Raw genomic sequence first — 57328 nt, 5'->3', positions numbered from 1 at the left:
GGCCCGGCCCGGCACCGCGAGGGCGTGTGCCGGACCGCCCAGGGTGGCGACCGCCTCGGCCAGCCCCTCGGGGCGGCGTGCGGTCAGGCCCACCCGCGCGCCTTCGGCGACGAGGCGTTGGGCGATGGCCAGACCGATTCCGCGACTGGCGCCGGTGACGATGGCGACCCGGCCCGCGAGTCGGCCCGAATATGCATTCACGGTGCAGATAGTAGGAGGGTCGATCGGTATCGGTCAACGCCTCCGACGATCGGCCGGCAGGCCGCGCCGGCAGCACGCGCGCAGCCGTCCGACCGGGCGTGGTCGGGGGAAACCACGCCCGGTCGGACGTCGAGGGCTGCGAAGCCTCAGGAGACGGTCGGCACCCCGTTCGCCGGTGGCGCGGCCGGTGTGGCGGTGTACTCGTTGACCGCCCCGTCCGCCTCGTCGGTCTCGTACGCCGGCCCGAAGTAGGTCTGCACTCCCCCGCTCACCCGGCTCAACCGCTGGCCTCCGTACCCGGAGTGATCCTTGGCGGAGAAGCGCAGCGGCACCAGCCCGGGGCCCTGGAAGCCGCCCTTCTGCACGGCCTCCAGCACCTTCTCCCGGGTGAGGTCCTTGCCGGCGGCGAGCAGCACCTGCACGAAGAGATAGCCGACCGACATGCCGTAGACGGTGTTGCCGTCGAACGGCGCGTCCCCGTTGTGCTCCTTGTTGACCTTCGTGAAGAGCTGGACCCACGGGTTCGCTGTGTCGTTCTGCATCGGCAGATAGTTGGTGCCGACCATGCCCTCCAGCAGCGGCGCGGCGGCACCGAGCTGCTTGGCCAGGGTCGGGTGGTCGGCGCCGACGTTGGAGACCAGCCACTGCGGCTTGAAGCCCAGCCGTGCCGCCGTGCCGACGGAGAGCGCGGTGAAGCCGGGCACCGTGGCGAGCACGACGACCTGGCAACCGGCCGCCTTGAACGCGCCGATCTGCGGCGCCACGTTGGTGTTGCTGGTGACGTACGTCTGCTTGACCGCCACGGCACCGGCGCCGAGCACCTTCTCGACGCCGGCCAGGCTGTCCCGGCCGAAGTCGTCGTCCTGACCGAGGAAGCAGACCTTCTGGCCGGCCAGGTTCGCCTTCGCGTAGTTGGCGAGGATCTTGCCCTCGACCGTGTAGTCCGGGTTGAACCCGAACGTGCCCGGATACTTGTCCGGCTGGTCCCAGCTACGGCTGCCGGAGGCGACGAAGAGGTCTGGCACCCGGTTGCTCTTGAGGAAGTCGAGCACACCGGTGTGCGTCGGCGTGCCCAGACCATTGAGGACGGCGAAGACCTTGTCCTGGAGGACGAGCTGACGGACCACCTGCTGGGTGTTCGCCGGGTTGTAGCCGTCGTCCATGATCTTGTAGGTGATCTTGCGGCCGTGCACTCCGCCGTTGGCGTTGACGTAGTCGAAGTACGCCTTCGTCGCCGGGGCGATCTTCGAGTAGCCGGCCGAGGCCGGACCGGTCAGCGGCATGTGGGTGCCGACGACGATCTCGGTGTCGGTGACGCCCGGCACCGACGCCCCGCCGGAGCCGGGGCCGTCGTCGCCGCTACAGCCGGCTGCGGTGATGAGCAGGGCAAGGGTGCTGGCGATCGCGAGGCCGCGATGCGCTTTACGGTGCATGGGAAACACCGACCTTTCTCGGTCCGGTTGTCTGTGGGAACGGTGTGGTGGTGGGGCGCCCGGCCGAGGCCGGACCGAGGACAGCTCAGGAACGCCGGGTCGGCCGCCTGGCCAGCAACGCCCGGCCGAGACGCGACAGCAGACCCTGCACACCGCCGGGGGCGGCGATCATGACGACGATCAGGGTGAGTCCGAAGATCGCCAGGGGGAGGTTGCCCTCCAGCCGCTGCGCCACAGCGGGCGAGAGCGTGAGCATCTCGGTCACCGAGTGGGTCAGATCGGGCAGGGCGACCAGCAGGACGGCCCCCCACAGCGCGCCGGTCAGTCGACCCAGGCCACCGATCACCACGGCCATCAGCAGGAACAGCGACAGGGTCAGCGAGAACGCGCCGGGTGAGACGCTCTGCGCGAGCACCGCCAGCAGCGCGCCGCCGAGCCCGGCGGTCGCCGCGCTGACCACGAACGCGAGGACCTGGGTGCGGGCCACGTGGATGCCGGCAAGGCGGGCCGCCACCTCGTCGTCGCGGACCGCCCGGAAGGTACGCCCGTACCGGCTGCGGATCAGATTCGCCAACAGCAGCAACGCGAGCAGGGTGGCCGCGCCGGTGACCCAGAGCTGCCACTGCTCGTACGGGAAGTACGGGCCGAGCGACAGCGGCGGCGGCTCCACCGGCACCGACAGCCCCTGCTCGCCGTTGAACACGCCGTCGAAGGTGACCGCCAGCGCCGGCACCACCACTGCCACCGCGAGGGTGACCCCGGCCAGGTAGGGGCCGCGCAGCCGGGCCGCTGCCACACCGACCACGGCGCCGACCGCGACGGTGCTGAGGATCGCCGCACCCAACGACAGCGGCAACAGCCAGCCGCCGGTCATCCCCCGGTCGGCGAACGCGGTCTGGCACAGCGCCACCGTGTACGCCCCGGTGGCCATCAGGGCGCCGTGCCCGAGCGACAGTTGACCGTTGAGCCCGGTGAGGACGGTCAACCCGGCGGTCGCGCAGAGGTAGGCGGCCACCGTGGCGAGCTGGAAGTTGCGGAACGGCTCGACGGAGTAGCTGACCGCCACCAGCAGCAACCCGGCGGCCAGCACCACGGCGAGGTGGCGCAGCAGTGTGGAGCCGCGTCGCCGGTCGACCGGTCGGCTGCCCGGGTCGTCGAGCTGCTCTCTCGGCGGCACTGCCGCCCTCGTGGCGCTCACACCCGCCTCGCCGCGACCGGGGCGAACAGCCCACCGGGCCGGACCAGCAGCACCGCCAGCAGCAGGACCAGCACCGCGAGCGGGGTGAGGTCACTGCCGGCGTAACCGCTGACGTAGGACAGCAGCAAACCCACCACCAGCCCACCGACCACCGCCCCCGGTGGACTGTCCAGCCCGCCGACCACCGCCGCTGTGAACGCCGAGACGAACACCAGGTCCATCGCGTGCGGGTGCAGGCCCAGCTCGGTCGGCAGGACCAGCATCGCGGCCAGCGCGCCCACCCCGGAGGCGAGCGCCCAGCCGAGGGTCAGCATCCCGCCGACGTTGACCCCGAGCAGCCGGGAGACCTCCGGAGCGAAGGCCGCCGCGCGCATCCGCAACCCCACCGGGGTACGCGCGAACATCCAGGCCAGGCCGGTGACCACCACGCCGATCGTGGCGAAGACGAACAGGTCGTACGGGGACAGCACGGCGACCCCGCCCACGGTGAGGGCGGACCGGCTGAACGGGGCCTCGGCGGGGCGGAACTCGCTGCCGTACACCATGCCGAGCACGGCCTGGATCAGCAGCACCAGCCCGAGCGCGACGATCACCGGGTTGAGCGGTGAGGCGTGATCGACGTGCCGCATCACCACCCGGTCCACCAGCGCACCGAGCAGCAGGCCGGCGACGATCGCGACCACGAAGCCCAGCCAGTAGGAACCGGTAGCGGTGCTGACGGTGTAGGCGACGTACGCGGCGGCGACGGCCATCGCTCCCTGGGCGAAGTTGACGACTCGCGCCGCCCGCCAGATGAGCACCAGGGCCAGCGCGAACGCGGCGTACACAGCGCCCCGGGACAGGCCGTCGACGGTGAGGAAGACGAAGCGGTCCAACAGTCCTCCCTCCGGGAGACGAGATGGTGGTCAGAAACCGAGGTACGCGTGGCGCAGGTCGACGTCGTCGCGTAGCTGCACCGCCGGGGCGGCGATCACCACCCGACCGAGGGACATCACGACGCCCTGGTCGGCGACGGCGAGCGCGCTGCGCACGTTCTGCTCGACCAGCAGGACGGTCAGCCCGGTGCGGTCGCGCAGTTGGCGGAGCAGGGCCATGGTCCGGGCCACCACCCGTGGCGCCAGGCCGAGCGACGGCTCGTCCAGCAGCAGCAGACGGGGTCGACCGACCAGGGCCCGACCGAGCGCGAGCATCTGCCGCTCGCCGCCGGAGAGCTGGTGACCGAGGTGCCGACGGCGTCGGGCCAGCGGCTCGAAGAGCTGGTAGACCTCGTCGAGAGCCCGCCCGGCGTCGGCCCGGTCGCGTCGCCACAGCCCGCCGAGGCGCAGGTTCTCGTCGACGGTCAGCTCGCTGATCACGCCCCGGCCCTCCGGGACGTGTGCCATGCCGCGTCGGACGAGCTGCTCCACCGGCGTACCGCGAAGGTCCTCCCCGGCCAGCAGGACCTGGCCGGCGGCCGGGCGGATCATGCCGGAGAGCGCGCGCAGGAGGGTGGTCTTGCCGGCGCCGTTGGCGCCGACGACAGCGGCGATGGTGCCGGCCGGGACGGTGAGGTCGATGGCCCGCAGCACGGGCGCGGCACCGTAACCCGCGACCAGCCCCCGTACGACGAGCAGGTCGGTGCCGCTCATGGGGAGACCTCTTCCTCGACTGTGGCACCGAGGTACGCGTCGGTGACCGCGGGGTCGTCGCGGATCTCGTCCGGGGTGCCGGCGGCGATGACCCGGCCGAAGTCGAGGACCACGAGTTCGTCGCAGACGGCCATCACCAGGTCCATGTGGTGCTCGACCAGGAGCACGGCGCAGGGGTCGGTGTCCCGCCGGGGCAGTTGCCGGACCAACTCCGCCAGCTCGGCGATGTCGTCCGCCCCGAGGCCACCGGCCGGCTCGTCGAGCAGGAGCAGCCGGGGCCGGGCGGCGAGCGCGCGGGCCAGGGCGACCCGCTGGCGTACGGCGAAGGGCAGGGTGGTCGGCGCGGCCTCGGCGTGCTCGGCGATGCCCAACTCGTCGAGGATGGCCAGGGCGTCCCCGCGCAGCCGGCGCTCGTCGCGGTCGCTGGCCGGCAGCCCGAGCAGCGCCGGGACGAAGCCGGCACGGGCGGTGTGGGACGCGCCGGTCATCACGTTCTCCAGCACGCTCAGCCCGGCGAAGAGCCCGGTGCCCTGGAGGGTCCGGGCGATGCCGAGCCGGGTCAGCCGGTGCGGCCGCGGCCTTAGCGGCCGACCGTCGAGGGTGAGTGAACCCGTCTCCGGTGCGACGAAGCCGCAGATCACGTTGAACAGCGTGGTCTTGCCGGCGCCGTTGGGCCCGATGACGCCCACCACCCGGTTGGGTGGCACCCGCAGGGACACGTCGTCGAGGGCGGTGAGGCCGCCGAAACGGACGCCGATGTGGTGCAGTTCGAGGCCGCGCTCCATCACCCATCCCTCTGTCGTGGCGGGTGTTTATTTACACTCGCAGTGTACGTTTCTCGGGTTTGGCGTCAAGACCTTCAATGGCCCCCTTACGCACGTGGACGGGGCGGTCGCCAGCGGCGACCGCCCCGTGACCGCCGTCAGGCGCTCGGACAGGTGTTGCGGTACTCCTCGATCTGCGAGCCGCTCGGGCCGGGGCAGAGGAACTGCTCGTAGCGGGTGTCGTCGTCGACGAACCGCTTCAACCAGGCCACCATCTGCCGCGCGGTCGGCGTGTTGGTGGTCTGCGGGAAGAAGTGGCTCGCCCCGTTCAGCTCCAGGTACGCCTTCTCGGCGGAGGCCGGGATGCTGTTGTAGAAGGGCACCGAGTGCGACCCGACGGGCGCGACGGTGTCGCTCTCGCCGCCGATGATCAGCGTGGGCACCCGCAGCTCGGACCAGCTCTTGTCCGTGTTCCAGGGCGCCAGCGGCACCGCGGCCTGCAACGAGGGTCGCGACGAGGCCGCCTCCAGGCTGCCCCCGCCACCCATGGAGTGACCGGCCACCGCGAGTCGGCTGCTGTCGATCCGGGTACGGACCGAGCTGCGCTGGGTGAGGTAGTCCAGCGCGGCGAGCAGCTGCCGGCCCCGGCTGTCCGGCTGGTCCAGCCGACTGTTGGTCTCGATGCCGATCACCACGAAGCCGTGCGAGGCGATGCGCGGTCCGAGCCAACTGATGCTGGACCAGGCGGCGGTGTAACCGGGCGAGATGGCGATGGCGCCGAAGGTGCCCTCGCTGGTGCTGGTCGGGTAGTAGATGACGCCGCCGCCGAAGCCGGTGACGCTCAGCGAGGACACGCTCTGCGAGGACGTCGCGAACGGGCCGCGGCTGGCTTCCAGGATCGCGGTGGTCGGGGCGGGGCCCCGCTCGTACGGGCCGGCGGCCTGGGCGGCGCCGGGCGATCCGGCCACGACGCCACCGGCGGCCAGGACGGCGGCCAACGCGAGGCGGGTGGCACGGGCTGCGACGGAACGGGGACGGGTGGTGGTTGGTGAGGACACGTCGGGCACTCCCTAAAGTCGAGGGATATCGACGTATGTCAGTTTTGGCTGCTCCGCCGATCCCGGCATCGGCGAAATCACCAGTCCCGGCGCAGGATGCCGAGATGAGTCGTGTTTCGACCCTCTGACCTGGGGTAGCAGGGCAGGCGCCGGCCCGCACACGCGCCATGGAGAGGTTCATTCAGTGGATTCCAGCAAGCCCGCCGAGGCGGTCAAGAACGTCGTGAAGACCGCCTCAGGAAAGATCGCCGACGCCCTCACCCCGGATGTCCCCGGTGCGCCGGGGAGCGCGCCGCCGCCGCTCGAGGAGCAGACGACGCCGCACGACCCGCTGCCGCCGAAGCCGGAACAGGGGGCACCGCAGACGCGTACGCCGACCGGCGCGGAGACCGGCGCGCCGACGATCGCGAACGGTCAGCAGGGGGCCTACCTCACGACCGCGAACGGGGCGCGGCTGCGCGACACCGACCACTCGCTCAAGGCCGGCCCGCGCGGCCCGGTGCTCCTCCAGGACCACCACCTCCGCGAGAAGATCACGCACTTCGACCACGAACGCATCCCGGAGCGCGTGGTGCACGCCCGGGGCGCCGGCGCCCACGGTGTGTTCACCGCGTACGGCACCGCCGAGGCGGTCACCAGGGCCGGCTTCCTCAAGAAGGGCCGCGAGACCGACGTCTTCGTCAGGTTCTCCACGGTGCTCGGTTCGCGGGGTTCGGCCGACACGGTCCGCGACACCCGTGGCTTCGCCACGAAGTTCTACACCGACGAGGGCACCTTCGACCTGGTCGGCAACAACATCCCGGTGTTCTTCATCCAGGACGCGATCAAGTTCCCGGACATCATCCACGCCGGCAAGCCGCACCCCGACCGGGAGATCCCGCAGGCGCAGAGCGCCCACGACACCTTCTGGGACTTCGTGTCGCTGCACACCGAGGCGCAGCACCACACCATCTGGAACATGTCCGACCGGGGCATCCCGCGTTCGTACCGGACGATGGAGGGCTTCGGCGTGCACACCTTCCGCCTCGTCAACGAGGCCGGGGAAACGGTGCTGGCCAAGTTCCACTGGAAGCCGAAGCTGGGCGTGCACTCGCTGACCTGGGAGGAGGCCCAGCTGATCGGCGGCATCGACCCGGACTTCCACCGACGCGACCTCTACGACGCCATCGAGGCCGGCGCGTACCCCGAGTGGGAGCTGGGCATCCAGGTCTTCCCGGACACTCCCGAGGAGACCTTCGCCGGCATCGACCTGCTCGACCCGACGAAGATCGTGCCGGAGGAACTGGCCGAGGTGCAGCCGGTCGGGCGGCTGGTGCTCAACCGGACGCCGACGAACTTCTTCGCCGAGACCGAGCAGGTCGCCTTCCACCTCGGTCACCTGCCCCCGGGCATCGACGTCACCAACGACCCGCTGTTGCAGGGCCGGCTCTTCTCGTACGTCGACACGCAGCTCACCCGGTTGGGCGGGCCGAACTTCACGCAGATCCCGATCAACCGCCCGCACGCGGCCGTGAACGACATGCTGCGCGACGGCTTCCACCAGCACGCCGTGCACGCGGGTGTCGCGCCGTACCGACCGAACTCGCTCGACGGCGGCAACCCGTTCCCCGCCGGGGACGCCGAGCACGCCTTCGTCGACGTGCCGGTCACCGTCGCGCAGGCGCCGAAGGTACGCGCGAACCCGGCCTCGTTCGACGACCACTACAGCCAGGTCCGCCTGTTCTGGCTGAGCATGTCGCCGGTCGAGAAGGAACACATCATCCGGGCGTACACCTTCGAGCTGGGCAAGTGCTACCACCAGGCGATCAAGGAGCGTCAGCTGCAGAGCCTCGCCAACATCGACCCGGTGCTGTGCGAGCAGGTCGCCACCGGCCTGGGTCTGCCCGCACCCCAGCCGACCGTCCCGCTCCCCGACGTCACGCCCAGCCCGGCGCTGTCGCAGGTCGGTCGGGAGTGGCCGAGCGACGGCCGGATGGTCGGGATCGTCGTCGACCCCGCTGGCGACCTGGACGGCGTCGACGAGGTCCGCCGGGCCGTGTTCAGCGCCGGCATGGTGCCGCTGCTGATCGCCCCGCACGGTGGCATGGTGGGCGACCTGCCGGTGCAGCGCACCTTCGCCACCGGCCGGTCGGTCGAGTTCGACGCGGTCCTGCTGGCCGGAGCGCCGGCACCCGCACCGGATGCCCTGCCGGCCCGCGACGCCAAGGCGGGCACGCCGGCCCCGGCCACCGTGGACCCCCGCGTGCTGCTGCTCGTCGAGGAGTGCTGGCGGCACGCCAAGGCGATCGGTGCCTGGGGCGCCGGTGTCACAGTGCTGGAGCAGGCCGGCGTCGCCGGCACCCCGGGCGTCGTGGCGGCCGGCTCGGGCGCCGAGGCGCTGACCGCGGTGCAGCAGTTGATGGCCGCACACCGGGTGTGGGAACGGTTCCCGGCCTCGGTCGCCTGACCCGTCAGCGAGTCGCCTGATCGATCACCGGCGAGGGCTGTCCTCCGCAGTACGCGAGGACAGCCCTCGCCCGTGCTCAGGCTGTCATCTCCGGATCCACCGCAGGTGGTCCTGCCGGCGCCACAGCTCCGCTGCTCGATCAGCGCCCCGCTCGCGGTGCTCTGGCCGACCGCACCCAGGCACATCCCGCTGTGGGCGTTGACCAGGTGCTGGTCCCCGTCGAGGGTGAACCGCTGGGCCGGTGTCGTGTTGCAGGTGGTGAGCTGATTTGCCGCTCCGGCGTCGCTGGACGCTCCGAGCACGTCCAGGCAGCGCCCGCCCAGCTGCACACTCCCGTCCGGCTTCATCGTCCAGAGCTGGTTGCGGGCCCGGCCGTCCCGGCAGTCCGCGAGCTGGAGCCGGACCGGATCCGGTGCCCTGAAACTACCTCAATCGTCATCAGACACAGGTGGACGCCAGCTTCCGATTGACCCCGTCGGACTACGTCGTCTCAGGTGCTTGACGTGTCAATTTTCCGCCGGTAGTTTAAATTTGCATCTACATGCATCTATCTGAAGCAGGTGAACCGTGCTGTTGAAATCCATCGCCATCGCCATCGCCGCGTCCGTCGCAGGCGCGCTGGCCGCCGCCCCCACCGCCTCGGCGGCAGCACCCGGAGTGTCGATACAAAGCTGGGGGTCCGGGAACTGCCCGCAGGGCATGCTCTGCATCTGGCCCAACTGGAATCACCCGCCGCAGGGTCCCGTGGAGACGCCGTCTCTGACGACCAACAGCGAGTGGACCGGCAGCATCCAGGGATTCAACTTCTACAACGGCACAGGCCGCGACGCCGTAATATCCGGGTTCACTTTCGGCTCGTCGATTCCCTTCAAAAACTGCGCTCCTGCCGGCGGGACCGGGGGCGACCTGTATATACCGGCCAACGTGACGAAGGTGACCTGGTCGCTGACCCCCTGCTGATCCTCCACTGGCCTTTCCGAGTAAGGACTTGGAGTAGCTGGCTCGATCGGCGGTCCGGACGCGCCCGGATCCGTTGCGGTACAACGAGAAGACGCAGAACCCCGGCATGAAGGTGGTCCTTCCCGGAATCACCGTCATCGAGGTTCTGCGTCGCTACGAGTGACACATATGCCGCCATCCTGCCCGTACGCGAGGCGACCGTGTCGTGACGCTGTTGGTGGTCCGGGCGGTCGGCACTGTCACGAGGATGTGTTCGGTGACCGGGTGGCGGGCCGTCGGGTGCGCCCCGCCACGCGTCGTCTCACCGACTGTCTCGCAGAGCGCCGGCCCTTCCAGATTGTCGTACTCGCCTGCCGCGAGACGGCGCCGGATTGCGGCGTCGATGTCCGCGACCTTCTCAGGGAAGACGTACCCCGCCTCGATCCGACCCAGGGCCTGCCCGATTATCTGTTCGTTTGAGAGCACGGCGGGCCACGCTAGACCGCGGACAGCCCCACGACCACCGAATTTCGCGCAGCGGGATCAGCCGATGTCGGCCAACCGGGGCAGCACCTCGTCACCGAGCCGCCGGGCGAACTCGATCGGGTCCCGGTCCGGCGTCACCTGCACCTCGCTCACCCCGAGCGCTGCGTACTCGGACACCTCGGCGAAGAACGCGTCGGTGTCGTCCAGCGGCGCCTGGGACGCGACCACCGTCTTCTCGATGGTGTCGTAGTCGCGGCCCTCGGCGGCGCAGTGCCCGCGCAGCACATCCAGCTTGCGCGCGACGTCGTCGCTACCGCCGCGGCCGAACAGATTGCAGGCATCGGCGTACCGGGCCACCAACAGCAGGGTCTTCTTCTCGCCGCCACCACCGATCATGATGGGCGGTCGCGGGCGGCTCAACGGCTGCGGCGAGTTGATGGTCTCGGCGAGCTGGTAGTGCTGCCCGTTGAACGGGCCGTCGTCGGCACTCCACATCTGAAGGCAGATGCGCAGCGTCTCCTCCAACCGCTCGAACCGCTCGGCCACCGGGACGACCGGCACACCCAGCCCGAGCTGCTCCCGCTCGTACCAGGAGGCGCCGATGCCGAGGCGGGCCCGGCCGCCGGAGAGCACGTCGAGAGTCGTCACGGTCTTGGCGAGCAACCCCGGGTAGCGGTACATCACGCCGGTGACCAGCACGCCCAGCGTCATCCGCTGGGTCATGGCCGCGACGTAGCCGAGCGTGGTGTACGCCTCCAGCATCGGCTCCTCGGCCGCGAACACCGCGTCCATCTGGAAGAAGTGGTCCATCACCGTGAACGACGCGACGCCGGCCTGCTCGGCGATTGTCGCCGTTTGCGCCAGGGTCGGTGCGATCGCGGCCGGGTCGGCCGGGTTCGAGTAGTTCCAGTAGTGCAGCCCGAGCTTCATGTTCGGCACCTCCGCAACGAGCCTAGGCGAAGTCTGGCGGCCCCAACGTCGGTCTGCGGGGCAGACACTCGCACCCGCTACTTCGGGGAGCCTGCTCGAAGGCGCTTCCGGTACCAGAGAAGGAACGCCGGTCCGACGGGCAAGGCTGGCGGGAGGATCACAGCCATCACGATTCTCGGGTCGATGTCCAGCGCGCCGCCAAGAAGCCCCGCCGAGAGGCCGAACAGCATCGCGAGCGAGAGCCCGATAGTTGTGAACAGGACAATGCCGAGGCCGTCCAGGAGGGATTCCAACCTCCGCTCGGCGGCATGGCCGACGACGGCGAACGTTCTCGGCGCTGCCCGCCGCGCTGCGCCAAGGCTGAACTGAACGGCCGTCAGGAGTTTGAACAGTTTCCCGGGGCGTTCGTCGACGATCGCGGTCCACTCCTCGGCGTAGCCGGCGGCGACCTCGGGATCAGTCGCCCAGCGATAGGCCGCCCAGCGGGCGAGACGTCGTGCCGCCCACGGTGACAGATCGGTCATCTCGTTGACCAGGAGACCGAGGATGACGCCGACGATGATCTCCCAACGGTTCACGCCTTGCACCAACCGAAGGCCAGGCGAGTGGACGGTGCGGGCCGGGGTCGGCGTGCGGCGATCAGCTCTCGGGCGCTGGTCGCTCCGTGTGGGGTGAGCCGGTAGTAGCGGCGGCGGGGCTTTCCCGGCTCGGTGTCGTCCTCCCAGCGAGAGGTGACCCACTTCGACTCGGCGAGCCGTTCAAGGATCTTGTAGATGGTGGGGCCCGACTTCCCGGTCGCCTTCATGATTGCCCAACCGTGCAGCTCGTTGCCGTCTGCGTCGAGGAGGGCGTCAAGGACAGCCAGGAATGGCCCGGTGATGCGCACGGGTCCATCCGACATGCCCTTAACGATACTAGGTGAAATAAGAGCCTCCCAGCTGCCGTCGTGGAGGTATAGGCCCGGTCGGTTCCATTACCGGATCATGACAATCCGTGGATCACGTGCGGATATCCGGCTGGCAGCTTTCGGTGGGTGATCCAACAGCTCTCTCCCACCGACTCCCGGCCCGCCGAGCCGGAGCCCGACGTGCCGCGCGTCCGGTTCCGCCACCGCCAACGGACCGGACCCGCACCTGCCTCCGCGCCCGCGCCTGCCGCCGGAGCACACCGGGCGCAGTGGGCGGATGCCGCGAAGGGCGTCTGCATCATCCTCGTCGTCCTGTGGCACGTCGTCGTGAAGGACTACCTCCAGATCGACTGGCACATCGGCGTACCGGTGCCGGGCTTCTGGGGAACGCTGGGTGAGCAGTTCCTTCCGCTGCGGATGCCGCTGTTCTTCACCATCTCGGGCGTCTTCGCGGCGAACGCCGCCCAGCGGCCGTGGCGGGTCGTCGCCCGCAGCCGGATCGCCGGCTTCCTCTACCTGTACGCCGTCTGGCTCCTGATCCACACGGTGGTCCTCGCCGCAGCGCCGGAACTGCCGACCGACCGGGCCACCTCGGCGCTCGGCCTGCTGGAGCAGCTCACCATCACGCCGTCCAACCTCTGGTACCTGTACGCCCTGGCGCTGTACTTCACGATCGCCAAGGTGACCCGTCGGGCGCCCCGGGTGCTGGTCCTGGTCCCCGCCGCCGCGCTGTCCGCCGTCGCCGCCGCCGGCCTGCTCGACACCCCGGGCAACCGCGCCGGCCTCTACCAGAACCTGGTCTTCTTCCTCGCCGGCCTGTACCTGCGGCCGCAGATCCAGCGGTGGGCCGCCACTGCCAGCCGCCGCCGGCTGTTGCTGACCTCGGGTGGCTACGTCCTGGCGCTCACCGCGATGGCCGTGACCGGCGCCCAGCAGTGGTTCGGGGTGTGGCCGGCGGTCTCCGTGGTGGCAGTGATCTTCGGCATAACCGCCGCTGCCCGGCTGTCCCGGTGGTCGGCGCTCAGTGAACCGCTGGCTAGGCTCGGCCGCATCACCCTGCCGATCTACGTCATTCACATGCCGGTCCTGGCTCTACTGCACCGGCTGTTGCTCGTACCGGTTTCCGGGCTGGGTGGGTCCGCTCAGGGCCTGATCGTCCTCGGTTATCCGATTCTGCTGAGCGGGCTGGTGATCGGTCTGAGCCTGGCCGTTCATCGCGGGCTGCTGGCGGTTCGCGCGGGCTGGCTGTTCGCGCTGCCCGGCACGCGACGGGTGGAGGCGGCCGGATGAGCGCCCTCGCCGAAGCCCTGATCGACCTGGACGCGATCGCCAGCAACGTGCGGACGATCGCGGCGGTCACCGGCACCGGACTGATGGCAGTGGTGAAGGCCGACGGGTTCGGCCACGGCGCGGTGCAGGTGGCCCGGGCCGCGCTGCGCGCCGGCGCCACCTGGCTGGGAGTGACCTCGTCGGCCGAGGCGTTGACCCTGCGCGAGCAGGGTGTGACAGCGCCCACGTTGAGCTGGCTGCACAGCCCGGATGACGACTTCGGTATGTTGATCAAGAATGGCGTCGACGTCGGCGTGTCCACGACGACGCACCTGCACGCCGTCGCCGACGCGGCCCGTCTGCTCGGCGTGCCGGCGATGGTGCAGCTCAAGGCGGACACCGGGTTGTCCCGCAACGGGGCCGCCGGGGACGACTGGCCCGAGTTGGTCGGTTGGGCCCGCAAGTACGAACGAGAGGGTGGGATCCGGGTGCGCGGGGTGTGGTCCCACCTCGCCGACGCCGACCTGCCGGGCGCCCCCGCGCTCACCAATCAGGTGGCGATCTTCGAGGAGGCGCTGCGGACCGCACGATCGGCCGGCCTGGACCCCGATCTCGTCCACCTGGCCAACTCGGCGGCCGCGCTCTCCGCACCGCGGACCCGCTTCGACCTCTGCCGGATCGGCATCGCCCTCTACGGCGTGGATCCGTTCGGCGTCAGCGGTCCGGGCGATTTCGGGCTGCATCCCGCGATGACCCTGCGGACGAGCGTGGTCAACGTCAAGCGGGTGCCGGCCGGCACTGGCGTCTCCTACGGGCCCGAGCACGTGACCGGCGCGGCGACCACCCTCGCGTTGCTGCCGCTCGGCTACGCCGACGGGCTGCCCCGGGCCGCGGGTGGCCGCGCCTCGGTGTGGCTCGCCGGCCGGCGGTGCCCGATCGTCGGGCGCATCGCCATGGACCAGTGCGTGGTCGACGCCGGGGATCTTCCCGTGACGATCGGCGACCCGGTCGTGGTGTTCGGCCCGGCCGAGGGCGACCAGCACCCTCCGACTGTCGTCGAGTGGGCCCGCTGGGCCGACACCAACCCACACGAGATCTTGACCGGCATCGGGGCCCGGGTGGCCCGCGAGCACCTCCACGGAAGGGCACGGAACTCATGACAACCCGACTGGCAGTGCTGTACGGCGGGCAGAGCGGCGAGCACGAGGTGTCCTGCCGCTCGGCGGCGAGCATCCTCGCCCACCTGGACCGTGAGCGGTACCAGGTCACCGAGGTGCTCATCGACCGCGACGGCGGGTGGCACGTCGGCGGCCGACCCACGCCCCTGCCTGCGGCGTTGCGCGTCCTGCGGGCCCAGGACGTGGTGTTCCCGGCCCTGCACGGCCCGTACGGCGAGGACGGCACCGTGTCGTCGCTGCTGGAGTGGCTCGGCGTGCCGTACGTCGGCAACGGCGTCTTCGCCAGCGCCGCCGGCATGGACAAGGGGGTCACCAAGCGACTCCTCGCGGCGGAGGGCCTGCGGGTCAGCCCGGGGGTGACACTGCGTCCCGGTGAGGCCCTGTCGCCCGAGGACCAGCGTCGGCTGGAGCTGCCGGTCTTTGTCAAGCCGGCCCGGGCCGGGTCGAGCCTGGGCGTCGTCAGGGTGGACGACTGGGCGGGGGTTCCCGCCGCGTTGGAGCAGGCCCGCCAGGTCGACCCGAAGGTGCTCGTCGAGCAGGGAGCGCGGGGACGCGAGATCGACGTGGCCGTCCTCCAGCACCCGGACGGCCGGGTGCAGGCCGGCCCGCCGCTGGAAATCCGGGTGACCGGCGCCGGCTTCTTCGACTACGACGCGAAGTACGACGGCGGGGCGATCTTCCAGATTCCCGCCCCGCTCGACGCGGCGACCACCGAGGTGCTTCAGGACCGTGCGATCCGCGCCTTCCAGGCCCTCGACTGCCGTGGGCTGCTGCGGGTCGACTTCTTCCTGCCCACAGAGGGCTCGCCCGAGCCCATCGTGAACGAGGTCAACACGTTCCCCGGCTTCACCGCCGCGTCCCAGTTCCCGCAGATCTGGCAGCAGGCAGGCATCGAGTTCGCCGCCCTGATCGACATCCTGATCGCCGGCGCGCTGGCCGGTGAGGACCACGGCCACCACAGCGGGTTGCCCCGGCCGGCCCGAGCGGTCGACCACCTGGTGTGAGTCGGCGCTCGGCACCCGGTCACCTGATCGGGCACGCCCGTGGCGGTCGGGCGCCGTCGGACCCGACGATGGTGACGGTGGTGGCGGTGTTCGCCGCGCTGACCTGCGCCGCGGCGGCGACCGTCGTGCAGATGATCTGGTCGACCGCGTGCGCCGACAACGCCTGTGCGGCGATGTTCGCCCGCACCGTGAGGTCACCGGACCGATCGGCGCCCGCCGTCACAGTGACCGGGTCGAGGCCGGCCGGAACGTCGCTGGTGAAGCCCTGGGCGCGTTCGTTCTCCTGCGGACCGGCCGCGAGCAGCGAGAGCGCGGCGGCGGGCGACGGGTCCGTGTTGACCGGGCGGAGGATCAGCACCAGTTCGCCCTGCGCGAGCAGGTAGAGCCAGCTGCCCCGGGCGGGGCCGCTGATCGGCGGGCGACCGGTGATGACCGCGCTGGGTCGTACCCCACATCCCGCCGCGACCAGCGTCAGAAGCAGTCCGCCGGCGAGCAGCGCGCGGCCCTTCCGTCGGCCGGTCACCGGGTACCTCCGGTGTCGGCCGTTTCGCGGGGCAGGTGGAGGGTGAACACCGCGCCGCCGTGGGTGCCGTTGCCCGCGACGAGACTCCCCCGTTGCTCGCCGTGGCGGTGCAGCCGCGCGTTCTCCCAGGAGATGGCGAGGCCGAGGCCGCTGCCCTCGGAGCGGGTTCGCGCGGTGTCGGCCTTGTAGAGGCGGTCGAAGACGTGCGGCAACACCTCCGGGTCCAGCCCCGGACCCTGGTCGGCCACTTCGATGGTGACCCAGTCCGGGTCGGCGCTCAGTCGCACGGACACCGGTTCGGCACCGTGCCGGAAGGCGTTGCCGACCAGGTTGGCGACGATGACGTCCAGTCGGCGGGGGTCGAGTCGGGCCACGATGCCGGGTGGCAACTCCGTTCGTACCCGATCCAGCCAGCCGCGGATCCGCAGGGTCGCGGTCACCGCCGCGGCCACGTCCACGTCGTCCAGGGCGAGCCGCGCGGTGCCGGAGTCGAACCTGCTGATCTCGATGAGGTCGTTGACCAACTGCGTGAGGTTCTGCGTCTCCTGGCTGACCAGCCGGGCGGCCCGGCCCGCGTCCCCGGGCAGGTGTTCCGCCTCCTCGTCGAGCACGTCGGTGACCGCCGTCATCGCGGCCAGCGGCGTCCGGAGTTCGTGCGAGACGTCGGCCACGAAGCGGCGGGCGTCGGATTCCAACCGCCGCAGCTCGCCGACCTGCCGCTCCAGCGTGCCGGCGGTGTCGTTGAAGGTCCGCGCCACATCCGCCAGCTCGTCGGCGCCCCGGACCGTCAACCGGGTGCTCAGGTCGCCCTCACCGAGGCGGCGCGCCGCCCGGCTGAGGTCGCGGACGGGTCGCAGGACGCCGCGGGCGGACAGCAGGGCCAGCAGGACGGCGAGAACCAGGGACAGGCCACCGGTCCACCACGCCCTGGTGGCGAGCTGGTCGACGCTCTGCTGCTCGGGCACGAGATTGCGCACCGAGTAGACCTCCACCCCGGACGGGCGGGACGTGCCGTCCGGGCGGTCGAGCGCCAACTGGGTACCGATGAGCAACGCGGGTTCTCCGCCGAGCGAGACCCGTTGCCAGGCGATGCGACCGTCACGAACCTTCTGCCGCAGCTCGGGGGTGAGCGGGTCGGCGAATTCGGAGCCGCCCTGTGCCCGCATGTCCCGGTAGACGACCACCGCGAAGCTTTCCCGGTCGCTGAGGCGCTGGGCCAACAGTTCGAGGTCGTCCTGAGTCGGCGGAAGCTGGACGATCGGGTAGATCTTAGTGAGCTGGTCGGTCAGCGACATCACCGCGGCGTCCTGCGCCTGTTGCAGGATGACGGTCCGAGCCTGGAAGTAGCTGCCACCGGCCACCGCCACCGTCGTGGTCACGCCCAGCAGCGCGAACGCCAGGACGAGCCGGACCCGTAGACCCGAGACCCACGCGCCGACCCGGCGCCACTGTGTCACAGCGGCCCGAACCGGTATCCGAAACCACGCACGGTCTGGATGTAAAGCGGTGCCGACGAGTCGGCCTCGATCTTGGCGCGTACCCGCTGGACGCACGCGTCCACGAGTCGCGAGTCGCCGAGATACCCGTGCTCCCACACGGCCTCCAGCAGCTGCTGACGGCTGAGCACCTGACCCGGCGTGTGCGAGAGTTCGAGCAGCAGCCGCAGCTCCGTCGGGGCGAGGCTGACCGGCGTCCCGTCCTTGCTGACCACCAGCGCTGCCCGGTCGATGGTCAACGCGCCGTGCTGTTCCAGGCCGGTCCGGTCGCCGCCACGCCGCGAGTCGCCAGCGGTCCGTCGCAGCACCGCGCGGATGCGCGCCTCCAGCACCCGGGCCTGCACGGGCTTGACCACGTAGTCGTCGGCGCCGGCCTCCAGGCCCGCGACCACGTCCATGTCGTCGTTGCGGGCGGTGAGCATGATGATCGGCAGATCGCCGAGCTGCCGAATCCGGCGGCAGACCTCGAACCCGTCCATCCCGGGCAGCATGAGATCGAGGACCACGACATCGGACGGGGTCGCGCGCAGCCGCTCCAACCCCTGCTCACCGGTGCCCACGGCATGCACTGTGTGGCCCTGTCGGGTGAGCGCCAACTGCAGTCCGTCACGCACCGTCTGGTGGTCTTCGATCAACAGCACCTGGGACATGTCGTCAAGTATCCCATCATGAGATCTTTCGGGTTTCGGTCGTTGGCGGTGGCTGCGCGGGGCTCCGCGGGGAGGTCGGCACCGCGAAACCCGTCGAACGCACCAGGAACACCACGGCGCCCACCAGGAACATCGTCGACGCGGACGCGGCCACGATGGCGATCAACAAGCCGCGCTGCACCGACGCGGCCAGACCGGGCACGACCACCAGCAGCGCCCAGACCAGCACGACCAGCCCGACTCCCGCCTCGGCCAGCCTGCGCCAGAGGCTGCCACCGTCCGGACCGCCGGTCGAGTCACGGTCGCTGGACCAGGCCGCCAACGCAGCCGCCGCCAGGCAGAACACCGTCACCCCCAGCAGTACGCCACCGAGCACGTCGCTGAACCGGTGCCAGCCCGCGATCATCGTGGCGGAGGCGATCACCGAGACACCGGCCGCGCCCGGCGCCGCCAGCCAGCGCCGGGCCCACCCGGGCAGGACCAGCATGAACGCCAGCAGCAGGGCGGTCGCCGCCGCGACATGGCCGCTGGGGAAGCTGTTGTGGGTGGTGGAGCTGAGGATCTGTAGATCCGGGCGGGGCAGCTCCGATTTCACCGCGCCGGCCAGCAGCACCGCGCAGACGACGATGCCCACACCGACGACCCCCGCCACCAGCCGTCGGCGGAGCACACCCACCAGCAGCACCACGCCGAGCAGAGCCGCGATGAGGCTCGGGCTGCCGAAGGTGGCCAGCACGGTCTTGGCCGGGCCCACCAGCACGGTCTGCTGCTCGTACCCCCCGCCCCGTTCGGCGCGCGGCAGGAGCACCCCGTCCAGCCACTGCCCGGGGTACGTCCGCACGAAGACGGCGGCGGTGAGGGTCAGGGCAACCAGACCGGACAGCGCCGCCACGAACAGCCGAAGCGCCAGCGGCACCGCCGCGCGGGCGTGCGGCAGCGGTCGCGCCGGACCGGGCGTCGACCGCCCGACGGAGTACAACGATCCGATGGACATGGCGACCATGCTCGCCCCGGCAGGTCCGTACCCCGTCCTCGAATTGTCTTGGTTCTGTCACAACAACCCCCACCGCTTCCGGAAAAGCGGATCGTCGGCGCTGGGCCGGGTGGACCTGGACGGCGCTGCGGGATTCACATGCTTACATGCAACTATGTTTTACCCAGCCGAGATCAGCCACCACTAGGGTCAGGACGCCGATCGATGTTTCGGTCGGCGGCGCGAAAAATCCATCCGGAGTGAGTTGGGGAACCGGAAGGTGTTGGCACATGCAGGGAATTCCAGGGGCCAGCCTGGTCATCGGCATCGCATCCTCGCCGGCCGAGCGGCGACACCTGGCCCGGCTGCTCGGCGGCAGTGACGCCTTCCTGATCGTCTCGACAGTCGACCAGGCACGAGAGTTCCTCGGGGTGGTCGAGGCGCCCGCCGCCCCGGCTCCCCCGCCCACAGTGGTGCTCGCCGAGGCGGCGCCGAGCCCACAGCCACCGCCACCGGATCTGGCCGTCGACTCCGACCGCCGGGTGCTGCGGTGGCGCGACCAGGAGATCGACCTGACCCGGTTGGAGCACGACGTCCTGCTCTGCCTCGTGCACGCGCCCGGTCAGGTCTGGACCTACGAGCGCCTGCACCTCGAGGTCTGGGGCAACCGGCACCTCGGCCGGGGCTCCGACATGCACTCGGTGATCCGCCGGGTACGCGGCAAGCTGGCCAGTCTCAACGCCACGGCGACGATCCACTCGGTACGCGGCGTCGGCTTCCGGCTCGCTCCCGTCTGACCACCCCGGGCGCGGTCCGGCCCGCCTGGTCGGGGACCAGGCGGGCCGGACTTCTTCGGCTATAGCTCAGCCGTCAGCACCTGATGGGCGCCAACCCGAAGTTCTCCACCGTCGGAGTGGCGGTGTCGATCCTGGTCTGACGGGTCTGCGGCTTCCAGCCGTCCTTGGCCACGATCATCGTGAGCGGGTTGTTGCGGCGGTCCACCCAGTAGGCGTACTTGCCCTCGGCGTCGGTGGCGAAGGTGTACGACGCCGCCCACGAGTCGACCTGCACGACCGCGCCGGCGAGCGGCGAGGTAGCACCCTGGCAACTGGTGCCGGTGACCGTACCCATGAGCTTGCCCCAGGTCTTCGGGGGGTTCGCGGTCATGGTCACCGCGACCGGCGCCACCGAGTACGGGGTGTTCTCGGAGATGGCGACCGCCCCGGAGTAGGTGCCCGGCTGGTCCACGTTCGCCGTCAGACCGACGGTGACAGTGACCTTCGCACCCGGTGCGAGGGTGACCGCCGACTTGTCGATGGTCATCCAGCTGACGTCGGCCGCCGACTCGGAGCATCCCTCGAAGCCCGGGAGCACCTCGCTCTCCGGAGCCGCGTTGAAGCTGCCGGACGAGCCGCCGATCTTGTAGAAGCCGCACGCGGCGCCGCCGCGGTACCGCGCGGTGTTGGAGTTGGGCAGGTTGGACCACGAACCGGCGGCCGGGTCGAAGGCGAAGCCGGCGTTGCTGATGGCCCCACCCTGCGAGCCACCGACGACGAGGAGCTTGCCGCTGGCGACGGCGTACGAGCTGGCCCAGTTGTCGGCCGGCGCGTCGGCGATGGCGGTCCAGGTGTTCGCACCCGGGTCGAAGGCGTAGCTGGACTTCTGCGCGACGGAACCGTCGTTGCCGCCGGTGCAGTAGAGGACGCCGTCGATCCCGCCGCAGGAGGCGAAGGCCACCGACTTCGGGTAGTTGGCCACCGTCTCCCACTTGTCACCGGTCGGGTCGTACCGGACGACGCTGTTCGACATCGGCAGACAGGCCGCCGTCGTGCAGCCACCGACCGCGTACAGCTTGCCGTCGACGACGGCCTGACCGGCAGCGGCCCGCGGTGCCGGGTTGTCGGCCAGTTCCGTCCAGGTGTTGGCCCCCGGGTCGTACGACCAGGTGGCGGAGTCCGGGCCGGCGTCGCCCCAGCCACCGCTGACAATGATCTTGCCGTTCACCACGCCCGCGGTCACTGCGTTACGCGCGCCGGGAAGGTCGGCGATCGCCGTCCAGGTCTGCGCGGCCGGGTCGTAGGCGTAGTTCTTGGTGGTGGAGGCCTCACCGTCGCCGCCACCGAGCGAATACACCTTGCCGTCCAGGTTCACCACCCGGTTGTCCATGATCGTGGCCGGGTAGTTGGCGATGTCGGTCCACGGCGCCGCCTGCGGGCCGGCCGCCGCGGCAGCCGCCTTGGCCTCCTTGCCGGACGCCTTGGCGGCGAACGACGTCGGTACGGTGAGCCGCTGCTCCGGCGCGCCGCTGGACCCGAGCACCTGCTGCCGGGTGACAGTGGAGCCGTCCGCCCGCAGGAGTTCGAACCCGTTGTCCCGCTCACCGAACTTGACCTCGACCGGCGCGCCGCCGGTGTTGGTCACAGTGAACGACTTGCTGGTCTTGCCGTTGGGCATCTGGAGCGTCGCGCTCAGCTGCGTCGGCGTCACCGCCAGTCGACCGGCCGCGAGCTGGAAGTTCGCTGTGGTCGCCCAGTCGGCCTCGACGTCGACAGGCTTGGTCTGGCTGACGTAGTTGCCGGCGGTCGCCGTGAACGGGTGCTCGCCGGTCAGCGACGAGTAGATCCAGTAGAAGCCGTCGGCCAGCCCCGGGTCGTCCGGGGTCGCCACTGTGACGGCCTTCTCGGCGGGCCGGTCCTTGCTGGTGACTGTCGCGCCGTTGACGTAACTGTCGTCGTTCTTGTCGCGGACGTTGCCGACGACCAGACCGCCGTCGACCGGCACGCAGGTGACCTGGCTGCCGATCAGGACGTTGTCGACCTCCCACCACCACTCGTACGAGGCGTCGTAGTAGTGGAACCGGACCTGCACCTGCGCCTTGCCGGCCGCCTGCGGGATCGGGATCTCGGTCAGCTTCGGTCCCCGGACGTCGGTCTCCTGCCGGAGCACGTTGGTCCAGGTGGCGCCGCCGTCGATGCTCAGGTCCACGTCGGCGGTGTCGTCGTTGAGCTGGTTGAAGTCCTGGTTGAACCGGATGACCGGGGCCGTGACGCTGGTCAGGTCGACCACCGGGCTGACCAGGGAGGTGTCCTGGCTGGTGCCGGCACCGTAGTTGTCGCTGTCGATCATCGCGAAGTTGCCGCTGCCGCCGGTCAGGTTGCCCCGGTCGCCGTCGTCGGTGAACGTCCAGACCTGACCGCTGCCCGCGTTGTCCACGACGGTCCAACCGGCCGGCGTGGTAGTGGCGTCGAAGGTCTCGTACTCACCGTCGGAGCCGGTCGTGTAGCCGGGCGCGGTGGTGCAGACGCTGCTGTCCACCGGCACGGCGACATTGGCGGTGGCGTTGCCCGAGCCGACCACGACCTCCTTGGTGACGGTCTGGTAACCCGGGTACTGCGGCTCGTACTTCAGGGTGTACGTCTGCCCGGCCGGCAGCTTGATGCTGTAGCGGCCGTTGGACGGGGTGGTGTAGTCGTAGACACCGGACACTCCCGTCACTGTCACCTTTGCGTACAACGGCCAGCCGTGGCCGGAGCCGTCGGTGACCGCTCCGGTGACGTTGACACTCGGCACCGCCGTGAGGGCGACGTTGAGCGTCGTGGTGGCGCCCTTGGCGACAGTTGCCGTCTTGGTGGTGCTGGCGTACCCGAACGCCGCGACGGCGACCTGGTAGTCGCCGGTGGGGAGCTGGGTGGAGAACGTGCCGTCGGCACCGGTGGTCAACTCACGCTCGGACGCGCCGGTGAGCGTCAGTGTCGCGCCGGCGATCGGAGCGCCGGAGGTCGCGTCGGTGACAGTGCCGGCCAGCGTGCCGATGTCGCCGGTCGGGGCGGCGTTGAGCAACGCGAGGGCGTCCAGTCGGCCTTCGCCGTAGACGTTGTTGTCGGCAGCGGTGCCACCACACTGGTCATCGGCCTTGTCGATGGCGGCGCCGTTGAGCAGCGCACGGGTCGCGTTGACGTCGCCGACCAGCGACGGTGCCGCCGAGTACAGCAGCGCGACAGCGCCCGCGAGGTGCGGTGAGGCCATCGAGGTGCCGCTGATGCTGCCGTAGGCGCTGCCCGGGATGCTCGACCGGACGTTCACGCCCGGCGCCGAGATGTTGGGCTTGATCTCGCCGTTCTGACCGGCGCCGCGGGAGGAGAAGCCGGCGACGTTGTTGTTGCTGTCGTACGCGCCGGTCGAGTAGTTGCTGACGAGGCTGCCCGGCGAGCCACTGGTCTGGCAGGCCGGCCCGCTGTTGCCGTTGGACCAGGCGCCGAAGATCCCGGACGCGGTCCAGGCGTTCGTCACGTCCTCCATGAACGGCTCGTTGGACGGGTCCCGGGTGCCCCACGAGTTGTTGATGATGTTCGGTCGCTTGCTCGCGTCCGCGTTCTGACCGTTGAGGTCCAGCGGTTCGAGCATCCACTGACCGGATTCGACCAGAGCGGCGTCACTGGGGCAGCAACCGTTCGCCGCGATCCACTTGACCCCGGGGGCGACACCGATCTGGTTCGCGCCGTCGGAGCCGGCCATGGTGCCCATCGTGTGCGTACCGTGGCCATCGCCGTCGCAGGGGGCGGTGGCGCAGGCCCCTGTCGCGTTGGCGGCGTTGAACCAGTTGTAGTTGTGGTCGAACGTCCCGTCGCCGTTGTTGCCCCGGTAGGAGTTCACCAGCGCCGGGTGGTTGAACTGCACCCCGGTGTCGATGTTCGCGACGGTGATGCCCTCGCCCTTGACGCCGTACTGGGACCAGACGTCGTCGGCGTTGATGTTGGCGATGCCCCACTCCAGGGCGTTCACTGTCTTCTCGTCGGTGCCCTTTGTCGTCTCCGGCACCTTGTACGCGACCGGCGCGTAGAGGCCCTCGACCTCCGAGTGCCCGGCGAACTTCTGGGCCATCGCCAGCGAACCGCTGTTCACCTTGATGGCGTTGGTGGCCCAGAAGGTCTGGTACCTGGTGCCCGAGCTGTCGAGGTCGGCCCGGATCTTGCCCTGGCTCGCGGCGGCGGTCTTGCGCAGCGCGTCCGCCACCGCCGTGCCACGCTTCGACCAGTCCTTGATGGCGCTGGCCTTGCTCAGGTCCGCCCGGTCCTTGAACCGGATCCAGAAGTCCCCTTCACTCTTGGCCTGGAGCTGCTTGGCGAGCTCCGGTCGGATCTTGTCCCCGGTCTGGGCGCCCGCCCCCATCGCACCGCCCGGCGCGGCCTGCGCGCCAGAGCTGATCGTCGCCAAGCATGTCGCGGCGAGGATCGTCGCCGCGCCGGCGCTCACCAGTGATCTGGCCGCGCGCCGCCATTGTGGACGTCTGAACATCGGTGCTGCCTCCCTCAGAACGACCCAGGGTGTAATGGGCCATGGTGGACCTCCCCCATGCACCGCGCGGGTCACGCCGGTTGCCCGAGTGGACACTATGATCGAGAAGAACGGACGATCAAGAACTTGCCGTGAGCAACTTGTCGCTAAGAGTTGCCCTGGCTGGCGGCACGCTTGCCAATCATTGTCAGAACCGTGACGAGAGCTGGGCAGGGATGCCCATCGATCCCGGGTGGTGCGGTGGCCGAGGACGAGGCAACGGTGAACAGGGGTGATCCGGCCGACGAGCCGTTCCCACTGCTGATCGCGGTGACCCCGTCGCCGGCCGAACGCATCCGGCTCGCGGAGCTTCTCGACGGCATCGCACCGTTGCTGCTGGTCGCCGACCTCGACGAGCTGCGCCGGCTGATCGCCGCCCCGCAGCAGGCAGCCGCCCCGTCCGAACCGACGCCGGTCGCCGCCCTGGTGATCGACTCGGCCCGCTCCAGCGCCCGCTGCGGGGAACGTGAGATCGACCTCACCCGCCTGGAACACGACCTGCTGACCTGCCTGATCACCGAGCCGGCCCGGGTCTGGAGCTACGCCGAGCTGCACCGGTCGGTCTGGGGTGACGAGGGGCGCGAACGCAAGGCGGACGTGCAGTCGCTGGTCAAGCGGCTGCGCCGCAAGCTGCACGACCTGGGCACCGGGGCCACCATCGATGTCGTCCGCGGTGTGGGCCTGCGGCTGACCGATCACCAGCAGGCGCGGGTCGAACGGGCCTGACAGCGACGTCGCATGAACTGATCCCGCCCCGGGTACGCCAGGAAGATCAGCATCGACACAGGCGACGAAGAGCGCTGGTAAGGAGAGTCAGGATGGCATTCCCCAATCCCTCGACCGTGTCCATCGGGCTGAAGAAGGCCGCGCACGTCGGGATCGCTGTGAGTGACCTCGACCGCTCGGTCGCGTTCTACCAGGCCCTGCTCGGCGCGGAACCGGTCGTCCGGGACGAGAGCATGCACGGCGCCGGTTTCGCGCAGTCACAGGGGTTGCCGACGACGAAGCTGCGGTACGCCACGTTCAACCTCGACAACCTCGGGATCGACCTGATCCAGTTCCAGGAGCCGGTCGGCGACGCCGCCCAGGTGGCGGCCAACCGGCCCGGCTCGATGCACCTGTGCTTCCACGTGGACGACGTGCGCGCGGTCTACGACCGGATGAGCGAGGCCGGGTTCGAGTTCCTCGGACAGCCGTACACCTTCGCGTCCGGCGAGGTGGAGCCGCCGGCGGCGGTCGGCACTGAGGTCGCGTACTTCAACGACCCGGACGGGACGAACCTGGAGATCATCGCACCGAAGGGCGGCTTCGCCCGCAGCGAGTGAGCCCACACGGGCGGCGTGGGGTCCGGCCGGGGACGGCCCGCCCCATGCCGTCCCCTGAGGGGCGACGGGTCAGATCAGCCCGGCCCGGGCCCACAGCAGACGCCCCGGCCCAGCGACCAGGCCGACGTCCGCCAGGTGGTCGTGCACCCGCGCCGCGGACCAGCGCAGCGTGGCACGCCAGTGCGGGTTGGCGCGGGCAGCGGCCCGACCGACCGCCGGCGGGATGCCCACCGCCGCGTACACGCCGGGATGGACCAGGCGGTTGGCGATCGTGGAGGCGGCGCGACCGACCAACAGTCGGGCGTACGCCATGCCCACCGGACCGGTGGCCGCTACGGCGGCGGCCAGTTCCTCGCGGGCGAACCGGACATGTCGCGCCTCCTCCACCACGTGGATGCGGGAGACCATCCGGATGAGCGGCTGGAGCGACTCGTCCGCCATGATCTCGCGCTGGAACGCGTCGAGGATCTCCTCCGCGATGAGGATCGCGGCGTACATCCGGGGGCCGCTGGCAGTGGCCTTGAGAAAGCGCCCGAGGTGGTGGTCCACGGTGCTCGCACGGTAGACCGGACAACCCATCGCCTCGATCAGCCGACCGAACATGATGGAGTGCCGGCATTCGTCGGCGACCTCGGTCAACGCGTACTGGGCCTGCCGGGTGGTCGGGTCGGCGCGGTAGTACTCCCGGATCAGCATCTGCATGAGGATCGTCTCGAACCACAGCCCGGCGCTGGCCGCACTGGCCACCTCGTGCTTGGTCAGCTCGACGCGCTGCTCCTCGCTGAGCTGCTCCCACAGTGGGGTGCCGTAGAGGCTGCTGCGCCGCGGCGGGAGCCAGTAGGCGCCGTGGGTGTGCGGGGCGTCCCAGTCGATCTCGACGGTGGGGTCGTAGCTGGTCCGCAACGAGGATGTGAGTAGTCGCTCGGCGACCGCCGCGCGCCCGGTTTCCGCCGCCTCCATGGCTCCTCCATATTGACGTGACGACCAGTAACTGTTACGAGTAGTAGCATGCAATCGCCGCTCACCGATGTCAATCCGTCCGACCCGCCGGCCACGCCCCCCGACGGCGGTCCGAAGGCGAAGGGCAACGGCCGGCGAGACCGCTGGGCAGACCATCGTGAGCAACGACGGCAGGAGTTGGTCGGTGCCGCCGTGCAGGCGCTGCTGCGGCACGGGCCGGAGGTCGACATGGAACAGGTGGCCGCCGCCGCAGGTGTCAGCAAACCGGTTCTGTACCGCTACTTCGCCGACAAGTCGCAGCTCTGGGTCGCGGTCAGCGAGGTGGTGGCGGCCCGGATGGTCGACACCATCGCACCCGCCATCGAACAGGTCCGCGAGGAACGTGGCCTCGTCGAAGCGACGATCGACGCCTACCTCGGCGTGGTCGAGTCGGAGCCGACGCTCTACCGGTTCCTGATGCACCAGTCCGGCGACCCCGGCATTCACCAGGTGATCGCCGGCACCAGCCGGCAGGTGGCCGCCGGGCTCGCCCGGGTGATCGGCGACCGACTCCGCACGCTGGGCCTGGACGCCGGTCCCGCCGAACCCTGGGCGTACGGCCTCGTGGGTTTCGTGCAGGCCGTCGGCGACTGGTGGACCACGCACGGCCAGCCGATCAGCCGGGCCGCCCTCACCGACTACCTGACCGCCCTGCTGTGGAGCGGCATCGAGGGGGTACGGGCCAGCGCCGACCTGCCGCACGAGCTCACCCGCGCCCACGAGCGGATCGTGCCGTGAGCTACCACGGCCCGGCGGGTGTCGAGGGCACCACTGTCCGGGTGCACCTGAGCGGACGATGGGAGCCGGTCGACGGCCGCTTCCACTGGGGCGGACGGATCGAGCCCGAGCCACGGGTGGCCCATCTGCTGCGCTCCGGCCGGCGCGACGTCGAGGTGCGCATCGCCGACCGCGTCCGGGCGGCCCGGCTGGCCGAGGTCGATCCGTGGGGCGGCGTACGAATCACCGGCGTGGGCGATCCGCCCTGGCCGCCAGTGGCCGACCCGACTGACGCGCCCGAGCTGACGGAGGAGTGAATGGAGACAGACGTTGCCATCATCGGCGCCGGCTTCGGTGGCCTGGGCGCCGCCATCCGCCTACAGCGGGCCGGCTTCACCGACTTTCTCGTCTTCGACCGCGGTGAGGACGTCGGCGGCACCTGGCGGGACAACAGCTACCCGGGCTGCGCCTGCGATGTTCCGTCGCACCTCTACTCGTTCTCCTTCGCCCCCAACCCCGGCTGGTCGAACACGTTCTCCAGCCAGCCGGAAATCTGGGACTACCTGCGCGGCTGCGTCGACCGCTTCGGGATACGCCCGAGGTTGCGGTTGCGCCACGAGGTGCGGGAGGCAAGGTGGGACGACCAGCGCCAACGCTGGCTGTTGCGCACCTCGGGCGGCGACCACAGCGCCCGGGTCCTGATCTGTGCCGCCGGCCCGCTCAGCGACCCGGCCATCCCCGACCTGCCCGGGATCGACGAGTTCGCCGGCACCGTGTTCCACTCCGCCCGTTGGCGGCACGACCACGACCTGACCGGCCGGCGCGTCGCGGTGATCGGCACCGGGGCCTCGGCCATCCAGTTCGTGCCACAGATCCAGCCGACGGTCGAGAAGCTGACGCTCTTCCAGCGCTCCCCCGCCTGGATCATGCCGAGGTTGTCGCGCCGGATCAGCGGGGCCGAGCAGGCCGCGTTCCGCACCGTGCCCGGCGCGCAGCGGGCCGCCCGGGCAGGGCTCTACCTGCTACGCGAGAGCCTGGGCCTGGGCTTCCTGCACCCGGCGGTCAATCGTCTCGCCTCGCGGCTGTCACTGCGTACGCTGCGGCGTCAGGTTGCCGACCCGATCCTGCGGGACAAGCTGACCCCCCGCTACGCGATGGGCTGCAAGCGGGTGCTGATCTCCAACGACTACTGGCCGTCGCTCACCCGAGCGAACGTCGACGTGGTCACCGCCGGCATCTCCCGGATCGCGCCGGACGGTCTCGTCACCGACGACGACGTCCACCACCGGGCGGACACCATCATTTTCGGGACCGGCTTCCACGTCACCGACTCCCCCGTCGTCCGGCGCATCCACGGCCGAGGCGGGCGCAGTCTGGGCGACGTGTGGACCCCCAGCATGCACGCGTACCAGGGCACTACCATCGCCGGCTTCCCCAACCTGTTCTTCCTGCTCGGCCCGAACACCGGGCTCGGGCACACCTCGGTGGTGCTGATGATCGAGGCACAGCTGCATCTGGTGCTCGCGGCCCTGCGTCACATGCGGGCCACTGGCATCCAGGCCATCGAGCCCACCGCGCGGGCGCAACGACGCTGGACCGAGCGGGTCGACCAGAAGATGGCCGGCACCGTCTGGCAGACCGGTTGTTCGAGCTGGTACCTCGACGCCACCGGCCGCAACACCACCATCTGGCCGGGCTTCGCCACCGGCTTCCGGATGCGCCTGCGCCGGTTCCGCCCGGCCGACTACCAGATCGCGTCGACCGGCAGCACCCCCAACGAACCGGAGCGGGAGCACGCCGATGCGGTATGACCTGGCGGGCAAGATCGTGCTCATCACCGGCGCGGCGCGCGGCATCGGGGCACAGCTGGCCCGCGAGGCCGTCGCCCGCGGGGCCCGGGTCGCCCTCGTCGGCCTCGAAGGCGAGCTGCTCGAACGGCTCAGCGCCGACCTCGACGCGCACTGGCACGAGTGTGACGTCACCGATCAGGCGGCGTTGGACGCCGCGGTGGCCTCCACTGTGGACCGCTTCGGTGGCATCGACGTGGTCGTGGCCAACGCGGGCATCGCGAACCTCGGCACCGTCGCCGTGGGACCGGTCGACGCGCTGGTCCGTACCGTCGAGGTGAACCTCTGCGGCGCGATCCGCACCGTCAGCGCGGCGCTACCTCACGTCACCGCCTCCCGCGGCCACGTCCTGATCGTCTCGTCAGCCGCCGCTTTCACGGCGATGCCCGGGATGGCCGCCTACTGCGCGTCCAAGGCCGGCGTGGAGCAGTTCGCCAACGTGCTGCGCCTGGAGACCCGCTCACGCGGCGTCACAGTCGGCACGGCACACCCGATCTGGATCGACACCGACCTGGTCCGTGACATCCGTAACGACCTGGCATCGTTTCGCACCGCGCTGCGCCGGTTGCCGTGGCCGCTGTCCACCGTCGTGCCCGTCGAGCAGTGCGTCGAGGCCCTGCTCCACGGCATCGAGCGCCGCAAGCGCAAGGTGTACGTGCCACGGTCGCTCGCCCTGGTGCAGGCGCTTCGGCCGCTGGTGCTGAGCGGCCTCTCGGACGCGTTGATCACCCGGTTCGGCGGCCAGACCATGGTCGGCCAGATGGAAGACGAGGTACGCCAGCTCGGGCGTTCCTTCGGCAGGACGTCGGTGGGAGAGCGGTCATGAGTATTCATTTCCGACGTGCGGGCAGCGGAGAGCCGCTCGTGCTCATCCACGGCATCGGTCACCGCCATCAGGCGTGGGAACCGGTGTTCGACCGGCTGACCGCCCACCACGAGGTGATCGCGCTCGACCTGCCCGGTTTCGGGAACTCCCCGGTGCCCGGCACCGGCATGCCTGCCGACATGGCCGCCACAGTGGCCGGGGTCCTGCCGGCGCTGACCGAGTGGGGGCTGGAGCGTCCGCACGTCGCCGGCTACAGCCTCGGTGGGGCGATCGCCCTGGAGCTTGCCGCCACCGGGGCGGTCGCCTCGGCCACCGCCTTCTCCCCCGCCGGCTTCTTCACACCGGCAGAGCGCCGCCGGGCGCTGGCCATCCTCCGGATGTTGCGGGCCAACTCGTACCTGCCCACCACGATCATGCGGCTCGCGCTGCGCTCGGCGTACCTACGGGCGTTGTGCTTCGCGCCGCTGATGGCCCGCCCGACGCTGCTGGATGTCGAGCGCGCGCTGGGCGACGCGCTCGCCCTGCGACGCGGGGTCGGCTTCAACGCCGTGGCCCGAGCCGCCCGCGACTATCGCTTCGACTGCCTTCGGCTGTCCGACGCGACGGTGCCGGTGACCATCGGCTGGGGGGACTGCGACCGGATCTTCGGCGTCCACCAGGCCGAGCGAGCCCGCGCGGGCCTGCCGGCGGCACGGGTGGTGACGCTGCCCCGTTGCGGGCACGTGCCGATGAGCGACGACCCGGACCTGGTCGCCGCGCTCATCCTGGAGACCACCGGCGCCGTGCCCCGCACCCAACGGCCGGATCCGTCGGTCTCCGTCCAGGTCACGAGTCAGGAAGATCACTTCACACTCTAAAAACTTGCAGGCTCTGCAAGTTTGCTTCTAATCTCGCCCGCGTGACCGACATCGACCACGCTGCGCCCGGACGTCGCGACCGCAAGAAGGCGCAGACACGCGCCGCGCTGACCGCCGCCGCGCTGCGGCTGGTCGCCGAACGCGGCCTGGAGCACGTCACTGTGGAAGAGATCAGCGAGGCCGCAGACGTCTCATCGCGGACCTTCTTCAACTACTTCACCTGCAAGGACGAGGCCCTCACCGACGATCCGGCACTCGACGGCAACCCGGTCGTGGCGCGACTGGCAGCCGCCCCGGCGCAGGTGTCAGCGTTGCAGGCAGTGCGGGTAGCCCTCGCCGAGTCGATCGACTCGATCCAGGCCGACCGGGAGTTGTGGCGGCTGCGACTGACTGTCATCGCCCAGAACCCCGCGCTGCTGCCCCGGCTGGTGGCCGTCAACAGCGCGACCGAGCAGGCAATGGTCGCGGTCGTCGCCACCCGCCTCGGCGTCGACCTCGACCACGGCCACCCGCCGCTGGTCGTCGCTGTCGCCGGTGCCGCCTTCCGCACCGCGATGCTGCGCTGGGCCGCCGGCGACGACGCCCGGCCCCTGCACGACTTCGTCGACGAGGCGTTCGCCGCGATCGCCGCCGGCCTGCCGGATCCGCCGTCCCCCTCCTGACCCGCCAGTCCCCGCCTCGCCGCATCAGCTCCGGGGCCAGTCACTGGGCCACAACCCGACAAGGGAGCGTCAATGACCACCACCGTCCCGCCCGCCGACACCGCCGACGTCGGCACGCGCATGTCGCGTCGGGAGGTACTCCAGGCCCTTTCCGGCCTGATGGTCGGCATGTTCGTGTCCATCCTCGCCTCCACCGTGGTGGCGAACGCTCTGCCGCGGATCATCGCGGATCTGAACGGCAGCCAGACCGTCTACACGTGGATCGTCACCAGCGAACTGCTCGCCATGACGGCGACGGTGCCGCTGTGGGGCAAGATGGCCGACCTGTACAGCAAGAAGCTGCTGATCCAGTTGTCGCTGGGACTGTTCGTGGTGGGTTCACTCATCGCGGGGTTCACGCCGAACGTCGAGGTTCTGCTGCTCAGCCGGGTCGTCCAGGGCATCGGCGCCGGCGGCATGACGGCGCTGGCCACGATCGTCATGGCGGCGATGATCCCGCCGCGTGAGCTGGGCCGCTACGCCGGCATCTTCGGCGCCGTCTTCGGTGTGGGCACCATCGCCGGCCCGCTCATCGGCGGGCTGCTCGTCGACACGTCGTGGCTGGGCTGGCGGTGGTGCTTCCTGATCGGCGTCCCGTTCAGCATCATCTCCATCGCCCTGCTCCAGCGCACCCTGCACCTGCCGGTCGTCCGCCGCAAGGCGAAGATCGACTGGTTGGGCGCCCTGCTCATCACCTCGGGCGTCTCCACGCTGCTGATCTGGTCGTCCCTGGCCGGCAACAAGTTCGACTGGGCCTCCGGCTGGACCGCAGTGATGGTCATCGGCGGGCTGGTCCTGCTGGCGTTGGCCGTGGTCGTCGAGTCGCGGGCGGCGGAGCCGATCGTCCCGCTGAGCATCTTCCGCAATCGCACGGTCTCCCTGGCCACCATCGCCAGCGTGCTGGTCGGTGTCGCGATGTTCGGCGGCACCGTCTTCCTGTCGCAGTACTTCCAGATCTCGCTGGGCAAGTCGCCCACCGTCGCGGGCCTGATGAGCCTTCCGATGATCTTCGGTCTGCTCGTCTCGTCGACGGTGGCCGGTCAGCTCATCACGAAGTACGGCCGGTGGAAGGCGTACCTGGTGGCCGGCGCCGCGGTGATGACCGTCGGGATGCTGCTGCTGGGCACCATCGACGCCAACACCAGCGTCGTCGTGCTGTCGATCTACATGGCCGTGCTGGGCGTCGGCGTCGGCATGCTCATGCAGAACCTCGTGCTCGCCGCGCAGAACGACGTACCGGCCCACGAGCTCGGCGCCACCACCTCCGTGCTGACGTTCTTCCGCAGCATGGGCGGCGCGATCGGGGTCAGCGCTCTCGGCGCGGTCCTGGCAAGTCGGGTGACCTCGCTGACGACCGACCGGCTCGGCCCGGCGGCGACCGCCGGCGGCGGTTCCGCCGAGGTGCCCGACCTGTCCACCCTGCCCGAGCCGGTGCTGCGCATCGTGCAGGACGTGTACGGCATCGCCACCGCGGACCTCTTCCTGGTCGGCGCGCCGATCGCGCTGCTCGCGCTGATCGTCGTGCTGTTCATCAAGGAGAAGCCGCTGCACACCCTCAGCGGGGACGAACGACGCGCCCAGGAGGAGGCGGCCGCAAAGGTCGCGATTCACTGAGCCGTACGCCAGCAGAGCGGGGGCGGGGCCGGTTGGCCCGTCCCCGCTTCCGCGTTTCCCGGTAACGACATGACGTGAACTCGTTGCCACGTAACGTGAGATCGAGCCGGTCAACGGCTGACGCCAGACGTGCGCCGGGCCGCCACTGCGGCGGCGCCCCTCGGCCAACCGCCGGGTCGGACAGCTCGGCAACGTCGCGGCCCACTCAGCCGCAGGAGGTGTGGACGAATGCTGTCGGTCTTCGATCCCCGGCACACTGTCGCTCCCCCGGGATACAGCCGCTGGCTCATCCCGACCGCGGCACTGGCCGTGCACGTCTGCATCGGCCAGGTCTACGCGACGAGCGTCTACAAGAACTCCCTCATCGCGCACTTCGACGTCAGCCAGACGGCAATCGGGGCGATCTTCAGTATCGCCATCGTCATGCTGGGCTCGTCGGCGGCGGTGGGTGGCCGTTGGGTGGAGCGGAACGGACCGCGCCGGGCGATGTTCGTCTCGGCGTGCTTCTGGGCCGTCGGGTTCCTGGTCGGCGCGCTCGGCATCGCGACCCAACAACTCTGGCTCCTCTACCTCGGGTACGGCGTCATCGGCGGCATCGGGCTCGGCATCGGCTACATCTCGCCCGTCTCCACACTGATCAAGTGGTTCCCGGACCGCCCCGGCCTCGCCACCGGGCTGGCCATCATGGGGTTCGGCGGCGGCGCCCTGGTCGCCGGCCCGCTCGCGCGCCAACTGCTCTCCCTCTACGACTCCGGCTACAACCCCAACAACCCCGCCGCCGTGGCGTCGGGACATGCCCTCGTGGCGCTCTTCGTCACGTTCGGCATCGGCTATTTCGTGATCATGATGTTCGGCCCGTTCAACGTCCGGGTGCCGGCGTCGGACTGGCGGCCCGCCGGGTTCGACCCCGCGAGCGTCGCCGCCCGGCCTCTGGTGACGACGGCGAGCGTGTCGGCGTCGAACGCCGTGCGTACCCGGTCGTTCTGGTTGCTGTGGATCGTGCTGTTCTGCAACGTCACCGCTGGCATCGGCATCCTGGAGCAGGCCAGCCCGATGATCCAGGACTTCTTCCGGGACAACGGGACCGCCACCACGGTCTCGGTGACGGCGGCGGCCGGTTTCGTGGGAGTGCTGTCGCTGTTCAACATGGCTGGGCGGTTCGTCTGGTCGACGACGTCCGACCTCATCGGCCGCAAGCCCATCTACATGGTCTACCTCGGCGTCGGCATGGTGCTGTACCTGCTGCTCGCCGTGGCCGGTCACTCCGCGACAGCGGTCTTCGTGCTGATCGCCGCCGCGATCATCTCCTTCTACGGCGGTGGCTTCGCCACCATGCCCGCCTATCTGCGTGACCTGTTCGGCACCTTCCAGGTCGGGGCCATCCACGGCCGGATCCTCACCGCCTGGTCGGCCGCGGGTGTCGCCGGCCCGCTGATCGTCAACGGGATCCTCGACACGCAGGGCAAGCCCGGCACGCTCACCGCGGCGGCGTACCGGCCCGCGCTGTTCACCATGGTCGGCATCCTCGCCATCGGGTTCGTCGCGAACCTGTTGGTCCGTTCCGTGCCCGAGCGGTTCCACGAACCGAACCGAGGACCGACCTCGCCCGTGGCCAAGGCCACCATCACCGAGCCGGTCGCTCTCGGGCGGGACAGCCAGCCGCCAGCGCCGCCGCGCGTCGGTAGCCAGACCGGGCGGCTCTGGTTGTCGTGGCTGCTGGTCGCGGTGCTACTCGGGTACGGCATCGTCCAGACCGCCATCACCGCGGCGAAGCTGTTCACCGGCTGACACGCGTCGGGCCCCGTCGCGGCCAGATCTCTTGCAGCGCAACGGAAGGCGCCCCGTGAAGGGGCGCCTTCCTTTGCGCCGATCCGCTCAGAGCCGGGTCGCCGACTGCTTCTCGGCGAGCCGCTCCCGTTGGGGCACGACCGTGTACTTCGGATCGCGGGCCGACACCCGTCCCGCCTCGAAGACGCCGAACCGGGTGGCGACCGACGACGCCACGAGGGCGGCGCCGGAGATCGCCGCCAGGACCCGGCTGCGTCGGCTGACCAGCGCGGTGGCGGCGCCCACGGCGAGCAGGGCGCGTCCCGCCTTGACCAGCCGGCCGCTGCGTCCGTGCGTGTAGGGCTCGCTGGTGAGGCCCTGCCGTTCCAGCTGGTGCCCTCCGCCGAACTCGATGGCGGCGGCGGCCAGGGCGAGTCGTCGCAGTGGGGCGGCCTCCGCGGCCGGTGCCGCTATCAGCCCGACCCCGGACGCGGCGGCGAGCGCGCTGCCGGCGAAGACGAACGGCAGCGACGGGTAGGCGTCGTGCCAGGAGGGCACTGCCGTGTCGGCGAGCAGCACCCCGGTGTACGTGGCCAGCGCCGGCGCGGTGGCCGCGGCGGCCAGGCCGGCGACGTTGCCGATGGGCGGTGCGATCCGACGGGCGAGGCCAAGCACACCGTGCTGCGGGAGCAGCGGCGCGAGCTCGGCGACCGCTGCCACACCGGCCAGCGGGCCGAACGCGGCGAGAATCCAGGTGCCGACCGACATCGGCGAGGTCACCTTGGCAACCCGGAGCATGTGGTGGAACCGGGCCGGCCGGCCGAGGTCGTGGACCAGCAGGTACGTGCTGGCGGCGACGCCGCCGAGGGCCGTCCAACGGCCGACCTTGCGCAGCCCGGGTCGTCCGGTCAGTTGGGCGCCCGCGCCGATCAGCGCACTTCCGGCGGCGAGGCCTCCGGTGAACAGGTAGCCGGCGATGTCGTACTTCCACACCGGCGGCTTCAGCACCGGTCGGCCGTAGTAGGAGGCGAAGTCGGCCGGCGGCACCGTGAGCTGTTCACCGCCGCGGGTCATCGCCGCCTGCCCAGGAACGCGACCGTCGTGGCGACCGCCATCGTCATCGCCGCCAGGCCGGCATGCTTCCACATGGCCGGCAGGTCGCGGGTGGTCACGATCGGGTCCGGTGGCAACCCGTACACCTCCGGCTCGTCGAGCAGCAGGAAGAACGCGCCATCTCCACCGACGCCGTCGTTCGGGTCGTGCCCGTACAACCGCGCCTCCGGCACACCCCGCTCATGCAGCTTCGCCACCCGCGCGGCGGCCCGCTCCCGCAACTCGTCCAGTTCCCCGTACTGGATCGATTCCGTCGGACACGCCTGCGCACACGCCGGCGTCATGCCCGCGCCCAACCGGTCGTAGCACAGCGTGCACTTCCACGCCCGACCGTCGTCCTTGCGTTGATCGATGACGCCGTACGGGCAGGCGGAGATGCAGTAGCCGCAGCCGTTGCAGATGTCCTCCTGCACCACCACGGTGCCGAACTCCGTCCGGAACAGGGAACCTGTCGGGCAGACGTCCAGGCAGGCCGCGTGGGTGCAGTGCTTGCACACGTCCGACATCATCAGCCAGCGAAAATCCGTCCGCCCCTCCGAGCCCGAGCCCCTGCCCGGCGGCTGCGCGCCCGGCATCCCCAGAAACTCCGGGCCGCCCGACATGCGGGCCGCCGCGGCGGGCGAGCCGGTGTCCAGACCGGGGTCCGTTCCGGTGTCGGTGCTGGTACGCGCGCCGACCGCCGCCGTCACCGGGCTGATCGCCGGCCCGTCCGGGTCCCCCGCGAACGCCGGAGTCGCCCAGCCGGCCGAACGGGGCTGCTCCACGAACGCGACGTGCCGCCACGAGTTGGCGGTCAGCGCGCCCGTGTTGTCGTACGACATGCCCAGCAGGTCGAGCCCGCTCTCGGGGACGCCGTTCCACTCCTTGCAGGCCACCTCGCACGCCTTGCACCCGATGCAGACGCTGGTGTCGGTGAAGAACCCCATCCGCGGCGGCGGGTCCTCGTAGCCGGCGTCCGGCGCGGGGTCCAGCGGCCCGTACAGGGCGTTGGCGTGGGGCATCGGTCAGGCCTCCTGGTCGCTGCTGCTGTCGGCGACGTCGGTCGTGACCATCGGCGGGTAGCGGTGGACGAGATTCCCCGACCGCCTCCGGTAGTCGACGACGAGGTCCACCAGGTCCTGTCCTCGCGGGCGTCGTCCGGGCCGGACGTCGCACGTGCCGACCTTGCTCTCCTGGATCAGGACGTTGGGGTCGAGGGTGATGCCGAACAGGTCGTTTGCCGAGTCGCCGGTCACCAGGCCCTCGTACCCGAAGTGGTACGGCAGCCAGACCTGGTGGATGATCCGGCCATCCACTCGCAGCGGCGTCACGCGGTCGGTCACCAGCACCTTCGCCTCGACCGCCGCCCGGCTGGTGACCAGGTGGGCCCAGCCCAGGTGACTCAACCCTCGCAGGGCCGCCAACTCCGGGGACACCTCGACGAACATCTCGGGTTGCAGCTCGGCAAGCGGTGACACCGTCCGACTCATCCCACCGGCGGTGTGGTGCTCGGTGAGCCGGCTGACAGTGAACACGTACGGGAACACCTGGCTGTGCTCCTGCGGCGGGCTCGGGTTGAGCGTGTTGATCGGGTGGGTGTAGACCTTGCGGGTCGGGTTGGCCTGCTGTCGGTAGAGCGGGTTGCGCACCGGCGACTCGACCGGCTCGTAGTGGGTGGGCATCGGTCCGTCGAGCACGCCGGTCGGCGCGTACAGCCAGCCTTTGCCGTCTCCCTGAAGGATGAACGGGTCGTCGCCGGCGATGCCCGCCACACCCGAGGCGTCGTGCTCCGGTCGGTAGGACGGCGGTTTGGTCTTCTCGAAGTCCGGCACGTCGTAGCCGGTCCACTCGCTCTTGTCCGCGTCCCACCAGACGTAGCGTTTGCGCTCGCTCCACGGGTTGCCGTCCGGGTCGGCGGAGGCACGGTTGTAGAGGATGCGCCGGTTCGCCGGCCACGCCCACCCCCACTCGGGCGCCACCAGGGACTGCTCCGAGCCGGGTTTGCGGCGGGCCGCCTGGTTGACGCCGTCGGCGTACACCCCTGTGTAGATCCAGCAACCGCCGAGGGTGGAGCCGTCGTCCTTCATCTCGGTGAACGACGCCAGCGGCCGGCCGGTCGCCACGTCGTACCCGTTGATCTCGCGCAGCACCGCCTCGGCGCTCGGCTCGACGTTCGGGCCGTGCGTGGGGTATTCCCAGGCGAGGTCGAGCAGCGCACGGTCGCGCGGCTTCGTCGACGTCGCGAGCCGTTCCCGGATGACGCGGCCGAGGTGGTAGAAGAACCAGAGTTCGGAGCGGGCGTCGCCTGGCGGCTCGACGGCCTTTTCCCGCCACTGCAACAGCCGTTGGGTCTGGGTGAAGGTGCCCTCCTTCTCCACGTGGGAGGCGGCCGGCAGGAAGAACACCTCGGTGCGGCACCGCTCGGGCGCGATCTCGCCGGTCTCGATCTCCGGCGCGTTCTGCCAGAACGTGGCGCTCTCGATCATGAACAGGTCCCGGACGACCAGCCAGTCGAGGTTGGCCATGCCGAGCCGCTGCGCCCGGCCGTGCGCGGAGCCGACCGCCGGGTTCTGCCCGAGCAGGAAGTACCCCTTGATCTTCCCGTCGATCATGTCGAGCACCTGCTGGTAGGTGCCGTGGTCGCCGGTCATCCGCGGCATGTACCCGTAGCAGTAGTCGTTGTCGGCGGTGGCCGCGTCACCCCAGTACGCCTTGAGCAGGTTGACGCCGTAGGTGCGGGCATTGCCCCAGAAGCCCTTCTGCCCGGGGTGCGCGATGCTGTCCACCCACTCGTCCAGGGTCGGGTGATTGGCGTGGTGCGGCATCGGCAGGTAGCCCGGAAGCAGGTTGAACAGCGTCGGGATGTCGGTGGACCCCTGGATGCTGGCGTGCCCGCGCAGGGCCATCACCCCACCACCCGGGCGGCCCACGTTACCCAGCAGGAGCTGGATGATCGCGCCGGTGCGGATGTACTGCACGCCGACGCTGTGCTGCGTCCAACCCACCGAGTAGACGAGCATGCCGGTCCGGTCCCGGCCGGAGTTCTCCGTCCACGCCCGGGCCAGTTCGAAGAACTTCTCCTGCGGGATGCCGCAGACCCGTTCCACCATCTCCGGGGTGTAGCGGGAGAAGTGCCGCTTGAGGATCTGGTAGACGCAGCGCGGGTGCTGCAACGTCTCGTCACGTTCGGTCTCGCCGCCGACGGGCGCGCCGTGCGACTCGTTCTCCAGCCCGGCCGCCGTCTCCCGCTGCGTCTCGCTGTCGCGGGTCGTCTGGTTCTGCGAGTGGCCCTCGTACCGCCAACTGGCCTGGTCGTACGTGGCGTTGTCGTCGTTGAAGCCGGAGAAGAGGCCGTGCATGTCCTCGGTGTCGGCGTACTCCTCGGTCACGATGGTCGCGGCGTTGGTGTAGGCGACGACGTACTCCCGGAAGTCCAGCTCGTTGTCCAGGATGTAGCGCACCACCCCACCGAGCAGCGCGATGTCGGTGCCCGCCCGGATCGGCAGGTACGAGTCAGCCAGCGCGCTGGTGCGGGTGAACCGCGGGTCGACGTGGAAGACCTTCGCGCCCCGACGCTTGGCCTCCATCACCCACTGGAAGCCCACCGGGTGTGCCTCGGCCATGTTCGAACCCTGGATGACTATGACGTCGGAGTTCGACAGGTCCTGCTGGTACTGGGTGGCGCCGCCACGACCGAAGCTGGTCCCCAGACCGGGGACGGTGGAGGAGTGTCAAATACGGGCCTGGTTCTCGATCTGAAGCGCCCCCATCGCGGTGAACAACTTCTTGATGAGGTAGTTCTCCTCGTTGTCCAGCGTCGCCCCACCGAGACTGGAGATACCCAGCGTCCGGTTGAGCGGACGGCCCTCGGCGTCGACGTCCTCCCAGGTCTCGTCCCGGGCGGCCAGGACCCGATCGGCGATCATGTTCAGCGCCGTGTCGAGGTCGAGGTCCTCCCACTCCGTGCCGTACGGCCGGCGGTAGCGGACCGTGGTCTGCCGCAACGGGCTGGTGACCAGGCTCTTGCTCGCCGAACCCTTCGGACAGAGCCGACCCCGCGAGATCGGACTGTCCGGATCACCCTCGATCTGACTGACCCGCCCGTCCTTCACGAACACCCGCTGACCACACCCCACAGCGCAGTACGGGCAAACCGAACGGGCCATCGAATCGGCGGTATCGGTGCGGGCGGTGAGCGCGCGGGACCCGTCGGACTTCGCCGCGGCACCCCGGCCCAGCGGGTCCGTGCCGGTGAGCTGGCGATAGACCGGCCAACCCTCGAACCAGCTGCGCACCCCCATCGCCGCACCTTCCCGACCAATCCCGCCAAATATGAACACTCTGACGTTAGATGAGGTGCCGGCCCGGTCGCAGCGACATCACGAACAGTCATGCCTCCCCCAGCCCTTGGATGCGGGCCGGGAGAGGCATGGAGTACGGCGCGGGTCAGTGCGGTTGCAGCTGGCCGATGTGCTGATCGCTGAAGGTCCGGTAGCGGCGCAGCTCCCAGAACAACCAGCCGATGCTGATGATCGCCAACACGACGAAGACCAGCGAACCGGAGAACGTGTCCCAGAGGGTGTGCAGGACGACGACACCCACGAACGTGCCGATGAACCCGAAGAGCCGAGCGACGCTCGGGCTCGCCAGCAACGCCCAGAGCGCACCGGCGGTCAGCCCGGTCCAGGCGGTGTGACCGGCGGGCGCCGTCAGACCCCGGATGAAGAGCGTCTGCTCCACCGCGCCGATGTTGCCCTGCGAACTCAGCAGCGCGCTGAAGGCGTAGCCCATCGTCTCCAGCGCGGCGAACCCCATGCCGGCGGCGATGCCGATGACCAGCCCGTCGGAGGGCACCCGGCGACGACGCTGGGCCACCACCGTGAACAGCAGCACCACCGGGACGATCAGCTTCGCCGACTCCTCGATCAACGCGACGAACAGCATCGGCAGGGTGCCGAGGCCGCGCAGGGTGTCGTACTCCAGGGTGCCGGCGACCACAGTGCCGATCACGCCGCCGAAGAACGCCGACGTCACCAACACCGACGCCGGCACCTGCCAACGCCCGGTCCGGGCCTGCGCGAACGTCAGGAACGTCAACGGCACCAACGTCGCCCCGAGCAGGATCAACGCCGGTACGAAATTCGGATTCTTGGTGCTGACCAGGGTCCGCAGCACCGCCAGATAAAGGATCAGCCCGATGACGAGCACCCCGACCCACGCCCACCGGCGCCAACGATCACCCATACCGCGCAGTCTGGCGGACCAAGGTTACGAAGACCAGCCACGGCGTTGAGATCCTGACGACTTCCCAGCGGCGGTGTGCCACCGGCCGCAAGCGACCAGTCGCAGCCTCATGCCGGATCCCTGCCCAGGCGGTTCAGGATGGTCCGCGCCAGCGCGGCGAGCCGGGTTCGCAGATCGTCGTCGGCCCTCCCACCGAGGTCGTCCTCAAGACGTCTGGCCAGGGCAGCGACCGCCGGGAGCAGGTCGTCCAGTCGGCTGCCCTCATATCCGACCACATAGAGACGGTGTGTCCCCACCTCGGCCGGGATGCTCCCGTCGAGGAACCGCTCGCAGGTGTCGGCCGCGACCAGCGCCACCGCGGTTGGCAGGTCCGGTTCCGGAACCCCGAGTTCGGCAGTGACTGCCGCGAGGCGCCGACTGGCGTCATGCGCCGGCAGTGTCCGAGCCGACTCCGCCGCGAGCGCCACCACGGCGTCGCCGTCGACGCCAGCCACCAACAGGTCGCAGGCCAACATCACCGCGTGGTGCGGGTCGGCGTCGTCGAGCAGCGCTCGGGCCTGCTCGGCCCGGAGCCGGCGAAGAAGTCCGTCATCCACGAGCCGAGGCTATGCCCACGGGCTGCGACCGGCACGGGGCAGCGCCCGGGTAGAGCGCCGCTACGACGACATCGACATGCCCAGGTGGTGCTGCTCCCTTGATCGTTGGCAGCTGAGCTGTTCGACACGCCGAGCGGTGCCCTGCTGAGATGCCACCGATCGACGTGGCGATCCCGCGGACAGAGGACTGTCATCCGGGCGGAACAGGTTGGGCAGGGCCGCCCGGTTGCGGTCGGCGATCCCACAGCACCAGGCCGGTGAGCAGCATCGCGACGCCAAGACCGACCATCGCCAACCCGACTGCCGTGTGCGCGCTCCCGCTCACGTGACCGGCCACGATCCACCCGCTGTCGACTCCGAACGCCAGCGGCATCAACCCCTGCGGGATCACCGGGATCCACCCGACCGTCAGCAACCCCAGCGCCCACGCCGTCGACGTGTTCTCCCGATACCACTGCACGTCCCAGGTCAGCGGGAGCACCGTCTCCGGGGGCCGGCTCCGCTGACCGGCCGCGGCGAGCACCGTCGTGCCGCGCCGGGCGAGCCGCTCGTCGGCCAACCACACGCCACCCCACCAGGCCGCTGCGCCTCCGAGCAGCCCGACCAGCGGCAACAGCGGCGCCACCTCCGACGGGCCCCAGATCACCAGGGCGAGCACCGGTGCGGCGGCGAGCAGCCCAGCGGCGGTGGCGACCAGCACGCTGACGATGTCGGTCGGGTTGTCGGCGGCGGTCGGATGCCGCGGGTCGGCCACCGGGCGTACGCGCAGCAGCGACACCCACACCGGCACCGACGCGCCCGCGCCGAGCAGGGCCGGCAAAGTGGCGAGCGCGGCCAGCGGGTCCACGTCGGGCGCGAGGAGGATGCCGGCGACGGCGAGCAGCACCCCGATCGGGGTGACCAGCACCAGCCAGGCCAGGGCCCGTCCCCGGACCTCGGCGCGTTCGCCGTCCGGTGTGGTGAGCGGCAGCCACAACGCGGTCCCGTCCAGCCCGACCAGCCCGGCCGACATCGCCGCCGCGCCGAGCACGGCGAGCGGCCCGGCCCACGGCAGCAGCACGTCCACGTCGGACAGCAGCGGCAGCCCGGCCAGCAACGCTCCGTACACCACAGCGAACGCCAGATACTGCAACCGCAGCGGATGCCGCGTCCAGGCCCGCAGCTCACGGCCCGCGACCGCCCGCGTCGCGGCCGGCACCCATCCCAGCCACTCGCGCTCGGCGGCCGCCGGTGACGCCGCCGTGGTCCGGCGCGGCCGGAACGGCACGCCCGTGGCGATCACCCTTCGGACAATCATGATGTACGCGGCGGCGCAGAGCGCCACGATGCCCACCAGGGTCGCCATGAGGCGCGCCCCTTGCCCGGTTGGCCCGGTCACGGCGGCGAGCGGCCAGGCGCTCGGCACGTAGGCCATGGCCCGGACCACCTCCTCCGGCGCTGCCACGAGCAGTACCGACACCCATGGGAAGACCGCCCAGAGCGACCCGGCGACACCCATCGCCGTACCGGTGAAGACGCCGGTGAGCAGCGCACCGGCCGGACCGCCGGCGTGGCCGACGACCTCCAGCGCGATGGCCGAGCCGATCAGCCCGAGCAGCCAGAGCAGCACCGCGCCGCCGGCGGTGACGAGGACCGCGACAGTGCCGTGCCGGGCGGCGTGCGCCGGCAGCGCAGCGAGTGCCACCAGCGAGACGGCCGGGCCGATGCCGATCGCCGAGGCGGCGAGCAGACCGATCGCGGCCGGCACCCCGCCGATCGGCTCCAACCGCAGGTGGGCCGGGCGGACCCGGCCGCGCCCGCCGCCGAGCAGCAGCGGCAACACGATCCAGCCGAGGACCCACGCCCCGACGAGCAGCCCGAGGGTGTGCTGGTCGCCGCGGAGCGCGTACCGGATCAACCAGGCGGCGGCGAGCAGACCGACCAGGCCGGCCACAGTGGGTCCGGGGTGCTCGCGCAGCGAGCGACGCAGCATCGTGGCGCGCATCCGGGCCGGTACCGCGATCGCGCCGAGGGTGCCGCGCAGCCGGCCGGGGGCGGTCAGTTCCGCGCTCATCGTGGCCCGGTCAGCCAGTCCAGACCGGCGCTGCCGGAGGCTTCGGCGCCGACCAACTCGACGAACCGGTCCTCCAGGCTGCTGCCGGCGGCGACCTCGGCGACCGACCCTGCGGCGACCACCCGGCCCTGATGGATCACTGTGACCTCGTCGCACATCTGCTCGACGAGCAGCATCGAGTGGGTGGACAGCACGCAGGTGCCGCCGCCCGCCACGAACCGGCGCAACACCTGGCGGATGGTGGCCGCGGAGACCGGGTCGACCGCCTCGAAGGGTTCGTCGAGCACGAGCAGCCGGGGCGCGTGCAGCAGCGCCTGGGCGAGGCCGAGCTTCTTGCGGGTGCCGGTGGAGCAGTCGGCCAGCGGGGTGCCGGCGCCCTTGGCCAGGCCGAGCACGTCGATCAGTTCGGCGGCACGGTCGGTGGCTGTGGCCCGGGGCAGCCCGCGCAGTCCGGCGCTGTAGCGCAGCAGCTCGGCGCCGGTGAGGCGTTCGGGGAAGTCGAGGCCGTCGGGCAGCACGCCGGTCAGAGCGCGGGTCTGGCGGCGCTCGCGTAGCGCGTCGTGGCCGAGGATCCGGATCTGCCCGGAGTCCGGGGTGACCAGGCCGACGGCCATCCCGATGGTGGTGGACTTACCGGCGCCGTTGGGCCCGACAATGCCGTGGAAGGTGCCGGGGTGGACGGTCAGATCGATGCCGTCCACCGCGCGATGCGCCGCGAAGGTCTTGACCAGGCCACGGATCTCGAGTGCCGGGGGGATCACGCGCCGAGCATAGGTGACCTTGCACCACGGTGTGGCCCGCTGACGGTCCACAGTGGGTGGTGGCGCTCAGGCGACGTGCACGAGTCGGAAGCGTTCGGTCACCACCAGGGTGTCGTCGTCCACCGTGAAGGTGGGGTCGCCCAGCTCGGCGCGTACCTCGGCGCTGTGCCAGAACGTCTCGTGCCCCGCACGCCACTGCGCCACCGACTCGTCGCCCTCCCCCTCGGCCAGGGCGTGTGGCAGGTCGACGTCGGCGAGCCGGACCACCCGTACGTCGGTCAGCTCGATGGCCGCGACCCGACGGCCGGCGGAGTCCACCACGGCGGACAGTTGACCCACCTCGGGCAGCGGCTCGTTCGCGCACTCGTACCCGGCCAGCAGGCCGGTCGTCGACGTCTTCGCCCCGGACAGGATGGCGCCCACGAGCTTGTCCCGCAGTGGCCCCGGAAACGCGAACTCGGCGAGCGGAAGATCTTCGAGGTCCATCCGCGGAGGGTACGCGCTCCGGTCAGCTGTCGGTGGTGGGTGCCTGGATTCCGGACACGCAGTACACGTCGCCGGAGTTCGCGGCGTGCGGCAGGTCGTGCAGATGCGTCGCCAGGTCGGTCGCGGACATCCACCGTCGGAACGTCATCGACTTGTCGTCGCCCACAGCGACGTCGAAGCCGTCGAAGCCCAGCGCGGTCAGGCGATCGAGACACCGGTCGGCGACCGCACGCGCGATGGTGGTGAACTCGAACGACAACGCGGGCAGTGCGCGGCTCAGACCGGCCAGCACCTCGTCCTCGAAACCCTCGACGTCGATCTTGGTGAAGGTCGGCGCGCCGTACGTCTCGATCAGCGCGTCGACGGTGACCACCGGGACCTCGATGTCGGCGTCCCACACCTGGCCCTCCCACCCGCCCGCGCCCTTCGCGGCGCGGACGAAGTCCGGCGAGGCGGTCGAGACGGTGGGGTTGGCGGAGTTGACGTGCAACCGGGCGCGCCCCGGGAGCGCGCCACACGCCGCGTCGACAAGTGTCACCTGGTCGTCGTCGGCGTAGATCGCCCGCAGGGCGCGCAGACACAGCGGCTGCGGTTCCACGGCGACCACCCGGGCACCGAGGCGGCGGAAGCTGGCGATGTGGTCGCCCACGTGGGAGCCGATGTCGAAGACGAGGTCCCCACTCCTGACGAATCGGGAGTAGAAGGCGTCCATCCTCGCGTCCCGCTCGGGATCGCCGTAGTAGACGTCCAGCGACCGGTGCAGCAGGGACAGGGCCGGGTCGGTCCGCAGCGCGGCGATCCTGGTGTCGGTGGTAGCCGTCATCTGTCTGGGTCCAGTCCGTGAGAGAGGTGGCCGGGTTACGGTCCGAAGGCGGTCAGGAACCGGTCCCGGAAGGCGTCCATCCGCCAGACCGGCGCCTGCGGCCCGGGCTTCAGCCCGTCCTGCCAGCCCCACCCGGAGATCCGGTCGAACACGGCCTGATCACGGGTGATGATCGAGATCGGCACGTCGTGGCTGGCGTTCTCGCCGGTGACGACAGCGGCGGGTTGGTGGTCACCGAGGACGATGAACACGAGGTCGTCGTCTCCGTAGGTCCGCACGTAGGAGATGAGCGAGCCGAGGGTGTACTCGATGGACTTTCGGTAGTCCGCCCGAATCTGGCCGGTGTTGCGGCGCTTGTCGTCCGACCTGCCCGCGGTCCCACGGTAGACCGCGCCGTCGCCGACGTCGGCCCAGTCGAGCAGCGGCGGAACGGGCGTCCAGGGCGCGTGACTCGACACCAACGCCAACTCGGTCATCACGTTGCCGTCGCGCTTTCCCTGCTCCAGGCGCTGCCAGCTGGCCAGCGTGTACTGGTCGGGCGGGGTGCCGAAGCTGAACTTCGGGCCACGGTACGCGAGCGCCTTGGCGTCGTAGAACCGGTCGTAGCCGAAGAAGGAACCCTCCGGCCACGCCCTGGTGACAGCGGGCATCACGCCGACGGTCTGCCAGTTCGCCCGCCGGAAGGCGCCGTTGAGGGTCATCCGGTCACTGGCCAGCAGGGTGCGGTGCCGCTGGTCGTTGTCGATCCAGAGGCCGGAGAGCAGCGTGTCGTGCGCGAGCCAACTGCCGCCACCGAAGGTCGGCGAGGTGAGGAAGCCGCTCTGCGCGGCGAAACCCGCTGTGCTCAGCTCGCTGGTGCCGCGGTCGAGGACCGCACCGACCTGCGGCGCGAACTCCGGGTCCTCCACGGCGTCCCGGCCGTAGCTCTCCACGAAGGCGACCACCACGTTCTTGCCGCGCAGCGCGGTCAGTAGCTGGTCACCGGGGGTGTCGCCGAACCTGTCGTCCTCGATCAGCGCGCCGAACGTCTCGCGGTCGTCGAGGCGCAGGCGCACCTGGAAGCCGTGACCGTTGGCCAAAGTGGTAGCGGACGTGTCGGCGACCGGCACGCCCTCGACCACCCGCACGTTGAACGCGGCGCAGGCCACCCAGACGACCACCAGCGCGGCCACGATCCGGGTGGTCCCGGTGCGGTGCCGGACCACCAGGCGCCGCAGTCGCCGCATCGACAGCGTGACCAGTGTGGGGAGGCCCACGAGCACCACCGCCAGGGTGATGGCGACGCCGATGGCGGCGGGTCGACCGTACGACTCGCTGAGGAAGTCGAACCCCTCGTCGAGGAGCGCCCAGTCGAGCACCGGATCGAACGCCCGGCTCAGCGAGGCGGTGAACCCCAGGTCGAGCAGCTTCAACAGGCCGAGCAGGCCGAGGGCCACGCCGGCCAGCGTAGCGACCAGTCGGCTGCCACGAGACGGCAGGGCGAGCAGGAGGGCGACGACCAGCAGCGCCTCCAGGGGGATGCGCGCGAACGCCGCCGGGCTGAGTCGGCCGAAGTCGTACGGCACGGTGAGGACGAGCAGCACGAGCAGCGCGGCCAGCACCGTCGTCAGCCGGGCGGCGATGGAGCGTTTCGGCCGATCCTCGACGTCGGTGCCGTCGTCGATGCCGTCCGAGACCTCGTCCCTCATCGCCCTCCGTCCCTGGCTCGGCAGCTGACGTACACGCGTCAAGAGCGACAACCCGGGCATCCTTCCATGATCTTTGTTGGGCGCGGCATCCGGGCGGCTCAGACGCGGGCGATCCCGCGTCGGGCCACGGTGACAGCGGGGTGGTCCGACCAGGGCAGCGCATCCGTCCGGCCCGGGCCCAGCGCCGCTGCGGCGCTCGGGGCACTGTGGCTCATCGGGCTGCTCGCGTGGACCATCGCGACCGGGGCGTCGTGGACGTCCGGGGCGTGTTGGTTGCGCGGGTCGTCGTGGATGACGGTGTGGCGGAGGTGACGGGTCGTCCAGAGCCACGCGACGTCACGCCCGAACGACTCGACCAGCAGCGCCAGTGACGCCAGCAGCACGACTGTCGTCAGCGGCCCGGGCAGCGCGTCGCCCATCGCCACCGTCAGCACCACGCCCTGGATGGCGGCGACGACCTTGCGCCAGTAGCGCGGCGGCAGGGATCCGCGCATCCACCCCAGCACCCAGCTGGCGGCGACGAAGACATACCGCATCGCCCCGATCGCGAGCACCCAGCCACCCACAGTGGGGGCCACGTGCAGGCAGAGCACCAGGACCAGGAAGGAGTCAATCTCCATGTCGAAGCGCGCGCCGAGCTCGCTGGTGGTCCCGGTGCGGCGGGCCGTGTACCCGTCCACGGCGTCGAGGGCCAACGCCACGCTGGTGAGGACGACCATCAGTGTGATCGGCGCCGACCGGCCGAACGAGTCGGCGGCCAGGGCCGTCACGCCGCCGACGAGGATCGCCCGGCTCAGGGTCACCCGGTCGGCCGGGCTGAGCGCACCCGCGCCCGAGCGGGACATCCCCCGGCTGAGCAGGGCGCACAGGACCACGCCGTACGCCAGCCCCGCCACCCAGCCCGCCGCGCCCAGACCGACAGCCTCCGCCAGAACCGCCAGCAGGACGATCTGCACGAGCAGTCCGATGACCGGACCAGTTCGAACCGTTGACATCGTGCCTCCGTGACTCTGGTGGGTGACCCTGACCGTCATCACGGAAAATATGACTGATCGGTTCATTCTGAACGCGATCCGGCAGGGTGCCACGGAGGACGTGCCCCTTCGGCGGGCGGTTAATCGTCCATGGTGGGTGGCCCGGCGTCGGCTGACGGGTCAGGGCGTCGGCAGGGTGAGCACGTCCGCGCCGTCGTCGGTGATGGCGATGGTGTGCTCGCTGTGCGCGGTCCGGCAGCCCGTCGCGCTGCGCAGGGTCCAGCCGTCGGCATCGGTGACGAGCGTGGCGGTGTCGGCCATCACCCAGGGCTCCAGCGCCAGCAGCAGCCCCGGGCGTAGCCGGTAGCCGCGACCGGGGCGCCCGGTGTTGGAGACGTGCGGGTCCTGGTGCATCGTCGATCCGACGCCGTGGCCGCCGAACTCCGTGTTGACCGAGTATCCCGCCGCCGTGAGGACCGAGCCGATCGCGTGGGAGAGGTCACCGATGGGAACGCCGGGGCCGGCGGCGGCGATCCCCGCCTGCAACGCGCGCTCGGTCGCGTCGATCAGCGCGAGACTCTCCGGGGGCCGCACGTCGCCCACGATGAAGCTGACGGCCGAGTCCGCGACGACTCCCCCCTGGGAGACGGCGAGGTCGAGCGAGAGCAGATCGCCCTCGGCGAGCGGGTAGTCGTACGGCAACCCGTGCAGCACGGCGTCATTCACCGACGTGCAGATGTAGTGGCCGAACGGCCCGCGCCCGAAGGACGGCTCGTAGTCGACGTAGCAGGACTGCGCCCCGGCCTCGGTGATCATGGCCTGCGCCCACCGGTCGATGTCCAGGAGGTTGGTGCCGACCACGCAGCGGCTCTTCAGCGACTGGAGGATGCCGGCGACCAGCGCGCCGGTGTCCTTCGCTCGCAGCACGTCGGTGGGGCTCAGGATCTCGATCATGCAGCGCCTTCCTCGGGCCACCAATAAGTATCCCGGCCATATTATCCCGGTACTAGAATCGGGTCATGGTCAGGTTGCCGCTCACTCCCGAAGAACTCGAACGCGGACAGCGCCTCGGCGCGCTCCTGCGTCGAGCCCGTGGAGAGCGTTCGATGCTCCTCACCGCGCTGGACGCGGGCGTCTCGCCAGAGACCCTTCGAAAGATCGAGTCCGGCCGGATAGCCACCCCCGCCTTTCCGACCATCGCGGCGATCGCCGACGTCCTCGGCCTCTCCCTCGACGCCGTCTGGTCGGAGATCAACACGTCGGACGGCAGCGCCGGAATCCCCCGGCCGCCGCGCACCGCGCGCGAACGGTTGGCGTCCTAGCGCGCTCTTCGGGACGGCCTGTCGTCAGGGGCGAACCGCGAATGCGGTCAGGAACCGAATGATCTGCGGGCTGTCACTGCGCTGCCGGCAAAGCGCTTCCCACGATAGATAACCTAACAGCGATCCTTCCCGGTCGGTATCGGGCAGACGCCCGACTGCGCAGGTCAGTGGCGGTGGCTAGGTTCGCCCAATGCCCACCAACATGATCAGTGCGGAATCTGCGGGTACCTGGACGCTCGGCGACCTGAGCGTCAATCGGATCGGATTCGGCGCAATGCGCCTGACGGGTAACGGCAGCGCGGCGAGCGACCGCGCGCGCGTCATCGGAGTGCTACGTCAAGCCGTCGACCTCGGTGTGAACCACATCGACACTGCGGCGTTCTACTTCTCGCCGCTCCGGTCGGCCAACGAGTTGATCAACACTGCACTGTCGCCGTACGCCGACGATCTGGTCATCACCACGAAGGTCGGACCGGGCCGCGATCCCTCGGGGAAGTGGCTGCCGCTGGCCCGGCCGGATCAGCTGCGTGGACAGGTCGAGGAGAACCTGCGCCAACTCGGCCGCGACCATCTGGATGTCGTGAACCTGCGCCAGGACGGGCTGGACTCGGTGGCGGAGCACTTCGGCGCGCTGGCCGAGCTCCGTGACGCCGGACTCATCCGGCATCTCGGCCTGTCCAACATCCGTCCGCACCACCTCGCGCAGGCGCAGGCGATCGCCCCGGTTGTCTGCGTACAGAACACGTACGGTGTCGACACCCGACGTACGCAGGACCAACTCGTGCGTACCTGCGGCGACCAGAACGTCGCATTCGTGCCGTTCTTCGCGATCGCCGGCGACCGACGTGAGGCCGGCGGCGTGGCCGTCAACACGGCAGTGGAGGCCATCGCGCGCACGCACGGCGCGACGCCCGCACAGGTGCGGATCGCATGGACCCTCAGCCGCGGCCCGCACCTGCTGGCCATCCCCGGTACCGGCAACCCCGATCACCTGGTCGAGAACCTTGCCGCCGGGGCGCTGGTCCTGTCGCCGGACGAGTTGGCCAGCCTCGAGTAGCGGCCCCGGCAGGAGGCAGCCCCGCCACGACCTCGACGGAAGGCCCCGTCACTGTGCAGGCAGCGACAACGCCCGTTCCCATCCCTCCGCGCGACACCTCGTGGCTCGTTGCCCGAGGACTCATCCCCGATCACGGCCCTCGGCGGGTCCTGGCCTTCGCGACCTTCGTCAACATGCTCGGCAGTGGCATCTTCATGGCCAGCGCCGTGCTCTTCTTCACCCGATCCGTCGGGCTCCCCCTCGCGCAGGTCGCTCTGGGGATGGGCATCGCAGCGCTCGTCGGGATGCTCGCCGGGGTTCCGGTGGGACATCTCGCCGATCGTCGAGGCCCGCGCGAGATCTACCTGCTGACCCTGGTCATCCGGGCCGCCACCATGGCCGCTTTGGCCTTCGTGCACACGTTCTGGCCGTTCGTCGTCCTGGTCTGCCTCACCCAACTCGCGCACTCAGCCGGCGGGGCGTCTCGCGGTCCGCTGGTGCGTGGCTTCGGCGGCACCAACATCGGCCGGTACCGGGCCTATCTGCGGTCGGTCGCCAACCTCGCGGGATGTTGCGGCGCCCTCGCCGCCGGCGCCGCAGTGCAACTGGACACCCGCGCGGCCTACCTGGCCCTGGTCGTCGGCAACGCCGTCAGCTTCGTGGCATGCGCCGCCATCATCACTCGGCTGCCCTCGCTGCCGCCCGTTGCAGCGCCCCAGCTGACCGGGCGCTGGATCGCACTGAAGGACAGGCCCTTCCTGGCAGTCACAGTGCTCGACGCCATCCTGGGAATACAGGGCCAGGTACTGGTCTTCGCGCTGCCGGTGTGGATCATCGCGCAGACCGACGCGCCACGCTGGTTCGTCGGGGTGGCCGTGCTGGTCAACACCGCCCTCGTCGCGACGCTGCAGGTCAGAGCGAGCCGGGGAGTCGACTCCAGTTCAGCGGCAGGTCGGGCGATGCGCCGCTCCGGGTTGGCGTTCCTGATCGGGATGGCCCTGATCGCCGCCACGTCGGAGATGCCCGGATGGGTAGCCGTCACGGTGATCACGCTGGGAGTCGCATCGCACACCGTCGGCGAGCTGTGGCACGCGGCGGGCTCACTCGAGTTGCAGTTCCGGCTCGCCCCCGCGCACGCGCAGGGGCAGTACATGGGAATCTCCGGACTTGGCACGGGCCTGGCCAACGTCGCCGCCCCTTCCATCCTGGGCCTGCTCTGCATCGCCTGGGGCGCCCCCGGCTGGCTGCTGATGGGCGGCATCTTCGTAGCGGTCGGGCTCGCCGCCCCGGCGGTCGTCCGATGGGGCGAACGAACGCGCCCGGACTCAGCGGAGGCCATCTAGAGACCGGCGAGAGCTGGTCCCGGTCGACGAACGACCGGGACCAGCGGGTGGTGCGCTCAGGAGGCGGCGATGCCCTCCATGCCGATGCCGTCGGCGAACTTCGGCAGACCCTCGACAGTGGTGACGAGGTTCAGCGACCCGTCCTCGTGCACCTTGTAGCCCTGCACGTTGCCTGCGGTGGCATTCTGCACGTACAGGAAGCCGTCGCTGGTGGTCATGTCGATCGACCCGCCGTTGGTGTCGGCGGCGACGTTCTTGACGAGTTCGAGCTTGCCGTCGTCGGTGACCCGGTAGGAGCTGATGGTGGAGCTGCCGGCGTTGGCGACGAAGAAGTAGTCGCCGACGCGCTGGATCCAGCACGGCGCCTGCTGCCCGTTGGGCACCGACGGCCCGACCTGGTCGAGCGCGCCGTCGTCCTCCAGCTCGAACCGGCTGACCGCGTTCGCACCCGACTCGGTGACCAGCAGCGAGTCCTCGCTGTCGAAGGTGAAGCCGAACGGGGTGTTCCCCGCGTCGCTGATGACGGGGTTACGGGACAGTTTGCCGTTGCGGCCGATCTCGTAGCTGAACATGACGTTGGCGCCCTTTGTCGACACCAGGACGAACTCGCTGTCCGGGTCGATCTTGACCTGGGCCGGAGCGGTCCCGAACGCGGGCGGGTTGCCGTTGTGCAGCCCGAGCGACCGGTTGGCGTCCTCGATCCGCGACAGGCGCCCCTTGTGCAGTTCGAAGCCCTGCACCGAGCCCTCGCCGCCGGCGTTGAGGACGTAGACGAGGTCGCCACGGGCCGCGACGCTGACCGGCAGCAGACCGCCGGACCAGATGACCTGGAGCTTGTGCAGCTTGGTGCCCTCGACGCGGAAGACCGTCACGGTGTTGCTGCCGGCGTTCACCGCGAACAGCAGTCCGCGGTGGTAGGTCAGGGAGCCCTGCGAGGCCAGCGCGTCGAGCGGCGCACCGATGGTGAAGCCGCCCAGCCCGCCGGTCTCGTACTCGCCCGCCTTGGTGAGACGGCCGTCCTCGTCGCGGTCGTACACCTTGATGGTGTTGCCCTCGGCCTTGTTGGTCTGGACGAAGACCGCTCCCTCCTCGCCGTGCTGGTAATCACCCCCCTTGCGGTCGTCGTGGTACCCGGGGCCACCGCCATCGGCGACGGCGGTCCCGGGGATCGATCCGATGCTGGTCAGACCTGCCAGGAGGGCTGCCGCGAGCGCGACACTGCGCTTCATCACTGACTCCTTATGCACCCGAAGGGAGGAATACGAGTTTTCCTCTCCTTCGAAAGCTATCGGATCAGCTAGGTGTGTTTGCCGCACTTACCCTAAAGCGGTAATTTCGTGCCGCTCTGTCGAATGACCGGACGTACGGACAGATGTGGCCTACGGCGAAGCGGACCTTCGGCCCGTCAGGGCAGGAACTCGGCGGTCAGGCTGATCAGCGCACGGGCGGCGGCCCCGACCGGGCGGTCCACCGGGGTGGCGAGGGACGCCGTCCAGATCAGATCAGCGCCGGTGACGCTCAGCAGGCGCACCCCGTGGTCGTCGGCGACGGCGAAGCGGGGCAGCAGCGCGATGCCGAGCCCGTGCCGCACGTATTCAGCGCCGGTGGCGATGTCGGGTATCTCGATCGTGACGCGCCGGGACAGGCCGGCGCCCGCGAACGCCCGGTCGGTCACGGCCCGGTTGCCGTAGCCGACCGGGGAGTCGATGAAGTCCAACCCGGCGATGTCGGCGAGGGTGACCGCCTCGCGGGTCGCCAGCGGGTGGTCGTCCGGGACGACGAGGTCGAGGACCGAGCTGGCCAGCTCGGTGAGGTGGATCTCCGCCGGAGGCGTGCCGGGCAGCGAGACGAACGCGAGGTCGAGGCGGCGTTCCGCGAGGGCGTCGATGAGCCCCTGGGAGCCGTGCGGGGCGACGCTGGTGTGCAGCAGCACTCCGGGGTGCCGGCGGTGGAACTCGCCGAGCAGGGCCGGCAGGTGCAGGAGTCTGATCGAGGTCATCGTGCCGATGCGCAGGGTGCCGCGCAGGCCGCCGTGCACCTCGGCGACCGCATCGCGGGCGTCGCGGGCCGCGTCGAGGGCGATCCGGGCGCGCGGCAGCAGCGCGGCACCGGCGTCGGTGAGGCGTACGCGCTTGGAGTTGCGGTCCAACAGTGACGCGCCCAGTTCCCGTTCGAGGGTCTTGACCGCGGCCGAGACGGCGGACTGGACGACGTGCAGGCGGGCGGCGGCGCGGGTGAAGTTCTGTTCCTCAGCCACGGCGACGAAGTACTCAAGTTGGCGCAGCTCCACACCACCAAGTATCACCGATCGCGATCGTCGCGAACATCAACTTTCGTTGGACTTGATCCTTGGGCGAGGCAACAGTGGGGTCATGTCCCTGTCGACCCTGACACCCCGCCCCACCACGTCCGACCGCGGCGACGGCTCGTCCCGCCGCCACGGCCGTGGCTTCTGGGCGATCGCCCTGGCGTTCCTGACCGCGATGGCGTTCTGCACGGTGCCCGCCCCGCTCTACCCGCTCTACATGGCGCGGGACGGTTTCTCCACGTTCATGGGCACCATCGTGTTCGCGGTCTACGCGGTGGGCGTGGTGATCAGCCTGCTGCTCGCCGGTCACGTCTCGGACTGGGTCGGCCGCAAGAAGATCCTCATTCCGGCGTTGGCGTTGGAACTGGTCGCCGCCGCCCTGTTCCTGGGTGACCCGTCCCTGCCGGTGCTGCTGGTCGCCCGGCTGGTGAGCGGGCTGGGCATCGGTCTGATCACCGCGACCGCCACCGCGTACCTCCAGGAGCTGCACGCCGCGCACCGGCCCGGCTCGTCCCGCCAGCGCTTCGAGATGGTCTCCACCGCCGCCAACATCGGCGGCCTGGGCGTCGGCGCGTTGGTCGCGGGCGTCCTCGCCCAGTACGTCGACGCGCCGCTACGTACGCCGTACCTGGTGTTCGCCGTCCTGCTGGCGGTCAGCATCGTGGCGGTCGCCCTGACCCCGGAAACCGTCGAGGAGCGGCTGGTCAAGCCCACCTACCGGCCGCAGCGGATCAGCGCCGACCACGGGGACCGGGCCGGCTACCTGGCCGCGACAGCCGCCGGTTTCGCCTCGTTCGCCGTGTTCGGCCTGTTCACTTCGGTCGCCCCGGGTTTTGTCGCGGGTGCCCTGCACCTCCCGTCGCGGGCCCTGGCCGGGGTGATCGTGTTCGCCGTGTTCGGCGGTGCGGCAGTGGCGCAGACCCTCACGAGCCGACTGGCCGCCCCGGCGAAGGTACGCCTGGGGCTGCTGGCCCAGGCCGTCGGCGTGCCCGTCCTGCTGGTGGGGATGCACACCGCCAGCCTCTCGGTGTTCCTGGTCGGCGGGGTGGTCGCCGGCATCGGCGCCGGCGTGCTCTTCAAGGCCGCCGTCGGCGCCGTCGCGGCGATGGCCGCACCCGCCCAGCGCGGCGAGGCCCTGGCCGGGCTGTTCCTCATCGGCTACCTGGGGATGATCCTGCCTTCCGTCGGCATCGGCGTCGCCACCCAGGCCGTCACCGCCGGCACGGCGATGAACTGGTTCACCGGGTTGCTGCTGGTCATGCTCGCCGGCGTGGCGGCGCTGTTCCGCCACAGCGCAACGGCACAAGCCCGATGAGCCGCACGGCCTGAAGCCGCTCGGCCAAGATCCGCACAAGAACAGGGAAAGTGCTGCCTCACCGGCCGAGGAGGCACCTGCATCCCGGAAGTTGTGCGGATCTTGGCGGGCCAGACGCGGGGAGATCCGGGTCAGCGCGGGTCGGGCCACCACGGTTCGAGGTGGGTGGGGTCGGCGACGTACTGCGCCACCTGCGTCCGCTGCTCCGGCGTCAGGGACAGCGCCTGGAGTCGTGCGCCCCACTCGGGCACCCGGTCGGCCTTGTCCAACGCGGTGGCCAACTCGATCAGGCCGGCCAACGCCATCGCCTGCTCGACCACCGGGGCGTCCTCGGCGCGGCGGCGCATCCCCGAGTCGAGCGCCCGGTAGGCCGCCCTGTCGTCCATCTTGAACTCGCGCAGGATCCGCGCGTTGTCGAGCACCCGGGCCAGCCCGTCGAGCTCCTTCGACCCGCCGTACTCCACGTCCTTCGGCTCGTCCCGCTGGATGAAGACGATGGTGTTGCCCGACGGGTCGACGATGCTGAACCGCGACGACCCGGCGCGGAAGCGGGTCATCCGGGGTAGACCCTTGACCAGCACCTTGCCGTAGCTGCGGCGCATCGCCTCGGTGAACGCCGCGTGGTACGACGCCACCGCGTCCACCATCACCAGGCACCCGCCGGACTGCTCCTTCGCCGGGTCCAGGTCTTTGGGCGCCGGGCCGTAGTGCAGCTGGAACCCACTCCAGGTGAACGCCAGGTACACATACGGCCTGAGTTGCTCGAAAGCCACAGCGAACCCGAGCGCCCGCCAGAACGCCAGGGTCTCCTCCGGGGCTGGGCAGTGCAGCAGCGGCACCGTGGTCTCGTTCGGTTGGACACGGTCCTGGTTGGTCGTCATGGTCGCTCCCGGTCCGGTCGGCAGGCCGGCCATTGTGCCAGCACCACCGAGCGGCCTCGACGGGTTTCGTCTCCTACCCAGGGAGGAGGCGCGCTCCGACCACCGGCCGCAACCGGGGCTCGCGGTCGGACGCGATCGGTGGGCACGGCCACGAACATCTACAGACATGACTACCGTTGTGCGCCGGGCGACGCGCTGGAACCGCCGGCTGATGTTCCTGGTATCCGTGATGGCGGTGTGCGGCGTCGTCGCTCTGGTCGGCATCCTCGTCGACTCACGCGTCCTCACCGGGGCGCCGATCTGGCTCAAGCCGTTCAAGTTCGCGGTGTCGTTCGT

Annotated in this window: 52 protein-coding genes and 2 pseudogenes (2 of these 54 only partly in view); 21 read left to right on the top strand and 33 right to left on the bottom strand. The window is 70.4% G+C overall.

What is annotated here, in order from left to right; translation table 11 throughout:
- The 7 genes from OG598_RS08040 to OG598_RS08010 form a co-directional block, all read right to left on the bottom strand.
- Positions 1-201, bottom strand: the 5' portion of a protein-coding gene (locus OG598_RS08040; RefSeq protein ID WP_328653805.1) for an SDR family oxidoreductase. It extends 567 nt beyond the left edge of the window; the window shows 201 of its 768 coding nt (coding positions 1-201); the start codon lies at positions 199-201; its stop codon lies beyond the left edge, outside the window.
- 146 nt (positions 202-347) lie between these two features.
- Entirely contained in the window at positions 348-1634 is a 1287-nt protein-coding gene (locus OG598_RS08035) for an ABC transporter substrate-binding protein (RefSeq protein ID WP_328653804.1), read from the bottom strand.
- 85 nt (positions 1635-1719) lie between these two features.
- Positions 1720-2832: a branched-chain amino acid ABC transporter permease gene (locus OG598_RS08030; RefSeq protein WP_328653803.1), complete on the bottom strand. Its 1113-nt coding sequence runs from the start codon at positions 2830-2832 to the stop codon at positions 1720-1722.
- Complete coding sequence (locus tag OG598_RS08025; RefSeq protein ID WP_328653802.1) at positions 2829-3707, bottom strand: branched-chain amino acid ABC transporter permease; 879 nt, start codon at positions 3705-3707, stop codon at positions 2829-2831. The genes OG598_RS08030 and OG598_RS08025 overlap by 4 nt, the downstream gene beginning before the upstream one ends.
- A gap of 30 nt (positions 3708-3737) precedes the next feature.
- Positions 3738-4460: an ABC transporter ATP-binding protein gene (locus OG598_RS08020; RefSeq protein ID WP_112672860.1), complete on the bottom strand. Its 723-nt coding sequence runs from the start codon at positions 4458-4460 to the stop codon at positions 3738-3740.
- Entirely contained in the window at positions 4457-5245 is a 789-nt protein-coding gene (locus tag OG598_RS08015; protein ID WP_238676986.1) for an ABC transporter ATP-binding protein, read from the bottom strand. Before OG598_RS08015 ends, OG598_RS08020 begins: the two co-directional genes overlap by 4 nt.
- A 137-nt stretch (positions 5246-5382) precedes the next feature.
- Complete coding sequence (locus OG598_RS08010) at positions 5383-6282, bottom strand: alpha/beta hydrolase family protein (protein WP_328653801.1); 900 nt, start codon at positions 6280-6282, stop codon at positions 5383-5385.
- A gap of 184 nt (positions 6283-6466) precedes the next feature.
- Here OG598_RS08010 and OG598_RS08005 point away from each other — a divergent pair, with 184 nt between their 5' ends.
- A complete protein-coding gene (locus tag OG598_RS08005; RefSeq protein WP_328653800.1) occupies positions 6467-8728 on the top strand; it encodes a catalase in 2262 nt (753 codons plus the stop codon).
- Between the two features lie 170 nt (positions 8729-8898).
- On the opposite strand, the pseudogene OG598_RS33535 reads toward OG598_RS08005, so the two are convergent.
- Positions 8899-9075 (bottom strand): annotated as a pseudogene (locus OG598_RS33535) (ricin-type beta-trefoil lectin domain protein); the annotation flags it as partial.
- A gap of 220 nt (positions 9076-9295) precedes the next feature.
- Between OG598_RS33535 and OG598_RS07995 the strand changes: the two are divergent.
- Positions 9296-9688, top strand: a complete 393-nt coding sequence (locus tag OG598_RS07995) for a hypothetical protein (RefSeq protein WP_328653798.1) — start codon at positions 9296-9298, stop codon at positions 9686-9688.
- A gap of 153 nt (positions 9689-9841) precedes the next feature.
- Here the strand turns inward: OG598_RS07995 and OG598_RS07990 are convergent, their stop codons facing one another.
- The 4 genes from OG598_RS07990 to OG598_RS07975 all read right to left on the bottom strand — a co-directional run bounded on the left by OG598_RS07990 (position 9842) and on the right by OG598_RS07975 (position 11984).
- Entirely contained in the window at positions 9842-10153 is a 312-nt protein-coding gene (locus tag OG598_RS07990; RefSeq protein ID WP_328653797.1) for a hypothetical protein, read from the bottom strand.
- Positions 10154-10210: 57 nt separating this feature from the next.
- The gene (locus OG598_RS07985) at positions 10211-11083 is read right to left on the bottom strand and encodes an LLM class F420-dependent oxidoreductase (RefSeq protein ID WP_328653796.1); all 873 of its coding nucleotides are present in this window, start codon (positions 11081-11083) and stop codon (positions 10211-10213) included.
- Positions 11084-11160: 77 nt separating this feature from the next.
- Positions 11161-11661, bottom strand: coding sequence for a hypothetical protein (locus tag OG598_RS07980; RefSeq protein ID WP_328653795.1), 501 nt, complete (start codon positions 11659-11661; stop codon positions 11161-11163).
- Entirely contained in the window at positions 11658-11984 is a 327-nt protein-coding gene (locus tag OG598_RS07975) for a PadR family transcriptional regulator (protein ID WP_328653794.1), read from the bottom strand. Before OG598_RS07975 ends, OG598_RS07980 begins: the two co-directional genes overlap by 4 nt.
- A gap of 132 nt (positions 11985-12116) precedes the next feature.
- Between OG598_RS07975 and OG598_RS07970 the strand changes: the two genes are divergently transcribed.
- From OG598_RS07970 to OG598_RS07960, 3 genes are read left to right on the top strand one after another with little or no spacing between them, the layout of a single operon-like run.
- On the top strand, positions 12117-13280 hold the full coding sequence (locus OG598_RS07970) for an acyltransferase (RefSeq protein ID WP_328653793.1): 1164 nt from the start codon (positions 12117-12119) through the stop codon (positions 13278-13280).
- Positions 13277-14419, top strand: a complete 1143-nt coding sequence (alr, locus tag OG598_RS07965) for an alanine racemase (RefSeq protein ID WP_328653792.1) — start codon at positions 13277-13279, stop codon at positions 14417-14419. The genes OG598_RS07970 and alr overlap by 4 nt, the downstream gene beginning before the upstream one ends.
- The gene (locus OG598_RS07960) at positions 14416-15441 is read left to right on the top strand and encodes a D-alanine--D-alanine ligase family protein (RefSeq protein ID WP_328653791.1); all 1026 of its coding nucleotides are present in this window, start codon (positions 14416-14418) and stop codon (positions 15439-15441) included. The genes alr and OG598_RS07960 overlap by 4 nt, the downstream gene beginning before the upstream one ends.
- 19 nt (positions 15442-15460) lie before the next feature.
- Here the strand turns inward: OG598_RS07960 and OG598_RS07955 are convergent, their stop codons facing one another.
- Genes OG598_RS07955 through OG598_RS07940 form a run of 4 tightly spaced genes read right to left on the bottom strand, consistent with a single transcriptional unit; the run spans position 15461 to position 19104 of the window.
- Positions 15461-15964, bottom strand: a complete 504-nt coding sequence (locus OG598_RS07955; RefSeq protein WP_328653790.1) for a hypothetical protein — start codon at positions 15962-15964, stop codon at positions 15461-15463.
- Entirely contained in the window at positions 15961-17421 is a 1461-nt protein-coding gene (locus tag OG598_RS07950) for an ATP-binding protein (protein ID WP_328653789.1), read from the bottom strand. Before OG598_RS07950 ends, OG598_RS07955 begins: the two co-directional genes overlap by 4 nt.
- Entirely contained in the window at positions 17418-18110 is a 693-nt protein-coding gene (locus OG598_RS07945) for a response regulator transcription factor (protein ID WP_328653788.1), read from the bottom strand. The genes OG598_RS07950 and OG598_RS07945 overlap by 4 nt, the downstream gene beginning before the upstream one ends.
- Positions 18111-18126: 16 nt before the next feature.
- Complete coding sequence (locus tag OG598_RS07940; RefSeq protein ID WP_328653787.1) at positions 18127-19104, bottom strand: phosphatase PAP2 family protein; 978 nt, start codon at positions 19102-19104, stop codon at positions 18127-18129.
- 269 nt (positions 19105-19373) lie between these two features.
- Between OG598_RS07940 and OG598_RS07935 the strand changes: the two genes are divergently transcribed.
- Entirely contained in the window at positions 19374-19880 is a 507-nt protein-coding gene (locus OG598_RS07935) for a winged helix-turn-helix domain-containing protein (RefSeq protein WP_328653786.1), read from the top strand.
- 73 nt (positions 19881-19953) lie between these two features.
- Here the strand turns inward: OG598_RS07935 and OG598_RS07930 are convergent, their stop codons facing one another.
- Positions 19954-24378, bottom strand: coding sequence for a S8 family serine peptidase (locus OG598_RS07930; protein WP_328653785.1), 4425 nt, complete (start codon positions 24376-24378; stop codon positions 19954-19956).
- 240 nt (positions 24379-24618) lie between these two features.
- Here OG598_RS07930 and OG598_RS07925 point away from each other — a divergent pair, with 240 nt between their 5' ends.
- Together OG598_RS07925 and OG598_RS07920 are read left to right on the top strand one after the other, a co-directional pair.
- The gene (locus tag OG598_RS07925) at positions 24619-25143 is read left to right on the top strand and encodes a winged helix-turn-helix domain-containing protein (RefSeq protein WP_328653784.1); all 525 of its coding nucleotides are present in this window, start codon (positions 24619-24621) and stop codon (positions 25141-25143) included.
- 92 nt (positions 25144-25235) lie between these two features.
- On the top strand, positions 25236-25742 hold the full coding sequence (locus OG598_RS07920; RefSeq protein WP_238682554.1) for a VOC family protein: 507 nt from the start codon (positions 25236-25238) through the stop codon (positions 25740-25742).
- Positions 25743-25811: 69 nt separating this feature from the next.
- Here OG598_RS07920 and OG598_RS07915 read toward each other — a convergent pair whose 3' ends face one another.
- The gene (locus tag OG598_RS07915; protein WP_328653783.1) at positions 25812-26702 is read right to left on the bottom strand and encodes an AurF N-oxygenase family protein; all 891 of its coding nucleotides are present in this window, start codon (positions 26700-26702) and stop codon (positions 25812-25814) included.
- A 48-nt stretch (positions 26703-26750) separates the two neighbouring features.
- On the opposite strand from OG598_RS07915, the gene OG598_RS07910 reads away from it, so the two are divergent.
- The 8 genes from OG598_RS07910 (at position 26751) to OG598_RS07875 (ending at position 35091) form a co-directional block, all read left to right on the top strand.
- Positions 26751-27479: a TetR/AcrR family transcriptional regulator gene (locus tag OG598_RS07910; RefSeq protein ID WP_328653782.1), complete on the top strand. Its 729-nt coding sequence runs from the start codon at positions 26751-26753 to the stop codon at positions 27477-27479.
- Positions 27476-27775, top strand: a complete 300-nt coding sequence (locus tag OG598_RS07905; RefSeq protein ID WP_328653781.1) for a DUF4873 domain-containing protein — start codon at positions 27476-27478, stop codon at positions 27773-27775. The genes OG598_RS07910 and OG598_RS07905 overlap by 4 nt, the downstream gene beginning before the upstream one ends.
- Entirely contained in the window at positions 27776-29269 is a 1494-nt protein-coding gene (locus OG598_RS07900; protein ID WP_328653780.1) for a flavin-containing monooxygenase, read from the top strand.
- Positions 29259-30131, top strand: a complete 873-nt coding sequence (locus tag OG598_RS07895) for an SDR family oxidoreductase (RefSeq protein ID WP_328653779.1) — start codon at positions 29259-29261, stop codon at positions 30129-30131. Before OG598_RS07900 ends, OG598_RS07895 begins: the two co-directional genes overlap by 11 nt.
- Positions 30128-30988, top strand: coding sequence for an alpha/beta fold hydrolase (locus OG598_RS07890; protein WP_328653778.1), 861 nt, complete (start codon positions 30128-30130; stop codon positions 30986-30988). Before OG598_RS07895 ends, OG598_RS07890 begins: the two co-directional genes overlap by 4 nt.
- 41 nt (positions 30989-31029) lie before the next feature.
- Positions 31030-31650 carry an acyl-CoA-like ligand-binding transcription factor gene (locus tag OG598_RS07885; RefSeq protein ID WP_328653777.1) on the top strand — a complete coding sequence of 207 codons (621 nt, stop codon included), beginning with the start codon at positions 31030-31032 and terminating at the stop codon, positions 31648-31650.
- A 72-nt stretch (positions 31651-31722) separates the two neighbouring features.
- Positions 31723-33303, top strand: coding sequence for an MDR family MFS transporter (locus OG598_RS07880; protein ID WP_328653776.1), 1581 nt, complete (start codon positions 31723-31725; stop codon positions 33301-33303).
- Positions 33304-33531: 228 nt separating this feature from the next.
- Entirely contained in the window at positions 33532-35091 is a 1560-nt protein-coding gene (locus OG598_RS07875; RefSeq protein WP_328653775.1) for an OFA family MFS transporter, read from the top strand.
- Between the two features lie 87 nt (positions 35092-35178).
- On the opposite strand, the gene nrfD is transcribed toward OG598_RS07875, so the two are convergent.
- The 12 genes and pseudogenes from nrfD to map all read right to left on the bottom strand — a co-directional run bounded on the left by nrfD (position 35179) and on the right by map (position 49741).
- Entirely contained in the window at positions 35179-36144 is a 966-nt protein-coding gene (gene nrfD / locus OG598_RS07870; RefSeq protein WP_328653774.1) for an NrfD/PsrC family molybdoenzyme membrane anchor subunit, read from the bottom strand.
- Positions 36141-37184 (bottom strand): 4Fe-4S dicluster domain-containing protein, encoded by a 1044-nt coding sequence (locus OG598_RS07865; RefSeq protein WP_328653773.1) that lies wholly within the window; start codon positions 37182-37184, stop codon positions 36141-36143. Before OG598_RS07865 ends, nrfD begins: the two co-directional genes overlap by 4 nt.
- A gap of 3 nt (positions 37185-37187) precedes the next feature.
- Positions 37188-40463, bottom strand: coding sequence for a formate dehydrogenase (gene fdh, locus OG598_RS07860; RefSeq protein ID WP_328653772.1), 3276 nt, complete (start codon positions 40461-40463; stop codon positions 37188-37190).
- A 145-nt stretch (positions 40464-40608) separates the two neighbouring features.
- The gene (locus tag OG598_RS07855; RefSeq protein ID WP_328653771.1) at positions 40609-41406 is read right to left on the bottom strand and encodes a PrsW family intramembrane metalloprotease; all 798 of its coding nucleotides are present in this window, start codon (positions 41404-41406) and stop codon (positions 40609-40611) included.
- Positions 41407-41513: 107 nt separating this feature from the next.
- A complete protein-coding gene (locus OG598_RS07850) occupies positions 41514-42002 on the bottom strand; it encodes a hypothetical protein (RefSeq protein WP_328653770.1) in 489 nt (162 codons plus the stop codon).
- A 190-nt stretch (positions 42003-42192) separates the two neighbouring features.
- Positions 42193-44055 carry a hypothetical protein gene (locus tag OG598_RS07845; protein WP_328653769.1) on the bottom strand — a complete coding sequence of 621 codons (1863 nt, stop codon included), beginning with the start codon at positions 44053-44055 and terminating at the stop codon, positions 42193-42195.
- Positions 44052-44816, bottom strand: a complete 765-nt coding sequence (locus tag OG598_RS07840) for an ABC transporter ATP-binding protein (protein WP_328653768.1) — start codon at positions 44814-44816, stop codon at positions 44052-44054. Before OG598_RS07840 ends, OG598_RS07845 begins: the two co-directional genes overlap by 4 nt.
- 66 nt (positions 44817-44882) lie before the next feature.
- Entirely contained in the window at positions 44883-45302 is a 420-nt protein-coding gene (locus tag OG598_RS07835) for an ASCH domain-containing protein (protein ID WP_328653767.1), read from the bottom strand.
- A gap of 22 nt (positions 45303-45324) precedes the next feature.
- A complete protein-coding gene (locus OG598_RS07830; RefSeq protein WP_328653766.1) occupies positions 45325-46125 on the bottom strand; it encodes an FkbM family methyltransferase in 801 nt (266 codons plus the stop codon).
- 35 nt (positions 46126-46160) lie between these two features.
- A complete protein-coding gene (locus OG598_RS07825; RefSeq protein WP_328653765.1) occupies positions 46161-47813 on the bottom strand; it encodes a sulfatase-like hydrolase/transferase in 1653 nt (550 codons plus the stop codon).
- Positions 47814-48115: 302 nt separating this feature from the next.
- Positions 48116-48808: pseudogene (locus OG598_RS07820) on the bottom strand (CDP-alcohol phosphatidyltransferase family protein); the annotation flags it as partial.
- 159 nt (positions 48809-48967) lie between these two features.
- The gene (gene map, locus OG598_RS07815) at positions 48968-49741 is read right to left on the bottom strand and encodes a type I methionyl aminopeptidase (RefSeq protein ID WP_328653764.1); all 774 of its coding nucleotides are present in this window, start codon (positions 49739-49741) and stop codon (positions 48968-48970) included.
- A 65-nt stretch (positions 49742-49806) separates the two neighbouring features.
- Between map and OG598_RS07810 the strand changes: the two genes are divergently transcribed.
- The 3 genes from OG598_RS07810 (at position 49807) to OG598_RS07800 (ending at position 52488) form a co-directional block, all read left to right on the top strand.
- A complete protein-coding gene (locus tag OG598_RS07810; RefSeq protein ID WP_328653763.1) occupies positions 49807-50109 on the top strand; it encodes a helix-turn-helix domain-containing protein in 303 nt (100 codons plus the stop codon).
- Between the two features lie 190 nt (positions 50110-50299).
- A complete protein-coding gene (locus tag OG598_RS07805) occupies positions 50300-51166 on the top strand; it encodes an aldo/keto reductase (protein ID WP_328653762.1) in 867 nt (288 codons plus the stop codon).
- A gap of 53 nt (positions 51167-51219) precedes the next feature.
- A complete protein-coding gene (locus OG598_RS07800) occupies positions 51220-52488 on the top strand; it encodes an MFS transporter (protein WP_328653761.1) in 1269 nt (422 codons plus the stop codon).
- Positions 52489-52544: 56 nt separating this feature from the next.
- On the opposite strand, the gene OG598_RS07795 is transcribed toward OG598_RS07800, so the two are convergent.
- Both OG598_RS07795 and OG598_RS07790 read right to left on the bottom strand, forming a co-directional pair.
- Positions 52545-53717 (bottom strand): lactonase family protein, encoded by a 1173-nt coding sequence (locus OG598_RS07795; RefSeq protein WP_328653760.1) that lies wholly within the window; start codon positions 53715-53717, stop codon positions 52545-52547.
- Positions 53718-53893: 176 nt separating this feature from the next.
- Positions 53894-54793, bottom strand: a complete 900-nt coding sequence (locus OG598_RS07790; RefSeq protein ID WP_328653759.1) for a LysR family transcriptional regulator — start codon at positions 54791-54793, stop codon at positions 53894-53896.
- A 67-nt stretch (positions 54794-54860) separates the two neighbouring features.
- Between OG598_RS07790 and OG598_RS07785 the strand changes: the two genes are divergently transcribed.
- A complete protein-coding gene (locus OG598_RS07785) occupies positions 54861-56111 on the top strand; it encodes an MFS transporter (RefSeq protein WP_328653758.1) in 1251 nt (416 codons plus the stop codon).
- 131 nt (positions 56112-56242) lie between these two features.
- On the opposite strand, the gene OG598_RS07780 is transcribed toward OG598_RS07785, so the two are convergent.
- Positions 56243-56992: a glyoxalase gene (locus tag OG598_RS07780; RefSeq protein WP_328653757.1), complete on the bottom strand. Its 750-nt coding sequence runs from the start codon at positions 56990-56992 to the stop codon at positions 56243-56245.
- 166 nt (positions 56993-57158) lie between these two features.
- Here OG598_RS07780 and OG598_RS07775 point away from each other — a divergent pair, with 166 nt between their 5' ends.
- On the top strand, positions 57159-57328 hold the start of the coding sequence (locus OG598_RS07775; protein WP_328653756.1) for a hypothetical protein. Its footprint extends 757 nt past the window's final position; 170 of the gene's 927 nt are visible here — the first part of the coding sequence; the start codon lies at positions 57159-57161; its stop codon lies beyond the right edge, outside the window.

Source organism: Micromonospora sp. NBC_00330, assembly GCF_036136635.1.
GTDB lineage: Bacteria > Actinomycetota > Actinomycetes > Mycobacteriales > Micromonosporaceae > Micromonospora > Micromonospora salmantinae.
The sequence above is the reverse complement of the archived record's forward strand: the minus strand, read 5'-3'. Positions and strand labels throughout refer to the sequence as shown.

Coding starts and splice junctions, on each gene's coding strand:
- OG598_RS08020 (WP_112672860.1), bottom strand. CDS start 4,460: ATGAGCGGCACCGACCTGCTCGTCGTACGGGGGCTGGTCGCGGGTTAC.
- nrfD (WP_328653774.1), bottom strand. CDS start 36,144: ATGACCCGCGGCGGTGAACAGCTCACGGTGCCGCCGGCCGACTTCGCC.
- OG598_RS07830 (WP_328653766.1), bottom strand. CDS start 46,125: ATGACGGCTACCACCGACACCAGGATCGCCGCGCTGCGGACCGACCCG.
- OG598_RS07940 (WP_328653787.1), bottom strand. CDS start 19,104: ATGTCCATCGGATCGTTGTACTCCGTCGGGCGGTCGACGCCCGGTCCG.
- OG598_RS07890 (WP_328653778.1), top strand. CDS start 30,128: ATGAGTATTCATTTCCGACGTGCGGGCAGCGGAGAGCCGCTCGTGCTC.
- OG598_RS07825 (WP_328653765.1), bottom strand. CDS start 47,813: ATGAGGGACGAGGTCTCGGACGGCATCGACGACGGCACCGACGTCGAG.
- OG598_RS07895 (WP_328653779.1), top strand. CDS start 29,259: ATGCGGTATGACCTGGCGGGCAAGATCGTGCTCATCACCGGCGCGGCG.
- OG598_RS07910 (WP_328653782.1), top strand. CDS start 26,751: ATGCAATCGCCGCTCACCGATGTCAATCCGTCCGACCCGCCGGCCACG.
- map (WP_328653764.1), bottom strand. CDS start 49,741: ATGATCGAGATCCTGAGCCCCACCGACGTGCTGCGAGCGAAGGACACC.
- OG598_RS07795 (WP_328653760.1), bottom strand. CDS start 53,717: ATGAAGCGCAGTGTCGCGCTCGCGGCAGCCCTCCTGGCAGGTCTGACC.
- OG598_RS07810 (WP_328653763.1), top strand. CDS start 49,807: ATGGTCAGGTTGCCGCTCACTCCCGAAGAACTCGAACGCGGACAGCGC.
- OG598_RS07845 (WP_328653769.1), bottom strand. CDS start 44,055: ATGAGCGCGGAACTGACCGCCCCCGGCCGGCTGCGCGGCACCCTCGGC.
- OG598_RS07805 (WP_328653762.1), top strand. CDS start 50,300: ATGCCCACCAACATGATCAGTGCGGAATCTGCGGGTACCTGGACGCTC.
- OG598_RS07915 (WP_328653783.1), bottom strand. CDS start 26,702: ATGGAGGCGGCGGAAACCGGGCGCGCGGCGGTCGCCGAGCGACTACTC.
- OG598_RS07900 (WP_328653780.1), top strand. CDS start 27,776: ATGGAGACAGACGTTGCCATCATCGGCGCCGGCTTCGGTGGCCTGGGC.
- OG598_RS07920 (WP_238682554.1), top strand. CDS start 25,236: ATGGCATTCCCCAATCCCTCGACCGTGTCCATCGGGCTGAAGAAGGCC.
- OG598_RS07975 (WP_328653794.1), bottom strand. CDS start 11,984: ATGTCGGATGGACCCGTGCGCATCACCGGGCCATTCCTGGCTGTCCTT.
- OG598_RS08035 (WP_328653804.1), bottom strand. CDS start 1,634: ATGCACCGTAAAGCGCATCGCGGCCTCGCGATCGCCAGCACCCTTGCC.
- OG598_RS07960 (WP_328653791.1), top strand. CDS start 14,416: ATGACAACCCGACTGGCAGTGCTGTACGGCGGGCAGAGCGGCGAGCAC.
- OG598_RS07945 (WP_328653788.1), bottom strand. CDS start 18,110: ATGTCCCAGGTGCTGTTGATCGAAGACCACCAGACGGTGCGTGACGGA.
- OG598_RS07880 (WP_328653776.1), top strand. CDS start 31,723: ATGACCACCACCGTCCCGCCCGCCGACACCGCCGACGTCGGCACGCGC.
- OG598_RS07780 (WP_328653757.1), bottom strand. CDS start 56,992: ATGACGACCAACCAGGACCGTGTCCAACCGAACGAGACCACGGTGCCG.
- OG598_RS07835 (WP_328653767.1), bottom strand. CDS start 45,302: ATGGACCTCGAAGATCTTCCGCTCGCCGAGTTCGCGTTTCCGGGGCCA.
- OG598_RS07785 (WP_328653758.1), top strand. CDS start 54,861: ATGTCCCTGTCGACCCTGACACCCCGCCCCACCACGTCCGACCGCGGC.
- OG598_RS07865 (WP_328653773.1), bottom strand. CDS start 37,184: ATGCCCCACGCCAACGCCCTGTACGGGCCGCTGGACCCCGCGCCGGAC.
- OG598_RS07875 (WP_328653775.1), top strand. CDS start 33,532: ATGCTGTCGGTCTTCGATCCCCGGCACACTGTCGCTCCCCCGGGATAC.
- OG598_RS07985 (WP_328653796.1), bottom strand. CDS start 11,083: ATGAAGCTCGGGCTGCACTACTGGAACTACTCGAACCCGGCCGACCCG.
- alr (WP_328653792.1), top strand. CDS start 13,277: ATGAGCGCCCTCGCCGAAGCCCTGATCGACCTGGACGCGATCGCCAGC.
- OG598_RS07935 (WP_328653786.1), top strand. CDS start 19,374: ATGCAGGGAATTCCAGGGGCCAGCCTGGTCATCGGCATCGCATCCTCG.
- OG598_RS07855 (WP_328653771.1), bottom strand. CDS start 41,406: ATGGGTGATCGTTGGCGCCGGTGGGCGTGGGTCGGGGTGCTCGTCATC.
- OG598_RS08015 (WP_238676986.1), bottom strand. CDS start 5,245: ATGGAGCGCGGCCTCGAACTGCACCACATCGGCGTCCGTTTCGGCGGC.
- OG598_RS07930 (WP_328653785.1), bottom strand. CDS start 24,378: ATGTTCAGACGTCCACAATGGCGGCGCGCGGCCAGATCACTGGTGAGC.